The sequence below is a fragment of the Maribacter spongiicola genome (assembly GCF_052119685.1).
In the GTDB taxonomy this organism is placed as follows: domain Bacteria; phylum Bacteroidota; class Bacteroidia; order Flavobacteriales; family Flavobacteriaceae; genus Maribacter; species Maribacter spongiicola_A.
Genome location: NZ_JBGQOO010000012.1, coordinates 1 through 57,671 on the forward strand (window position 1 = coordinate 1; position 57,671 = coordinate 57,671).

Annotated in this window: 47 protein-coding genes (1 of these 47 running past the window's edge); 32 read left to right on the forward strand and 15 right to left on the reverse strand. The window is 34.9% G+C overall.

Going from position 1 to position 57,671, the window contains the following annotated elements; translation table 11 throughout:
* Window positions 1-100: 100 nt before the first annotated feature.
* From ACEN2N_RS15215 to ACEN2N_RS15235, 5 genes are all read left to right on the forward strand, one after another.
* Window positions 101-589: a hypothetical protein gene (locus ACEN2N_RS15215; protein WP_441825116.1), complete on the forward strand. Its 489-nt coding sequence runs from the start codon at window positions 101-103 to the stop codon at window positions 587-589.
* Between the two features lie 283 nt (window positions 590-872).
* Window positions 873-1,271 (forward strand): hypothetical protein, encoded by a 399-nt coding sequence (locus ACEN2N_RS15220; RefSeq protein ID WP_441825117.1) that lies wholly within the window; start codon window positions 873-875, stop codon window positions 1,269-1,271.
* Window positions 1,272-1,548: 277 nt separating this feature from the next.
* Window positions 1,549-2,295, forward strand: a complete 747-nt coding sequence (locus ACEN2N_RS15225) for a hypothetical protein (RefSeq protein ID WP_441825118.1) — start codon at window positions 1,549-1,551, stop codon at window positions 2,293-2,295.
* A gap of 165 nt (window positions 2,296-2,460) precedes the next feature.
* Window positions 2,461-3,618, forward strand: coding sequence for an alpha/beta fold hydrolase (locus ACEN2N_RS15230; protein ID WP_441825119.1), 1,158 nt, complete (start codon window positions 2,461-2,463; stop codon window positions 3,616-3,618).
* 353 nt (window positions 3,619-3,971) lie between these two features.
* The gene (locus ACEN2N_RS15235) at window positions 3,972-4,184 is read left to right on the forward strand and encodes a hypothetical protein (RefSeq protein WP_441825120.1); all 213 of its coding nucleotides are present in this window, start codon (window positions 3,972-3,974) and stop codon (window positions 4,182-4,184) included.
* 83 nt (window positions 4,185-4,267) lie between these two features.
* Here ACEN2N_RS15235 and ACEN2N_RS15240 read toward each other — a convergent pair whose 3' ends face one another.
* Window positions 4,268-4,924: a helix-hairpin-helix domain-containing protein gene (locus ACEN2N_RS15240; RefSeq protein WP_441825121.1), complete on the reverse strand. Its 657-nt coding sequence runs from the start codon at window positions 4,922-4,924 to the stop codon at window positions 4,268-4,270.
* A 284-nt stretch (window positions 4,925-5,208) separates the two neighbouring features.
* On the opposite strand from ACEN2N_RS15240, the gene ACEN2N_RS15245 reads away from it, so the two are divergent.
* From ACEN2N_RS15245 to ACEN2N_RS15265, 5 genes are all read left to right on the forward strand, one after another.
* A complete protein-coding gene (locus tag ACEN2N_RS15245; RefSeq protein WP_441825122.1) occupies window positions 5,209-5,538 on the forward strand; it encodes an ArsR/SmtB family transcription factor in 330 nt (109 codons plus the stop codon).
* Between the two features lie 76 nt (window positions 5,539-5,614).
* Window positions 5,615-6,082 carry a DUF6428 family protein gene (locus ACEN2N_RS15250; protein WP_441825123.1) on the forward strand — a complete coding sequence of 156 codons (468 nt, stop codon included), beginning with the start codon at window positions 5,615-5,617 and terminating at the stop codon, window positions 6,080-6,082.
* 22 nt (window positions 6,083-6,104) lie between these two features.
* Window positions 6,105-6,734, forward strand: coding sequence for an arsenate-mycothiol transferase ArsC (locus ACEN2N_RS15255; protein ID WP_441825124.1), 630 nt, complete (start codon window positions 6,105-6,107; stop codon window positions 6,732-6,734).
* A 2-nt stretch (window positions 6,735-6,736) separates the two neighbouring features.
* On the forward strand, window positions 6,737-7,792 hold the full coding sequence (gene arsB / locus ACEN2N_RS15260; RefSeq protein WP_441825125.1) for an ACR3 family arsenite efflux transporter: 1,056 nt from the start codon (window positions 6,737-6,739) through the stop codon (window positions 7,790-7,792).
* Between the two features lie 302 nt (window positions 7,793-8,094).
* Entirely contained in the window at window positions 8,095-9,228 is a 1,134-nt protein-coding gene (locus ACEN2N_RS15265) for an MBL fold metallo-hydrolase (protein WP_441825126.1), read from the forward strand.
* Between the two features lie 332 nt (window positions 9,229-9,560).
* On the opposite strand, the gene ACEN2N_RS15270 is transcribed toward ACEN2N_RS15265, so the two are convergent.
* Window positions 9,561-9,962: a hypothetical protein gene (locus tag ACEN2N_RS15270; protein WP_441825127.1), complete on the reverse strand. Its 402-nt coding sequence runs from the start codon at window positions 9,960-9,962 to the stop codon at window positions 9,561-9,563.
* A gap of 93 nt (window positions 9,963-10,055) precedes the next feature.
* Between ACEN2N_RS15270 and ACEN2N_RS15275 the strand changes: the two genes are divergently transcribed.
* From ACEN2N_RS15275 to ACEN2N_RS15310, 8 genes are all read left to right on the forward strand, one after another.
* A complete protein-coding gene (locus ACEN2N_RS15275) occupies window positions 10,056-11,567 on the forward strand; it encodes a PAS domain-containing sensor histidine kinase (RefSeq protein WP_441825128.1) in 1,512 nt (503 codons plus the stop codon).
* Between the two features lie 3 nt (window positions 11,568-11,570).
* A complete protein-coding gene (locus tag ACEN2N_RS15280; RefSeq protein WP_441825129.1) occupies window positions 11,571-12,623 on the forward strand; it encodes a response regulator in 1,053 nt (350 codons plus the stop codon).
* Window positions 12,624-12,691: 68 nt separating this feature from the next.
* Window positions 12,692-13,528, forward strand: a complete 837-nt coding sequence (locus ACEN2N_RS15285; RefSeq protein ID WP_441825130.1) for a universal stress protein — start codon at window positions 12,692-12,694, stop codon at window positions 13,526-13,528.
* Window positions 13,529-13,696: 168 nt separating this feature from the next.
* Complete coding sequence (gene uvrA / locus ACEN2N_RS15290; RefSeq protein WP_441825131.1) at window positions 13,697-16,528, forward strand: excinuclease ABC subunit UvrA; 2,832 nt, start codon at window positions 13,697-13,699, stop codon at window positions 16,526-16,528.
* Window positions 16,529-16,567: 39 nt separating this feature from the next.
* Window positions 16,568-17,254: a TIGR00730 family Rossman fold protein gene (locus ACEN2N_RS15295; protein WP_133687382.1), complete on the forward strand. Its 687-nt coding sequence runs from the start codon at window positions 16,568-16,570 to the stop codon at window positions 17,252-17,254.
* Window positions 17,255-17,262: 8 nt separating this feature from the next.
* Window positions 17,263-20,112 carry a metalloprotease gene (locus ACEN2N_RS15300; protein WP_441825132.1) on the forward strand — a complete coding sequence of 950 codons (2,850 nt, stop codon included), beginning with the start codon at window positions 17,263-17,265 and terminating at the stop codon, window positions 20,110-20,112.
* A gap of 157 nt (window positions 20,113-20,269) precedes the next feature.
* Window positions 20,270-22,681, forward strand: coding sequence for an alpha-ketoacid dehydrogenase subunit alpha/beta (locus tag ACEN2N_RS15305; protein WP_441825133.1), 2,412 nt, complete (start codon window positions 20,270-20,272; stop codon window positions 22,679-22,681).
* Window positions 22,682-22,918: 237 nt separating this feature from the next.
* A complete protein-coding gene (locus tag ACEN2N_RS15310) occupies window positions 22,919-23,296 on the forward strand; it encodes a DoxX family protein (protein ID WP_441825134.1) in 378 nt (125 codons plus the stop codon).
* A gap of 3 nt (window positions 23,297-23,299) precedes the next feature.
* On the opposite strand, the gene holA is transcribed toward ACEN2N_RS15310, so the two are convergent.
* A complete protein-coding gene (holA, locus tag ACEN2N_RS15315) occupies window positions 23,300-24,301 on the reverse strand; it encodes a DNA polymerase III subunit delta (RefSeq protein ID WP_441825135.1) in 1,002 nt (333 codons plus the stop codon).
* A 26-nt stretch (window positions 24,302-24,327) separates the two neighbouring features.
* Here holA and ACEN2N_RS15320 point away from each other — a divergent pair, with 26 nt between their 5' ends.
* From ACEN2N_RS15320 to ACEN2N_RS15330, 3 genes are all read left to right on the forward strand, one after another.
* The gene (locus tag ACEN2N_RS15320) at window positions 24,328-24,774 is read left to right on the forward strand and encodes a type I restriction enzyme HsdR N-terminal domain-containing protein (RefSeq protein ID WP_441825136.1); all 447 of its coding nucleotides are present in this window, start codon (window positions 24,328-24,330) and stop codon (window positions 24,772-24,774) included.
* A 12-nt stretch (window positions 24,775-24,786) separates the two neighbouring features.
* Window positions 24,787-25,788 carry a glycosyltransferase family 2 protein gene (locus ACEN2N_RS15325; RefSeq protein WP_441825137.1) on the forward strand — a complete coding sequence of 334 codons (1,002 nt, stop codon included), beginning with the start codon at window positions 24,787-24,789 and terminating at the stop codon, window positions 25,786-25,788.
* A 99-nt stretch (window positions 25,789-25,887) separates the two neighbouring features.
* Window positions 25,888-26,742, forward strand: a complete 855-nt coding sequence (locus ACEN2N_RS15330; protein ID WP_441825138.1) for an OmpA family protein — start codon at window positions 25,888-25,890, stop codon at window positions 26,740-26,742.
* A 77-nt stretch (window positions 26,743-26,819) separates the two neighbouring features.
* Here the strand turns inward: ACEN2N_RS15330 and ACEN2N_RS15335 are convergent, their stop codons facing one another.
* Window positions 26,820-27,440, reverse strand: coding sequence for an L-threonylcarbamoyladenylate synthase (locus ACEN2N_RS15335; RefSeq protein WP_441825139.1), 621 nt, complete (start codon window positions 27,438-27,440; stop codon window positions 26,820-26,822).
* A gap of 44 nt (window positions 27,441-27,484) precedes the next feature.
* A complete protein-coding gene (locus tag ACEN2N_RS15340; protein WP_441825140.1) occupies window positions 27,485-29,845 on the reverse strand; it encodes an ATP-dependent helicase in 2,361 nt (786 codons plus the stop codon).
* Window positions 29,846-30,017: 172 nt separating this feature from the next.
* On the opposite strand from ACEN2N_RS15340, the gene ACEN2N_RS15345 reads away from it, so the two are divergent.
* The 4 genes from ACEN2N_RS15345 (at window position 30,018) to ACEN2N_RS15360 (ending at window position 34,282) form a co-directional block, all read left to right on the forward strand.
* Entirely contained in the window at window positions 30,018-31,328 is a 1,311-nt protein-coding gene (locus ACEN2N_RS15345; protein WP_441825141.1) for an amidohydrolase, read from the forward strand.
* A 5-nt stretch (window positions 31,329-31,333) separates the two neighbouring features.
* Window positions 31,334-32,890, forward strand: a complete 1,557-nt coding sequence (locus tag ACEN2N_RS15350; protein WP_441825142.1) for an FMN-binding glutamate synthase family protein — start codon at window positions 31,334-31,336, stop codon at window positions 32,888-32,890.
* Between the two features lie 19 nt (window positions 32,891-32,909).
* On the forward strand, window positions 32,910-33,680 hold the full coding sequence (locus tag ACEN2N_RS15355) for a hypothetical protein (RefSeq protein WP_441825143.1): 771 nt from the start codon (window positions 32,910-32,912) through the stop codon (window positions 33,678-33,680).
* Window positions 33,681-33,763: 83 nt separating this feature from the next.
* Window positions 33,764-34,282: a DUF7935 family protein gene (locus ACEN2N_RS15360; protein WP_423999305.1), complete on the forward strand. Its 519-nt coding sequence runs from the start codon at window positions 33,764-33,766 to the stop codon at window positions 34,280-34,282.
* Between the two features lie 101 nt (window positions 34,283-34,383).
* Here the strand turns inward: ACEN2N_RS15360 and ACEN2N_RS15365 are convergent, their stop codons facing one another.
* Window positions 34,384-35,298, reverse strand: coding sequence for a patatin-like phospholipase family protein (locus ACEN2N_RS15365; RefSeq protein WP_423999303.1), 915 nt, complete (start codon window positions 35,296-35,298; stop codon window positions 34,384-34,386).
* Between the two features lie 2 nt (window positions 35,299-35,300).
* A complete protein-coding gene (locus tag ACEN2N_RS15370; RefSeq protein ID WP_441825144.1) occupies window positions 35,301-37,370 on the reverse strand; it encodes a M1 family metallopeptidase in 2,070 nt (689 codons plus the stop codon).
* Between the two features lie 78 nt (window positions 37,371-37,448).
* Between ACEN2N_RS15370 and recG the strand changes: the two genes are divergently transcribed.
* The 5 genes from recG (at window position 37,449) to leuB (ending at window position 44,483) form a co-directional block, all read left to right on the forward strand.
* Window positions 37,449-39,554, forward strand: a complete 2,106-nt coding sequence (recG, locus tag ACEN2N_RS15375; protein ID WP_441825145.1) for an ATP-dependent DNA helicase RecG — start codon at window positions 37,449-37,451, stop codon at window positions 39,552-39,554.
* 106 nt (window positions 39,555-39,660) lie between these two features.
* Window positions 39,661-41,073, forward strand: a complete 1,413-nt coding sequence (gene leuC / locus ACEN2N_RS15380) for a 3-isopropylmalate dehydratase large subunit (RefSeq protein ID WP_423999297.1) — start codon at window positions 39,661-39,663, stop codon at window positions 41,071-41,073.
* Between the two features lie 99 nt (window positions 41,074-41,172).
* Window positions 41,173-41,769: a 3-isopropylmalate dehydratase small subunit gene (gene leuD, locus ACEN2N_RS15385; protein ID WP_441825146.1), complete on the forward strand. Its 597-nt coding sequence runs from the start codon at window positions 41,173-41,175 to the stop codon at window positions 41,767-41,769.
* A gap of 83 nt (window positions 41,770-41,852) precedes the next feature.
* Complete coding sequence (locus tag ACEN2N_RS15390) at window positions 41,853-43,370, forward strand: alpha-isopropylmalate synthase regulatory domain-containing protein (protein WP_441825147.1); 1,518 nt, start codon at window positions 41,853-41,855, stop codon at window positions 43,368-43,370.
* A 57-nt stretch (window positions 43,371-43,427) separates the two neighbouring features.
* Window positions 43,428-44,483 carry a 3-isopropylmalate dehydrogenase gene (leuB, locus tag ACEN2N_RS15395; RefSeq protein ID WP_441825148.1) on the forward strand — a complete coding sequence of 352 codons (1,056 nt, stop codon included), beginning with the start codon at window positions 43,428-43,430 and terminating at the stop codon, window positions 44,481-44,483.
* Window positions 44,484-44,558: 75 nt separating this feature from the next.
* On the opposite strand, the gene ACEN2N_RS15400 is transcribed toward leuB, so the two are convergent.
* Together ACEN2N_RS15400 and ACEN2N_RS15405 are read right to left on the reverse strand one after the other, a co-directional pair.
* Window positions 44,559-45,827, reverse strand: a complete 1,269-nt coding sequence (locus ACEN2N_RS15400; protein WP_441825149.1) for a serine hydrolase domain-containing protein — start codon at window positions 45,825-45,827, stop codon at window positions 44,559-44,561.
* Window positions 45,828-46,043: 216 nt separating this feature from the next.
* Window positions 46,044-47,243, reverse strand: a complete 1,200-nt coding sequence (locus ACEN2N_RS15405) for an MFS transporter (protein ID WP_441825150.1) — start codon at window positions 47,241-47,243, stop codon at window positions 46,044-46,046.
* A gap of 248 nt (window positions 47,244-47,491) precedes the next feature.
* Here ACEN2N_RS15405 and ACEN2N_RS15410 point away from each other — a divergent pair, with 248 nt between their 5' ends.
* Window positions 47,492-49,645 (forward strand): TonB-dependent receptor, encoded by a 2,154-nt coding sequence (locus tag ACEN2N_RS15410; protein ID WP_441825151.1) that lies wholly within the window; start codon window positions 47,492-47,494, stop codon window positions 49,643-49,645.
* A 110-nt stretch (window positions 49,646-49,755) separates the two neighbouring features.
* A complete protein-coding gene (locus ACEN2N_RS15415) occupies window positions 49,756-50,397 on the forward strand; it encodes a tetratricopeptide repeat protein (protein WP_441825152.1) in 642 nt (213 codons plus the stop codon).
* 34 nt (window positions 50,398-50,431) lie between these two features.
* Here the strand turns inward: ACEN2N_RS15415 and ACEN2N_RS15420 are convergent, their stop codons facing one another.
* The 6 genes from ACEN2N_RS15420 to ilvB all read right to left on the reverse strand — a co-directional run.
* Window positions 50,432-52,018: an NADP-dependent glyceraldehyde-3-phosphate dehydrogenase gene (locus ACEN2N_RS15420; RefSeq protein ID WP_423999281.1), complete on the reverse strand. Its 1,587-nt coding sequence runs from the start codon at window positions 52,016-52,018 to the stop codon at window positions 50,432-50,434.
* A 90-nt stretch (window positions 52,019-52,108) separates the two neighbouring features.
* The gene (gene ilvA / locus ACEN2N_RS15425) at window positions 52,109-53,374 is read right to left on the reverse strand and encodes a threonine ammonia-lyase IlvA (protein WP_441825153.1); all 1,266 of its coding nucleotides are present in this window, start codon (window positions 53,372-53,374) and stop codon (window positions 52,109-52,111) included.
* 153 nt (window positions 53,375-53,527) lie between these two features.
* Window positions 53,528-55,003: a ketol-acid reductoisomerase gene (gene ilvC / locus ACEN2N_RS15430; RefSeq protein WP_441825154.1), complete on the reverse strand. Its 1,476-nt coding sequence runs from the start codon at window positions 55,001-55,003 to the stop codon at window positions 53,528-53,530.
* 39 nt (window positions 55,004-55,042) lie between these two features.
* Entirely contained in the window at window positions 55,043-55,561 is a 519-nt protein-coding gene (ilvN, locus tag ACEN2N_RS15435; RefSeq protein ID WP_423999275.1) for an acetolactate synthase small subunit, read from the reverse strand.
* Between the two features lie 64 nt (window positions 55,562-55,625).
* Entirely contained in the window at window positions 55,626-56,204 is a 579-nt protein-coding gene (locus ACEN2N_RS15440) for an O-methyltransferase (RefSeq protein WP_441825155.1), read from the reverse strand.
* 21 nt (window positions 56,205-56,225) lie between these two features.
* Window positions 56,226-57,671, reverse strand: partial view of a biosynthetic-type acetolactate synthase large subunit gene (ilvB, locus tag ACEN2N_RS15445; protein ID WP_441825156.1) — the 3' portion only. Its footprint extends 288 nt past the window's final position; the window shows 1,446 of its 1,734 coding nt (coding positions 289-1,734); its start codon lies off the right edge, out of view; the stop codon is at window positions 56,226-56,228.

Sequence of the window (57,671 nt, forward strand, 5' to 3'; positions counted from 1 at the left end):
TAAAACACCTAATTACGTGCATCAATATGCCGCTTAAAACTAATATTAATCTGTAGCCGTATTTTAGGACGTGACATTTGAAAAAATCATCTAAGACTGAATGAAATTATTCCCAAGTAAATACTTTACGATAGAATTAAGAGAGGATAGAGTGGCTACGTTGGAGGAATTAAAGCGCAACACAAAACTGACTGATAATCTGATTTCTAGTTATACTGACAAAAAATTTATTGGAAAAGTAAATGACAGCGGATTTAAAATAATATCATCTGAAATTGGACGTGGAGCAGTTTGTATTTTTACTGGAGAACTTCAAGATTCTCTAGGGGAATTGGAAATAAGAATTCATAATGCTTTTAAAGTAATGTTTTCTATACTTTTATCATATCCGCTTATTGGATTTGGTATAATTGCCTATAATCAAGGATTTGAAAAAGCAATAAAATTTCTGCCAATTCTTATAATATTTTTACTTTTTATAAGGTTTGTTTTTATAGAATTAAGTTTTCGCTTTATTTCAAAAAGTGGATTGAATAAATTGACAAAAACCCTCGGAATAAAAACGAGGCACAACAATGGCTATAATTAATGTGGGTTTTAGGTTTTAACGCCAAGGTCTTTGTATATTTATGAAGTCCGCCAAATCTTTTGGATTTGGCTTTTAAAATGAAAAAGATAAAAACAAAACGAAAAGCTTTGCCTACGAGCGCAGATGGAAACGAAAAGTTTCCTTGCCTGCCCTACTTGCCATAGCAGTACCATTAAAAAACAAGTTCTTTCTTTTAAATTCAGAAAGAGTATTAAGAAAAAATCAAAGGATTTTAAATAGGGTTTTTTCATTCTTAGATGTTATATAATCAAAACATGATCCTATGAAAAAACTAATAGTATTGACTTTGACGATGATTCTGCTCTTAAGCTGCGATCCGGTATCTGATATGGAAGCTACTATTGAAAATTTGACTTCTGAAAACCTGACGATAGAATTTATATCCTTTGATGTAAATTCTAGTAAAATATTACAAATTGCTCCCAATGAAATTCAACTCTTTCAAGAAAGTTTTGATATTGGAAGTACATTTCTTGAACCTTCACTTGTGGAATACGACTCTGTAGTTATTAAAAATCAGTTGAAAGAGGTACTAAAAGTGTACAAACCGAATGGCGCCAATAGAAATATTTATAACATAGAGAGCTATTGGATTGCCAGCGAACCATCAAAAAGATTTTTCAAATATGAATTTGTAATAAATGAAGAGGATATCGAATAAACGCATTTACCAACAAAGAACTGAGGTAAAAAACAAACAAATTCTTCTTTAATCTGAGACCATATTATTCTAGGTTCATAAATTCAAAAAACAGATTCTTGAGCTTTTTTTATTCCTTTTATTTTCTGTTTATTTAGTTAATCTATATAACGAAATAAGCATACTTGTATCTAGCTCTACCCCAAAATCCTTATCCTTTATTGTCTCTTTGGTTAATCTAATTACCTTATCTTCAAACTAAGTAACAAACATTCGACCTAAGCCATTGTAGACGTTTATGAAAAAAATAATACCATATGTGATCTTGTGTTTTATATCAGGTTATTTATTCGGTCAAAAAAACGAAACGGAAGATCTTAAAAAGTATGATTCTTATCTGGTTAAAAATCTAGAAATGGGTAAATGGAAGACAAAAAGTTTTCTGAAAAACGGACTTGTAACAGTTAAGGAAGTTTATTACAAAAAGGAGTTAAGAAGTAAATGGAAATATTTTTATGACGAAAACCAAAACGAAAAGCTGTCAATCAGAACTTTTGACATAAATCAAGGAATAATCAATGATACCATCGAGATTGAACTACTATATTTTCAAGATAGTTTATTAGTTCAAAAACATAGTTTAGGTACTATTGAAAAATATTCAGACTTTAATAAATTCGATAAGCCAAGAATACTTGAAAGAACGCAAGAATTTGGTTTCCTTCCTTATAAAGAGATTTTTGAGTATGATGCTAATGGCGATAGGTCTAAAGAAATGGCATATTCTGAATTCCGAAATACCAAAGACTCTTTAGTTCAGGAATTAGAAATTAACCGTTATAGGTATGATTCAAATAATAACGTGATTGAAGTAATACGTGAATATATTCCAGAAAAGACGTTTCCAATTCCGATTACAGGCGGACCTTCTTTGTTTGCAATTGAAAAATTCAGATTCGTTTACAACAAAGACGGACTTTGGACAAAAAAGTATAAAACGGTAAATGGTGTTGAGAAATTAATTCTAAAGAGAAAACTAAAATAACGGTTTACAACAAAGCCGAAAAGTAATGCGGATTTTTGAGTAAAACAGAAAAGTCTTTTTATACCTCATATCAACACGTTTTAATCTTCAAATAATCTTTACATACCGCTACCCTACCATACTGTTGAAATAATGTAAATTACCAAAACTAAACACAAACCAAAAATGATAAAATTAATTTTTACCTTCTTAGCTTTTTTCTCTTTATCGTTCACTATACATTCTCAAACGATAGATACGCTAGTAAATGTTGGCGGATTTAACATGCATTTAAATATCATTAAAGGAGAAGGAACTCCCATCCTTTTTGAAGCTGGTGGCGGTGATGACAGTTCTGTTTGGGCACCTATTTTAGAAAGAATACATCAGGTTACCGGTACTACATTAATTACGTATGACAGAACAGGTTTCGGACAAAGTGAATTGAATCCGAATTTAAAAAGCGATTCAGATTTTGGAATTGAAAACGGAATAAAAGAATTGGAAACCGCACTTGCAAAATTAGGATACAACAATGAAATTATTTTGGTATCACATTCCTATGGCGGACTATACAATCTTCTATACGCGAATAAACATCCGAAGAAAGTTAAATCAATTGTTTTAATAGATGCAACTCTTAGTGATTTCTGGAATGAAGATTTCTTGGCTATGAGAGATATGTTTGTTGACATCAACACGATACCAAAAGGCACTGGTGATTATTACCTGAATTTCAATTACAATGAAATTATGCGCTCATTAAGGAATACACAGTTCCCTAACAATATTTCTGTAACAAACATTTTTCCTGATAAATCCGCTCCAGTATATCCTGTAGAATATTCGAATAGATGGAAGAAAGTCCATGTAGATTTAGGTATACAAAACAATAATGTAACTAATATTATAGCTGAAAGCAGTAGTCATGCCGTATTTAGTGATAACCCTGCATTAGTTATCAACGCTATAGTTAAAGCCTATTCAGAAACTTTGGATAAAAATCAACAAAATATTGTGCTACATAAGGCATTAGACAATGCTATTGAGTTATCGATTGAAACTAAGATTAACAATCGTTCTGAACACGATTTAAATATGTTGGGTTATTCATTTTTACAAACCCAAGAATTAAACAAAGCCCTAGATGTATTTAAAACAACAATACTAATATTTCCAGAAAGTGCAAATGCGTATGATAGTTATGGTGAAGCTTTATTGATGGCAGATAAAAAAACGGAGGCTATTGAAATGTATGAAAAATCTATAGTGTTAAACCCTGATAATGAACATGGGAAAGAGGTGCTGTTGAAATTGAAAGAAGAAGAAGAAGAAAAAGAATAACAAATAAAATAAGTTTGAGAGTATAAATCACAAACAAATCATCCAATATCAAATTACAATCTCAATTACGTTTCACTCAATAAATCACCTTTAAAGACGTTACCTAATTTCAACTTAAACCATAAATTATCATGTATAAAAAAGTACTTTTAGCTATTGTCTTTATAGTCGCATTTGTAAAAACAAGTAAAGCTTAAGAATTACAGACTCAAGTAGAAGCAATTAATGCCTTTATAGAAGGTCATAGTGAAAGCGACAGAAATTATTACGCAAAAATCAATGCCACTCAAGAAAACGTTTATTTCTATAATGAAATGCAACATGTAATACAGCTTACATTTCCTGTTTTAAAAATGGACGCAGATAATATAAAAATTACTAAAAAAGGACTCACGTTTTATCCGAAAGAAAAGGGCTTGGTTGTGATAAAAAACTTTTCAACTTTTGCTCCTAAAAACATTGGTACATCTTGGCTTAACCTTATTAAAATGAGCAAGAAAGACAAAATGGAACTACAAGTAATGATGAAGAAGTTCCTTATAGATTATCAAACTGCAATGAAATAGTAGCTTTTAATCAAACGAATGAACAGCAAACAAAAAGCCCTAAGAAATATCTTAGGGCTTTTTGTTATGTATAGTTTTAGCAATTATTTACCGCCGTCTAATTTATCTTGCAATACTTTTAATTTATCCCAATCACCAGAAGCAGCTAATTTAGCTTGCTTTGGCCATGAACCAGGTTTGTGCATGGTATATCGTGGTCCGGCTTCTTTTAGAATTTCTTCAAGAGTCTTTACAGACGCCCCAGCTAATTTCTCGAAAGTCCCGATACCCTTATCCGTTAATATCGATGCAATTTTAGGTCCGATACCTTCAATCTTTTTTAAATCATCTTTCTTAGCCTTGACAGCAGGTTTTTTTGCTACTGGCTTTTTAACTGCTGGTTTCTTAGCTACCGCTTTTTTGACCGGTTTCTTCTTCGCCGGCAAATCAGTTAAATCTACAACGCTATTATCAATACCTGAATACGGCGAGCGCACATAGGCATCCGCAGCGTAATCATTGAACCAGCCTTTATCTTCGCTCAAGTATCTAAACTCGTAACGTTTACCAGTTTCTAGTTTTATGCTTTTTACATAAGACCCGTTCTTTTTTTCCATTCGGTAAGAACTATCGTTCGTTTGCCAATTATTGAAATCTCCCAATAATATAACATTTGCTGCGCTAGGGGCTTCATTTTCCCCAACAGTAAACGTAACGGTAGTATGCGTACCCTTTCCTTTTGTCTCTTTTGTTAATGCCATTTTCTGTAGTGTTTTAATTCTAGATAAAAGTTACATAGAAATTCCTCATTTTCAAAAGTTTGTACCAAGTAATTAGTATAATTTACCAATAATGCAAGATTTTAATTGATCATAAAACTTTTTATTCAAAGACATGGAAACATAAAATTAATTCTCTGCTATGATTATAGCTACTTTGAGATAAAGAATTAAAAAATGTTGGTGAGATTTCAGAAAAAAAACAATTCCTTTAGTTCATTATAATTTATATATCGTAATATTGCAATTAAACAATTAAGCAGATTATGGGATTAGCCAAAACAGAAATGTTTACCGATGAACAAAATGAAATTTCTTTATTTGCGAAGGTATTCGGTCACCCAGCTCGTGTAGCTATATTACAATACCTATTTAAATTAGATAGTTGCATTTGTGGAGACTTGGTAAATAAAATCGGCCTTGCCCAACCTACAATATCTCAACATTTAAAAGAACTAAAACAATTAGGTCTTATAAAAGGAAATGTAGAAGGCACCAGTGTTTGTTATTGTATAGATAAAACCAACTGGTCACATATGAAACAAGTAATGGTACAGTTTTTAGACCAAGACATATCCAACAACGATTGCTGTTAAAAAAATTTAAACACTTTTATCGCTTTATTACGATTAATAAATAAACAAGCATATCATTTTAATTAAAAACAATAATATGAAACTATCAAAAATTAAAGAGCTTTTAGCTCAACAAGAGACTATAGCATTTCAATTACCCAACGGAGATTTAGTACCTAATCACTTTCACGTAACAGAGGTTGGTAAAATAACTAAGAATTTTATCGATTGTGGAGGTACGGTAAGAAATGAAGAAGTTGTAAATTTTCAATTATGGAATGCCAATGATTACGACCATAGATTACATCCAGAAAAATTGATCAATATCATCGAGCTATCTGAAAAGGTTTTAAAGATCAATGATTTAGAAATAGAGGTAGAATACCAAGGACAAACGATAGAGAAATTCGGACTGGATTTTAACGGTACAAATTTCACACTAACGTCGAAACAAACAGACTGCTTGGCAAAAGATAATTGTGGCATATCTGAAGAAAAACCAAAAGTAAAACTATCAGAAGTTAATAACGAACCTTGTTGCACACCTGACGGAAACTGCTGTTAACTACCTATAAACATTAGAAGAAATGATAACTACAGAAACCAACATGTTACCAAAAATTGAGAATTTAATCAAAGAGTTACAGCCAAATTTAATTACGCCAGAACGTAAAGTTGTTTTACAGACATTGGTAGATTTTATACAAGAGAAAACTACCAATGACCAAGAAATAAGAATTAACTTTATTTGTACGCATAATTCTAGAAGAAGTCACCTATCTCAAGTATGGGCACAGACTATGGCTACCTATTTTAATATTAAAAATGTGTATTGCTATTCTGGTGGTACAGAAGCTACGGCATTGTTCCCAATGGTTGCAGAGACTTTAAAGAATCAAGGATTTCAGATTCAAAAACTTTCTGATACCAGCAATCCGGTTTATGCCATTAAATTTTCTGAGAACGAGTATCCGGTCATAGGGTTTTCAAAATCATATGAAGATTCTTTTAATCCGGCTTCGCAGTTTGCGGCAATTATGACCTGCTCTCAAGCAGATGGCGGCTGCCCATTTATTGCGGGTGCCGAAAAAAGGGTTCCTATTACTTTTGATGACCCTAAGGCTTTTGACAACACACCGCAACAAGCTGAAAAATACGCTGAAAGAAGTATTCAAATTGCAACAGAGCTGTTTTACGTATTCTCACAAATCAAATAAAAATGGCATCTAAAAAACTAAGCTTTCTAGATCAAAATTTAACCTGGTGGATATTTGCTGCTATGGCACTTGGTGTGGGTATTGGTTATTTTGTACCTTCCTTTCCAGACATTATCAACACGTTCAATAGTGGTACTACAAATATTCCTATAGCTATTGGTTTAATCTTAATGATGTATCCGCCCTTAGCGAAAGTGAATTATGCTTTACTACCAAAGGTTTTTAGAAACACAAAAATCTTATCTATCAGTCTTATCTTAAACTGGATTATTGGTCCGGTATTAATGTTCATACTCGCCATTACTTTTTTATCTGATTATCCAGAATACATGGTAGGTCTAATTCTTATTGGTCTGGCACGTTGTATTGCAATGGTGTTGGTATGGAACGATCTTGCAGAAGGCAGCAGCGAGTATGGGGCTGGCTTAGTTGCTCTTAATAGTATTTTTCAAGTATTTGCATATAGTTTCTATGCTTGGCTATTTATTACTGTGCTTCCGCCCTATTTCGGTTTTGAAGGTGCTATAGTAGATATATCAATTGGTACCATTGCAGAAAGTGTAGCCATTTATTTAGGTTTACCTTTTTTAATGGGAATACTAAGCAGATTGATTTTAGTGAAATTGAAAGGCGAAGAATGGTACACCAACAAATTTATACCCACCATATCGCCTATGACTTTGATAGCGCTATTATTTACAATTGTCATCATGTTCTCTTTAAAAGGTGAACTGATTGTAGAAATACCAATGGATGTGCTGATTATTGCAATACCATTACTGATCTATTTTACATTAATGTTTATCATAGGTTTCTTTTTCACCAAGGCAACCGGAGCAGCATATGATAAAACAGCATCTGTCGCCTTCACGGCAGCCGGAAACAATTTTGAATTAGCCATTGCTGTTGCTATTGCCGTATTCGGTTTAAATTCCGGTCAAGCATTTGCTGGGGTTATTGGTCCTTTGGTTGAGGTACCTGCATTGATTTTTTTAGTAAAGGTTTCCTTTTGGTTGAAGAAAAAATACTTTGGTAGTTCTACGCCCAAAACAGTATAATTTAACTAATCACAAACATTTTTTTTTAGAAGGTCAGGATAGAAAACCTGACCTTTTTATGGACTACAAAAATACTATCACAAGTCTAAAAAAACTTCATTACCAATTTATGTGTCAAAATCACCAATAAGTGTAAAATTACTAGCAACTACATTAATATCTTTGCCGTTGATTATAAGCTTCAACTTAGCTATCATTTTAGAATAATGCGGTTACATCGTTACATTATCTTAGACAAAATTATTTCGAGATAGCTCTTAACTTATAAACACAAGAAGAAGAAAAGGGCAAAGAAAATTTATATGCTAATACAAATTATAAAAAATATAATGGTAACCACTTTAATTATAATAGGTCTATTGGCCATAGCTGTTCTGGCATTAACCAATTTCTACCCCAGTTTTGGCGGTAATAGCTCCGAAAGTCAAAAATTGACCTATGAACAATCACAACAATTTAGAGAAGGTAAATTTCGAAATGTGGAAGCAGTACCAAAAGACCTAGAGTTATCTGATAAGCTAGGTTTGGCATATAAATTTTTTACTACCAAGGTCCCAAATGGTCGCCCTAAAGCCGATTTAATTCCACAAAAAATAGATTCTATACATTTAGCCGATTATGACGGAGAAGCAAGGATGATATGGTTTGGTCATTCTTCTTTTTTATTACAGATTGATGGGAAAAATATTCTAATTGACCCCATGTTCGGCGCAGTAGCAGCCCCTCACCCACTTTTAGGCGAAAAACGATTTAATAAAGAATTCCCGATTTCGATTGATAAACTACCACAGATTGATGCAGTTATTTTTTCGCATGATCACTATGACCATTTAGATTATGAATCGGTTTTAAAGATCAAGGATAAAACAAATCATTTTTACACTCCACTAGGTGTTGGTAACCATTTGACCAAATGGGGTGTTTCTAATGCTAAAATCACAGAGATGGATTGGTGGGAAGAGACTCAATTCGGTAATCTAAAATTTGTATGTACACCAGCGCAACATTTCTCTGGTAGAGGGTTGAACAATGCGCAAAGTACTTTGTGGAGTTCTTGGGTAATTACCTCACCAAATGAAAACATATATTTTAGCGGTGACAGCGGTTATGCTGATCACTTTAAAGAAATAGGAGAAAAATACGGACCATTTGACCTGGCTTTAATGGAATGCGGACAGTACAATCAAATGTGGTCAGATATTCACATGATGCCCGAAGAAACTGCTCAAGCCGGTATCGATGTCAAAGCAAAAAAAATAATGCCAATTCATTGGGCAGGATTTAAACTTGCCTTGCATGAATGGACTGATCCTATTAAAAGAGTTGAAGCAAAAGCAACTGAATTGAACCTACAGGTAATCTCGCCTCAAATTGGGCAAGAGATTATTGTAAAAGATTCCTCTACTACCTACCCCAAATGGTGGCAGAACATTTAAATAATTTGTAATGAAAGAAATTATTAAGATAAATACAATTGCGACCGTTTATTATTACTTTGAGTTATAGATACCAAGACTCCCATTAATTTCCGTATTGATGATTGGCGATAATTGGAAACAAATCTATTTAGAAAATTTTAAATATTTCTTTGATCGATATCATATCAGCTTAAAAGTATAGTTAGACTTTTACCATTTTAAACTATGGTAGTAACTCATATGATTACCAAGAAGGCTTTATACTCTTTTTGGCGCCAAATCAAATAATGAAATTTAAAAAACAAAACATTAAAACAAAGACCAAGACATTAAAAAATTTATCTACTTCCTTAATTAAATAGCAAATCTATTTTTGCTAATAACATTAACTCAGACTTATTGTTGCCTGAGAATGAACTTGCAATAGCCTTGGCCGTCTTTTTGGTCAAGGTTTTTATTTTATCTGAAAATGCATGTGGATGAATTTTATAAAATTCTTTGAATTCATCAAAACACTCTTTACCACTTTTTTCAGACTCCATTAAAACATCAAACACAATTTCAATTTGGTTGGCTGCATCGGTACCATAACGGTCGGTAAAATCATCTATATACAACCAATCTTCTTTTACATACTCTTTAACTTTTTCCCATTCATTATTGTGCACGGTACCGTCAGATATGGCCACGGCATAAAATAGCTTACCTAAATTTTCATAAAGTCCGTTCATTGTTTTTGCAGTATTTTCCATTTTATCTTGTTTTAGTTGAATACCTAGTAAAAATATGGAGTAGGATGTAATTTTTATATGACAAAAATCAGTAGTAATCGATATATTTGATACATGCAGGATTTTCAAGAAAACAGTGACATTTTCAACTTACTATCAGAAGGTGTTTCAGAAGGTATTATCGTTGTAAATGCCGATCAAATTATTGTAGCCACAAACACCTCTTCCCTACAAATGTTTGGGTACCAAAAAGGCGAACTAATTGGCAAGCCCTTAGATATTCTTATTCCTAAAAGATACCATGCCGGTCATGATGCCCATGTAGATAATTTTATTGCTAAAAGTGACAAACGCCAAATGGGACATGGTAGAAATTTATACGGTATCTGTAAAGATGGCAAAGAATTTCCTGTTGAGGCAGGCTTAAATCCGTTTGAATTTTATGGCGCTACTTATGTAATGGCATTGGTAATCGATATTACAGAACGTAAAAATAGAGAGGAAGAACTAAGCCACTGGGCTCGAATTTTTGACGAATCGCTAAATGAAATTTTTATTTTTGATGCCGAAACGTTTAAGTTTTTGAATGTAAATAAAGAAGCTAAACGAAATATAGGGTATTCATTTGAAGAGTTATACACTATGACTCCGGTTGATATTAAACCAGATATGGATATTTCTGAATTTAATACATTGATTGCTCCTTTAGTCAATGATGAAACCGCAAAAGTAAAGTTCGAAACAAGACATGGAAGAAAAGATGGAACTTTGTACCCAGTTGAAGTACATTTACAATTATCGAAACTAGGAGATAAAGAGGTTTTCGTAGCCTTTATTTTAGACATCACAGAAAGAAAGAATTACACCGAAAACTTAGAGAATCTAGTTGAAGAGCGCACACACCAACTTACGGAAGCTCTGGCAGTTGAGAAGGAATTGAACGAGCTTAAAACGCGTTTTTTATCCCTAGTATCTCATGAATTTAAAACACCTTTAAGTAGTATACTAACATCGATTACCTTACTTGGTAAATATACCGAAACAGACCAGCAGCCAAAGCGAGACAAACATGTTACCACTATTAAAAATAAGGTGAAATATTTGGATACCATACTTAATGATTTTCTGTCCGTCGAACGATTAGAATCTGGTAAGGTGAATTATAAAATTGAAGAATTTCCGTTGAGTAAAACTGTGAATGAAGTAGTATATAATGCTAACATGTTACTTAAATCTGGTCAACAAATACGTTATCCAGAGAACATTGACGAATTAAACATCCAGTTCGATGAAAAGACCTTAGAGTTGGCTTTATCCAATTTAGTTCATAATGCTATTAAGTATTCTCCAGAAGATTCTACCATTGATATAAAAGTGGACATAAAAGATACAGGTTACGCCATTAGCGTAATTGATGAAGGTATTGGTATACCAGAAGAAGAGCAAAAACACATATTTAATCGTTATTTTAGAGCAGAGAACGCTTTATTGACACAAGGCACCGGTATTGGTTTAAATATCGCCAAACAACATATAGAGAACTTAGGTGGTAGTCTTGAGTTTTCAAGTGCAGAAAGTATGGGCTCAACATTTACTTTATGTATTCCAAAATTAAAAACCAACTAGAAGATGAAAAGAATTTTATTGATTGAGGATGACAAAGCCTTACGAGAAAATACAGAAGAACTTTTAGAATTAGCGGGCTATAGTGTTATAACAGCACCTAATGGAAAAATAGGTATTACAGCCGCCATTGAGAATTTACCAGATATTATCATTTGCGATATTATGATGCCCGAGGTCGACGGTTATGGTGTGCTTGAAAATCTTTCCAGTAATGAAAAAACAAAGCAAATACCATTCATTTTTCTATCTGCGAAAACCGAGCATAAAGAAATACGAAAGGGAATGGACCTCGGGGCAGATGACTACCTAACCAAACCCTTTGAAGAAGACGATTTAATGAGTGCCGTAGAAAGTAGATTGGCGAAGGCTGAACTTTTGTTACGTATGCAAGATGAAACTTCAAAGGAACACGGCGTTTCTGAAAATGAAATGCGCACCATTCATGAACTTAAAAACTTCTTTGATGATAATGGCGAGTTGGCAAATTTCAAGGAAGGAGAAAAGATTTATGATGAAGATAGCCGTTCTAACAAAATTTATCTCATTTTAAAAGGACTGGTAAAATGCTACAATATGGATCCTGACGGTAAAGAATTAATAACATCTTTAGCTAAGGCAGATGATTTTTTAGGCTTCACCTCTTTTTTGAACAATGTACCCTATCAAGAATCGGCTAAAGCAATGAGCGATGTTGAGCTAGCAGGTATTTCTAAAGAAAGCTTAACAGAAATACTGAACGAAAACAAGACTATTTCTATGGAACTTATGGAGCTTTTATCTGCAAATATTTCTAATATAAAAGCTCAATTATTACAAATGGCCTATAGTTCTGTACGCAGAAAAACAGCGCAAACCTTATTACAATTTGCCGATGTCATGAATACCAAACCAAATGAGCCCATTAGAATTTCACGTAACGATCTTGCCAGTGTGGCAGGTATAGCGACCGAAAGTTTAATACGCACATTATCTGGATTTAAAAAAGAAGGCCTTATTGCTATTGAAGGTCGCAACATTCAAATCATGGAAATAAAAGCATTACAATATGTAAATTAAACGATATCTGATATTTATCATTTATCACGTTTCAATAACGATTTACTTTTGTTTGGTAAGTCAATTGAATGAAACATATTTTAATTCCAACAGATTTCTCTAGCAATTCATGGAATGCCCTAGAATACGCCCTAAACTTGTTAACAAATGAGCGGTGTCTATTTTACATCTTACATGTCGATGAGCTACGTAATTCAGACATTCAAGGAAATTCTTTAATGGTAATGACTAGCCCCAAAAGAATCTCTGCAAAAGAAAATCTACAACTTCTTTTAAAAAAAATTTCAAATTTACCGAGCAATGCGTTACATCAATTTATTGCCTTAGAAGAATATGGTAATTTAATTGATTTGGTTAGAAAAACAGTAGAAGAAAAAAGGATTGATTTAATAGTAATGGGCACAAAAGGTGCATCGGGCATAAAGGCATCTATCATTGGTAGTAATACTGGAAATATAATAACAAGAATAGCCTGTAATGTGTTGGTTATACCCGAAAATACGATTATTAAAAATCCGATAAAAATTGGATTTCCTACAGACTTTAATCTGTTCTACACCTACCCTATTTTAAACTCCCTCACAGAGATTCTTGAAATTTCGAATGCGAAGCTAGAAGTGATTCACGTAACGCAATCAAAACCTAATTTTTCAAATACTCAAGTAATCAACCAAGCCTATCTACATGATTATTTAAAAGAATTATTTACCGAAAACCATAGCTTTAATCATATTCTAGGTAAAAACGTTAGAGATTCAATTTTAAATTATATCGAAGAGAATAAAATTGAAATGCTGACTATGGTCGCAAAAAACCTAAACCTATTTCAACAAGTATTCTTTAACAACTCGGTTGAAGAGCTAAGCCACCAAACCTCTATTCCTCTATTGGTCATGCATGAGTAATATATACAAATCATCATGATTTGGTTTTGTTCGATTTTCAATTACATGAACACCATCACTTTTTTAGCGATTGCATCAAAAATTTAAGATAATCTGTCTTTTCAAAGAACATAAGAACGTATGTAATTAGCCCTCAAAATCGTACTTTTGCACCTTTGCTATGAATACATGATTAATTTTGAAGAAAATATAGAAGTTAAGGGCGCGCGCGTTCATAACCTTAAGAATATAGATGTTACCATTCCCCGAAATAAACTGGTTGTCATAACCGGCTTATCTGGTAGTGGAAAATCTTCGTTGGCTTTTGACACTATTTATGCTGAAGGGCAAAGGCGTTATATTGAAACCTTTTCTGCATATGCAAGACAATTTTTAGGCGGCTTAGAACGACCAGATGTTGATAAAATCGATGGTCTATCTCCTGTTATTGCTATAGAACAAAAGACGACCTCTAAATCGCCAAGGTCTACCGTTGGTACTATTACCGAAATATATGATTTCTTAAGATTACTTTTTGCCCGTGCAGCAGATGCACATAGTTACAACACAGGCGAAAAAATGGTTAGTTATAGCGATGAACAAATTAAAAGCTTGATCATTGAATCGTATAACGGAAAGAAAATAAACATTCTTGCGCCGGTAATTAAATCAAGAAAAGGTCATTACCGTGAACTATTTGAACAAATTGCCAAGCAAGGTTTCGTAAAGGTTCGCGTTGATGGTGAAGTAAAAGATATCGTTAAAGGCATGAAAGTGGATCGTTACAAGGTGCACGATATAGAGATTGTCATTGATCGTTTAAAAGTAGTTGAAAGCGAAGATTTTCATAAACGTTTATCTGAAACTATAAATACAGCTATGTATAGTGGCGACAATGTATTAATGGTTTTAGAAGAAGGTACCGATCTACCAAGATATTTCAGTAGAGATTTAATGTGCCCTTCAACGGGTATCTCCTATCCTGCCCCAGAACCTAATACTTTTTCATTTAACTCACCGAAAGGCATGTGCCCCTATTGCAGTGGCTTAGGTCATGTGTATGAGGTAAATGAGAAAAAGATATTCCCTAATAAAAAACTATCTATTAAAGGTGGCGGAATAGCCCCATTGGGAGACTATAAAAAATCTTGGGCATTTAAACAGATCGAAACTATAGCAGAACGCTATAATTTTGAAATAACGGATCCTATAGATACTATTCCAACTGAAGCCATTGAGATTCTTTTAAACGGTGGTAAAGAAAGTTTTGAAGTAGACTCCAAAACATTAGGCGTAAAACGCACTTATAAAATTGATTATGAAGGAATTTCTAATTTCATAAAAAATCAGTTCGAAGAAGCAGCCTCAACATCAATTAAACGATGGGCAAAAGAATATATGGACAGAATTACTTGTCCGTCATGCACAGGTTTCCGTCTTAGAAAAGAATCACTTTACTTCAAAATAGAAGATAAGAATATTGCCGAGCTTGCTAATCTTGACATTGTTGAACTAGCAGCATTCTTTAATGGTTTAGATAAAAAGCTTACAGGCAATCAACTAAAAATAGCCGAAGAAATTATAAAAGAGATCAGTACTAGAATCCAGTTTTTACTAGATGTAGGTCTCGATTATTTATCATTGAACAGAAGCTCTAAATCGTTATCTGGTGGTGAAGCACAACGTATAAGATTAGCTACCCAAATTGGATCGCAATTGGTAGGTGTACTTTATATTCTAGATGAGCCAAGTATTGGTCTACATCAAAGAGATAATGAACGATTGATCAAATCATTAGAATCTCTTAGAGACATTGGTAATTCTGTTATCGTGGTAGAACATGACCGCGATATGATAGAAAGAGCTGATCATGTAATTGATATTGGTCCTAAAGCAGGTAAAAACGGTGGAGAAATTATATCTCAAGGTACGCCTGAAGAATTGAAGAATGTTCATACACTTACTGCCGATTATATGACCGGTGTTAAGAAGATTGAAGTCCCAAAAAAGAGAAGACCGGGTAATGGTCATGAAATTGTATTATCTGGTTGTACTGGTAATAACTTAAAGAACTTAACCGTCAAATTTCCTTTAGGAAAAATGATTGGCGTTACGGGAGTATCTGGTAGTGGTAAATCAACTTTGATCAACGAAACGCTTTATCCAATAATGAACGCCCATTATTTCAATGGCGTTAAAAAACCAATGCCATATAAGAAAATTACGGGGCTAGAGCATATCGATAAAGTTATTGATATCAACCAATCACCAATTGGTAGAACACCAAGATCAAACCCGGCGACATATACTGGTTTATTTGGCGAAATACGTTCGCTATTCGCAAAAACTACCGAAGCATCTATAAGGGGTTACAAACCTGGTAGATTCAGTTTTAATGTAAAAGGCGGGCGCTGTGAAACATGTCAAGGAGGCGGACTACGAGTTATTGAAATGAATTTCTTGCCAGATGTTTATGTTGAATGTGAAACATGTAACGGTAAAAGATTTAATAGAGAAACGCTAGAAATACGTTACAAAGGCAAGTCCATTTCAGATGTTTTAGAAATGACCATTAATGAAGCAGTGTCATTTTTTGAACTTATTCCGAAAATACATCGTAAGTTAAAGACCATTCAAGATGTTGGCTTAGGTTATATATCTTTAGGGCAGCAATCGACAACGCTATCAGGTGGCGAAGCGCAACGTATAAAATTGGCAACAGAACTTTCGAAGAGAGATACGGGCAATACGTTCTATATTTTAGATGAGCCTACAACCGGACTTCATTTTGAAGATATTAGGGTTTTAATGGATGTTTTGAATACTTTAGCTGATAAAGGAAATACTGTGTTAGTTATTGAACATAATATGGACGTAATTAAAATGGTAGATTACATTATTGACATCGGTTACGAAGGCGGCCGCTCTGGTGGGCAGTTAGTAGCTAAAGGCACGCCAGAAGAGGTTGCAAAAGACAAGAAAAGTTATACCGCAGAGTTTTTAAAGAGAGAATTAAAATAATTAGATAAAAATCTATCTAAAAAGAATATAAAATAAAGAATGAGATCAGAAAAACATCATAAAGGCTGGAACGAAATAAAAACCAATGACTCTTGGGCCATTTTTAAAATAATGGGTGAGTTTGTAAATGGTTTTGAGCGCATGAGTAAAATTGGACCATGTGTATCTATTTTTGGGTCTGCCAGAACAAAAGAAGAAGATCCATATTACAAACTAGCAGTATCAATTGCAAAATCTATTGCAGAAGCTGGTTATGGCGTAATTACTGGTGGCGGCCCGGGTATTATGGAAGCTGGTAACAGAGGTGCGAACCTTGCCGGCGGTACATCGGTAGGTTTAAATATTGACTTACCCTTTGAACAGCACGACAATCCGTATATAGATAATGACAAGAGTTTAGATTTCGATTATTTCTTCGTAAGAAAGGTAATGTTCGTAAAATACTCTCAAGGTTTTGTAGTAATGCCTGGCGGATTCGGAACATTAGATGAGCTTTTTGAAGCTATCACTTTGATACAAACGCATAAAATTGGAAAATTTCCGATTATATTAGTGGGTAGTGATTTTTGGACCGGACTTATGGACTGGGTAAAGGGCACCATGCTTAAAATGGGAACCATTAGCCCCGAAGATTTAAATCTTATTCAAATTGTAGACACCGAAGAAGAAGTTGTTGAGATCATAGATACCTTTTATAAAGGGCATAGCATGAGTCCTAATTTTTAATCTTAGCCTTGATACGAAATTTTCATTCATTTCTCTATTCCTGTATTTTATTATTAGTTGCTAATGCAACTAGTTGTTTTGCTCAGTACGAAACCGACCTTAGTGTTACTTTAAACGAATACACTAAAGAGCTCGATATTCGTCAAGAATTCACGTATTACAACAATTCAAATTATAACTTAGGGGTAATATATTTTAATGATTGGGCGAATGCCTACTCAGATAAAAATACAGGATTAGCGAAAAGGTTTGCACAAGAATTCAAAAAATCGCTTCATTTGGCCAAAGCCAATGAGCGAGGTAAAACTACCATTATAAGTGTAGTAGACGATTCTTATAACGGACTTGAATGGAGCCGTACAGAAGGTAAAGACATTTTAAAGGTAACTCTTGACAATATATTGTTACCCAACACTTCTACTAAAATTTTCATTACCTACAAGGTAAAACTACCTCCGAACAAATATACTAGTTATGGATATGGTAACAGAGGCGATTACTACCTAAAAGACTGGTATTTAACCCCTGCTGTATATGATGGTAAATGGCATTTGTATTCAAATAAAAATCTTGAAGATCTTTATATGAACGAGACCAATACGGTCATCAAATTTAAATATCCCGACAGCTTATATCTTGCCTCTAATTTTGATATTGACTCAGAGTCAAAATTTCCAAGTGGTCAGTTCGCGCAGCTTAAAGGTAACTTGCAACGTGGTGGCGAAATAATACTTAGTCCGCGAGAAGACTTTTTTACACACCGCACACCGCATATGACTTTTTTAACCGATATCAGAGCACCAAGATATAGTGTTATTGGTCAAGGTTTATCAATCAATAAAGTTGCTAATTTTATTCACCAAAACTTAGGAGATTATCCTCATGAGAAAATATTAGTAAGTGAGTTAGACTATAACAAAGACCCACTTTATGGTCTAAACCAACTCCCCTCTTTTATCCGCCCGTACGAAGAACAATTTCAATTCGAAATGAAATTCTTAAAAACGGCAATCAACAGTATTTTAAGAGAAACGATGTTCTTGAATCCACGTAAAGAACAATGGTTGAACAGTGCAATCGCCAACTATTTAATGATAGCATATATAGATAAGTATTACCCTGATCAAAAGATGATGGGTAAACTATCAAATATTTGGGGTTTTAGAAGTTTTGAATTGACAAAAATGGACTTCAATGACCAGTATGCTTTTTTATACAACCTTACGGCGCGTAAAAATTTAGATCAAGCCCTACAAACCTCGAACGATTCGCTTATAAAATTCAACCAAAAAATCGCAAACAAGTATAAAGCAGGTTTAGGTTTGGCTTACTTAGCAGATTATATTGGTAAAGAACATGTAGATGAAAGTATAAAGACCTTTTTTGAATATTATAAACTAAATACTGTTAAGGTTCATGATTTTGAATCGATATTAAAACGCTCTACCGAACAAGATATTAATTGGTTTTTTAAAGATTACGTATCTACAGACCGCAAAATCGATTTCAAAATAAAAAAGGTACAGAAAGACACCGATTCATTACTAGTTACCATAAAAAATAAGGAAGGTACCAATGTACCAATTTCAGTGTTCGGACTCAAAAAAGATTCTGTGGTTTCTGAATATTGGTTTAGCAATATTGAGTTCGAAGAAACCTTTGCTATACCTAATAACCAAGAAGATAGGCTGGTTCTAAATTATGACAAAAAAATACCAGAATTTAACCAACGAGACAACTGGAAATCTTTAAAAGGATTCTTATCGAGTAACAAAAAATTAAAGTTCACCTTCTTTAAAGATGCTGAAAATCCATATTACAATCAAGTTTTCTATGTTCCTGTTTTGAGTTTTAATGTTTATGATGGTTGGACCCCAGGTATGCGTTTATATAACAAAACTTTACTAGAAAGACCCTTTGTGTATGATTTCTCACCTTCTTACTCATTTCGAGAAAAAGCTTTTGTGGGCTCTGGAAAATTCAGTTATAGAAAATACTTAAGTAAAAGCGGGTTGTATGTTGCTCAATATAATATCGGTGCCGGCACTTCTCACTTTAATGAAAACTCTAGATACTCGTCTGTAACACCATCTTTAAGTTTTGGCTTTAGACCCGCAGATTTATTATCGAATAAAAGAGATTTTCTGTCGTTCAGGTATGTAAATATTTTTAGAGATTTTGACCCAGCACTTTTAAGCTTGTCGAATGATCCTGAAAATCCAGATTATAGTGTTTTTAATACCCGTTACTCTAGCAGAAACAATGGTATATTAGATTACAACTCATGGTTCTTAGATTTTCAATTAGCAGGTAACTTTAGCAAACTATCGTTTGAATATGAGTATAGAAAGCTTTTCGAAAACAACCGACAATTGAATCTTCGATTTTTCGCAGGTAAATTTTTGAGTAATAATACACAAACAGATTTCTTTAGTTTTGCCCTTGACCGCCCTACCGATTACCTTTTTGATTACGGGTATTTAGGTAGGTCAGAAGATTCTGGTATATATAGTCAACAGATTATTATCGCCGAAGGCGGATTTAAATCTTTTCTTGATCAACAATATAGATTCTCTAATGATTGGATGGCGACGGTAAACGGTAGTTTCAACCTATGGAAATGGATAGAATTATATGGTGATGCTGGTCTAGTGAAAAATAAGGGGATTGACGGCAAGTTCGTTTATGATTCTGGGGTACGTTTAAATCTAGTAACAGATTATTTTGAATTGTATTTACCTGTTTACTCAAATAACGGCTGGGAAGTATCGCAACCGAACTATGGTGAAAAAATAAGATTCATCATCACTGTTAGTCCGAAAACCTTAACAGGACTATTCACAAGAAAATGGTTTTAAACTATTAAATCTGAATACAGATCCTACTATTTTTAGTTAAAATTCACATATTTACAATATTATACCAAATTTGTTGAAAAATATGGAATAAATTAACTCGGTACAGCGTTGCTAAAAAGTACTTGATTCGGTAATTTTGTATAAACACATATAATACATGGATGTTTCTTCTAAAACCAGTAATGATATTTCTTTTGAAGATTTCAAAGAACAAATTATCAATGACTACGAAATTGCTTTTCTAAGTAGAACCTGTAGCTTATTGGGAAGAAAAGAAGTACTAACCGGTAAAGCCAAGTTCGGTATTTTCGGTGACGGTAAAGAATTACCACAATTAGCCATGGCGAAGTCATTTAAAAATGGTGATTTTAGAAGTGGCTATTACAGAGACCAAACATTTATGATGGCTCTAGGTTTACTACAACCAAAAGAGTTCTTTCACGCCCTTTATGCTACCACAGATATTGAAAAAGAACCTATGAGTGCGGGTAGGCAAATGGGTGGTCACTTTTTAACGCATAGTTTAAACGCAGATGGCAGTTGGAAAGATCTAACAAAACAAAAAAATAGTAGTGGAGATATTTCGTGTACTGCGGGGCAAATGCCTAGACTTTTAGGTCTTGCACAAGCATCTAAAGTATATAGAAACCAACAAGGACTAGACAGCGCCAAGTTTTCAGTAAACGGTAATGAAATTGCATGGGGCACCATTGGTAACGCCAGTACTAGCGAAGGCATGTTTTTTGAAACTATAAATGCTGCGGGTGTATTACAAGTACCTATGGTCATTAGTGTTTGGGACGATGAATATGGCATTTCGGTACCTGCAAAATTCCATACTACGAAAGAAAATATTTCAGAAATTCTATCTGGTTTTCAACGAACTGAAACCGAAAAAGGGTATGAGATCCTAAGAGTAAAAGGTTGGGACTATACTGCTTTAATGCATGCCTATGAAAATGCGGCAGATATTGCAAGACAAGAACATGTACCAGTATTGATTCATGTAAGCGAATTAACACAACCACAAGGTCACTCTACCTCTGGATCACATGAACGTTATAAAGATAATGTTCGTTTAGAATGGGAACGTGACCATGATTGTAATAAACGCTTTAAAGAATGGATTATAGAATCGGGTATTGCAACCACCGAAGAGCTTGAGTCTATTGAAAAAAGAATAAAGCGTACCGTTAGAGAAGCTAAAAAACAGGCTTGGGACGAGTATTTGAAAGAAAATCTGGCTGAGAAGTCTGTATTGATCAACATAATAGAAAAGGCAGCTACTAAAAGTGCCAACAAGAATTTCCTTAATAAATTAAAAAATGATCTAATTGCAGTGGAAGAGCCACTTCGCAAAGATTTGGCAATTTCAGCAAGAAAATCTTTACGCTATTTACTAGGGGAAAATTCGCAAGAAAAGCAATATCTAATTCAATGGACTGCCAACTTTCTAAAAGAATCCCAACATAAATATAGCTCGCATTTATATAGCGAAAATGATAATAAAGCGACAAACGTTACCGCTATCTCTCCTGAATACAATGACGATGAAGAACAGGTAGATGGCAGAGTTATTCTAAGAGATAATTTTGACAAGCTATTTGAAAAATATCCTAATACCTTAATTTTCGGAGAAGATACAGGAGCCATTGGTGACGTAAACCAAGGTCTTGAGGGTATGCAAGAGAAATACGGCAAAATACGTGTTGCAGATACCGGTATTCGCGAAACCACAATTATTGGGCAAGGAATAGGTATGGCCTTAAGAGGACTAAGACCTATTGCCGAAATTCAGTATTTAGATTATATTTTTTACGCGCTATCTACTCTTACAGATGATTTAGCCACATTATTATATAGAACAGCTGGTAAACAAAAAGCACCGTTGATTATTAGAACAAGAGGGCACAGACTAGAAGGTATCTGGCATTCTGGATCTGAAATGGGCGGACTTATCCATTTACTGAGAGGCATGTATATTCTTGCACCTAGAAATATGACACAAGCTGCCGGATTCTATAACACACTTTTAAAGAGCGACGAACCTGCTTTGGTAATAGAAAGTCTGAACGGATATCGATTAAAAGAAAAGAAACCCAAAAATCTTGGTGAATTCTGTACTCCGATTGGTAAAGTTGAAACCATTAAAGAAGGAAGCGATATTACCTTGGTCTCTTATGGATCTACACTACGTATTGTTCAAAAAGCAGCCAAAGAATTAAATGAAGTGGGTATTAACGCAGAAATAATAGATGCGCAAACCTTACTACCCTTTGACATTAAAATGGAGGTTTTAGAAAGCGTAAAGAAAACAAACCGTTTATTGGTAATAGATGAAGATGTACCTGGCGGATGTTCGGCTTATCTTTTAAATGAAATTGTAGAAAAACAAGGTGCCTTTAAATATTTGGATAGTACACCACAAACCCTAAGTGCAAAAGCACATAGACCTGCTTACGGTACTGATGGCGATTATTTTTCTAAACCAAACAGAGAAGATATATTTGAAAAGGTTTATGCGATAATGCACGAAGTAAATCCCGATGACTATCCGAAATTGCGATAATTACTATAATTTTAAGTAAGAAAAATCCCATCTATTTTGGGATTTTTTTATGTGCCAATTTCTCCCTCAAAAAAATACAATTATTTTAATTGTTACGTATAAAACTTTAACATGCTGATAACTAAGCCACCCGGTTTTTAGCTACAAAAATTTTACAATTAATATATTAGCATCGCTAACATATTTTAGAAAAATCAAAAAAAAAAATGATACTTTTAGAGTAAATATTCTGTATTAATGAAAAATACCATATTAAAAGAAATTGGCTTAGCTTTTTTTAGAATTGCAATTTCAGCGATGATGTTGACCCACGGTCTTCCAAAATTTCAAAAGCTAATTTCGGGTGATTTTCAATTTGCAGACCCAATTGGTATTGGTGAAACTCCCTCTTTATTTTTAGCTGTAATAGGTGAGTTTATTTGCCCAATATTAATCATCATTGGTTTTAAAACTCGTTTAGCAGCGATACCAGTAGCCATAACTATGGCAGTTGCAGCATTTATCGCTCATGGTGCAGATGATTTTCGCACTCAAGAAAAAGCATTGTTTTACTTAGTTTCTTTTATTACCATTGCATTATTAGGTCCTGGTAAATTCGGTATTGACAAAAAATAAACCTTACACTATTTTAAAAAGCAATTCTTTAAGTAGATCCGCATCTTTCATTGGTGCCGCCCCTACCCCTTTTCCTTTCAAATCCATCTCACGTAAACTTGAAATAATTCCGCTAACTTTTTTCATTGGGTAATTTCTGGCAGCGGTTTGTATTTCACTTACAAAATATGGGTTTATTCGCAATGCACTCGCCACATTTTTAGGACTGTGATCGCTAAGACCATGGTACTGCAATAACTGGGTGAAAAAGGAATGCAATAAAGTTATCGTCAATATAAAAGGATTGTCTTTTGGGTTCTGAGCAAAGTAATTGATGATTTTTGTCGCTTTTACGATATCTCTCTCGCCAATTGCTCTTTTCAGTTCAAAATTATTATAGTCTTTACTAATACCAATATGCTCTTCAATGTGTTGTGGATTAATTTCAGTTTCTTTAGGCAAAGCTAGTTTTAGCTTTTCAAGTTCTTTGCTGATCTTGCTCAAATCTGTGCCTAAATACTCCACCAAAAGAAGAGCAGCCTTATGCGAAATGGTATAACCACTACTTAATAAATGTTTTCTAAGCCAATCGCTAACCTGATTTTCGTAAAGTTTTTTACTTTCAAAAATTACTCCGTTTTTTTTAACGATCTTATGTAGCTTTTTTCGCTTATCAAGCTTTTTATATTTATAACAAATAACAAGCACAGTAGACATTTGAGGATTCTCTGCGTAAGAGCAAAGGTTTTCTATAGTTCTCGAAAGGTGTTGTGCTTCTTTTACTATAACCACCTGTCGCTCTGCCATCATCGGGTAGCGTTTGGCATTACCTACGATATCTTCTATAGATACATCTCTACCATAAAGTACCATCTGATTAAAGCCCTTTTCTTCTTCGGTCAATACCTTCGCCGCTATATAATCTGAGATTTTATCAATAAAATAAGCTTCTTCCCCGTATAGGAAATAAATAGGACTAATCTGTCCTTTCTTAATTGCATTGACTATTTGTATTGCTTCATCCATTCAGAAAAATTCATCAACTTTGTATAATGCAGCGACTAAATTTCCCTAGCTACACTTTCAGGGTCAAAAATAGCGAAAATAGAACCTTGATTTTTGACGAAATACGTAAAAAATTTGTGGTTCTTACTCCAGAAGAATGGGTAAGGCAACATGTAGTTCAATTTCTTATTCAAGAAAAGAACTATCCTATGAGTCACATTAACGTAGAAAAGCAGATAACCCTTAACGGATTAAAGAAAAGATATGATATCGTTGTATTTAAGCCTAACGGAGAATTAAACGTACTAGTAGAGTGTAAAGCACCAGAAATTACCATTTCTCAAATGACATTCGACCAGATCGCACAATACAATTTTAAGTTGAATGCGACCTACTTAATGGTCACGAACGGACTCACTCATTTTTACTGTAAAACAGACTTTGTTGCGGAAAAATATGAATTTATGCAAGAGATTCCTGATTTTAGCCGTTAATTTGCGATCGTTTTGAAGATAGCCGTAGTCATATTAAACTGGAATGGTGAAGTGCTTTTAGAAAGGTACTTGCCCTCTGTTATCAAATATTCTAATGATGCCGATATATATGTTGCCGATAATGCGTCTACAGATGACTCGGTTGCTTTTGTCAAAACCAACTATCCTTCGGTAAAAATTATACAGAATACAGAAAACGGCGGATTTGCCAAGGGCTATAACGACGCCATGGTAGATGTCGATGCTGATATTTATTGTTTATTGAATTCAGACGTCGAAGTAACCCCTAATTGGTTGAACCCAATTATAGATGCCTTTACAACGATACCCGATGCCGCTATAATTCAACCTAAAATTTTAGATTTGCTAAAAAAAGACCATTTCGAATATGCAGGTGCTGCCGGTGGTTTTATTGATCAGTTAGGGTATCCGTTTTGTAGAGGCAGGGTTTTTCAGACCCTAGAACGTGACAATGGTCAATATAATGATACCAGAGAAATATTCTGGGCTACAGGCGCATGCATGTTTATCAGAAAAGAAGTATTTCATGAACTTAAGGGTTTTGATGCAGACTATTTCGCTCATCAAGAAGAAGTAGATTTGTGTTGGCGTGCAAAAAACCATGGGTACAAAATATTATATGTAGGATCATCGAGCGTATATCACTTAGGTGGCTCAACCTTAAGTAATATGAATCCTAAAAAAACATATTTGAATTTTAGGAACACATTATTCTCTATCACCAAAAACTTACCGAGAAGAAAAGCGTTCATAATTATTTTCTTGCGATTGTTATTAGATGGTATTGCAGCAATACGATTTCTTTTTCAGTTAAGATTTAAGCACTTTTTCGCTATTTTTAGAGCACATTTAAGCTTTTACAGACAGTTTAGAAAAATGTACCGTAAAAGAGAAAAAACGCAATTTCTCAAGAATTACTATGCTACGAAGTCCATAGTATGGTCTTATTTCGTACATAGAATAAGTAATTTTAACATTTTAGTAAAAGATTAACTAACGTGTTAAATAAGTGGCTTTGTAATTATATAATTTTGGAGTCGCTTAGATGCGAAATTAGAGTAAACAACTAAATAATTATAATAGAATTAAATTATGAAAAAAGTATTATTAGGATGTCTTGCAGCAACGCTTTTACTTTCATCTTGTGTATCTTCAAAGAAGTATGCAGATCTTGAAGCTAAGCACAAAAGTGCACAAGATTTATTGAATTCAGCTACAGTTAAATTAAACGATTGTTTAGAAGAAAAAGCAACTGCTTCATCTAGACTACAAACTTTAGAAGATCAAAATGCATTTTTAAAAGCTAACAATCAAGATTTGATTAACAATATGGGTAACTTAACAACTTTGACTACCAAAGGTGCTGAGAACTTAGAAAAATCTTTAGAAAGCTTACAAGAAAAAGATTTAACCATTCGTAAATTAAACGATGCTATTACACGTAGAGATTCTGTTAACCTTTCATTGGTACAGAGCTTAAAAGGTGTTTTAGGAAATATGGATGATGACGATATAGAAATCAGCGTTGAAAAAGGTGTTGTATTCGTATCTATTTCTGACAAATTATTATTCAGCAGCGGTAGCTACAATGTTACTAGTAGAGCTAAAGAAGTTCTTGGTAAAGTTGCTAAAGTTGTAAATAACAAGCCAGATTTCGAATTCATGGTAGAAGGTCATACAGACAACGTACCTTACAGAGGTAACGGTTCTTTATTGGATAACTGGGATTTAAGTGTTAAGCGTGCTACTGCTGTTGTACGTATCTTGCAAAACGATTTCAATGTTGACCCTAAGCGAATGACTGCAGCTGGTAGATCAGAGTTTATTCCTGTTTCTTCAACTGAAAAATCTAAAAACAGAAGAACTCGTATTGTTGTTCTTCCAAAAATCGATCAGTTCTATAGCATGATCGAAGAAGGAATGAAAGATCCTGCAATCAACAAATAATATTTGATTGTCATATAAAATAAAAGCGGCTCAATTGAGCCGCTTTTTTTATGCCATAAATTTAAATGATAAAGTGTTTAGAGAATATCTAAACTTCCTTTTCCTTCACGAATAACCTCAGGTGCACCATTTGATACATCTATAATTGTAGAACCAATATTACCGCCATAACCACCATCAATAACGACATCAACAAGGTTATCCCATTTTTCAAAAATTAACTCTGGGTCGGTAGTATACTCTAATACATCATCTTCATCGCGAATAGAAGTCGATACTATTGGGTTGCCTAACTGCTCAACTAATGCTTTAATAATACTGTTATCTGGCACACGAATACCAACGGTCTTTTTCTTTTTAAATTCCTTAGGCAGGTTGTTATTTCCTGGTAAAATAAAAGTATACGGACCAGGTAAAGCTCTTTTCAAAATCTTGAACGTAGCGGTATCGATTTGGCGTACATAATCAGATAGGTTACTCAAATCGGTACAAATAAAAGACCAGTTGGCTTTCGCTAGTTTAATGCCTTTAATACGTGCAATTTTCTCAAGCGCCCTTGAGTTTGTAATGTCGCAACCTAAGCCGTAAACCGTATCGGTAGGGTATATAACCAAGCCACCTTTACGCAATACCTCCACTACCCTTTTAATCTCTTTAGGGTTCGGGTTCTCTTCGTATATTTTAATGAATTCTGCCATTCCATTTAGGATTTAAAAACCATTTCGTTATTAAATATACATAACTATCCCAACACTTCTAATTTAGCAAAGCGAAGCAACAGTTTTTTAATATCTCCTTTATCAAACATTATTTCTGCCTTTCTATCATTACCAGAACCTTCAATTTTCACTACCTGACCACGACCAAAACGGGTATGATTTATTAATGAACCTTCCATAAGATTTGGATCTATGGTATTTGTGTTACCCACAGGTTCACCCAATTGCGGCTTCAACTTACGTAACTTTTTTAGTTGACCAGAATTAGGTTGGCCAATAATAGGTGGTGTTCCTCTAACTGGCTTATCTTGACGTAATCTACTTTTATCAACTTCACCAAAAATATCAGCATTTATAAGAGGCTTGTAGCGATAGCCACCATCTACAGGAGTCAAATTCTCAACATATTTTTCATCGATTTCTTCTAAGAAACGACTAGGTTCTGCATCTATTAATTTACCCCAACGATATCTATTCTGAGTATATGTTAAATATGCTTGTTTCTCAGCTCTGGTCAAAGCAACATAAAATAACCTTCGCTCCTCTTCTAACTCGCTACGGGTACTCATACTCATACCTGATGGAAAAAGGTCTTCTTCCATACCAACAATATATACGTACGGAAATTCGAGTCCCTTTGCCAAGTGAATGGTCATTAAGGCTACCCTATCATCATCACCGGTATCATTATCTAAATCGGTAGCTAGGGCGACATCTTCTAGAAACTCACTAATATTACCTGTAGCATCAGCTATTTCTCTTTGACCTTCAACGAAATCTTTAATACCGTTTAAAAGCTCTTCGATGTTCTCCATTTTACCTATTCCTTCCGGAGTTCCATCCTTCTTAAACTCTAAAAGAATACCCGTTTTTTTGGCGACATGTTCAGACAAGGCAAAAGCATCAGTAGTTTCGTTCATAACCTGAAAACTCTTTATCATGGTTACGAAATCTTGAAGCTTTCGTTTTGTACCAGAATTGATCTTTAAATCTATTCTGTCAATATTTTCCATCACCTCAAAAATGGAGCGGTTGTAATGGTTAGCCGCTACTACCAACCTATCTAAAGTAGTACCACCAATTCCCCTTGCAGGAAAATTTATAACCCTTTTTAATGCCTCTTCATCTTTTGGGTTAATTACCAAACGTAGGTAAGAAAGTACATCTTTAATTTCTTTACGTTGGTAAAAAGACAAGCCACCATAAATACGATAAGGAATATCTCTTTTACGCAACGCATCTTCAATAGCCCTCGACTGTGAGTTGGTTCTATATAGTACGGCAAACTGACCATTGCCCATTTGCTGTTGCATGCGATGATCCCAAATAGAATTGGCTACAAACCTACCTTCTTCAGCATCTGTCGTACTTCTATGAATTTTAATAGCTGCACCATCATCATTCGCTGTCCAGACTACTTTCTCTATTTGGTTTTGGTTTTTTCCTATAACCGAGTTTGCGGCATTAACAATATTACGGGTCGAGCGGTAATTCTGTTCTAAACGATACATGCCTACATTATCATAATCTTTTTGAAAGTTCAAAATGTTACTAATATTTGCCCCTCTAAAAGAGTAAATACTTTGTGCATCATCACCTACCACACATATATTTTGAAAACGATCGGCCAAAGCCTTTACAATCAAATACTGAGAATGGTTGGTATCTTGATACTCATCAACCAAAATATATCTAAATCGATCCTGATACTTCATCAACACATCAGGAAAACGTGTTAACAGTTCATTTGTTCGCAACAGTAAATCATCAAAATCCATCGCACCTGCCTTAAAACAACGATCTACATAATTTTCGTAGATATCACCAGTTCTAGGTTTTTTTGCCATGGCATCTTGCTCTACCAAATCTGGATCATTTCGATAAGCTTTTACGGTAATTAAGCTATTCTTAAAAGACGAAATTCTATTTTGAATCTGCTTGTATTTATAAATATCCTTATCGAGTCCCATTTCCTTGATAATCGAAGCCAATAACCGCTGAGAATCTTGGGTATCATAAATAGTGAAATTTGCCGGGTAGCCCAGTTTATCACCATCTATACGTAATAGTTTTGCAAAAACGGAGTGGAATGTTCCCATCCAAAGATTTTTTGCTTCGCTAGCACCTACAATATTGGAAATACGTGCTTTCATTTCACGTGCTGCCTTATTGGTAAATGTTAATGATAAAATATTAAAAGAATCTACACCCTGCGCCATTAGGTGTGCAATTCTATAGGTAAGTACTCGGGTTTTACCCGATCCAGCACCAGCAATAACCATTAAAGGTCCGTCTTTATGCAAAACAGGAGCCTTTTGGGCATCGTTCAATTCATCTATAAATGAGCTCAAATTTTCTTTTTTTAATGACGTAAATTTAGCCATTATTGAGGGATAGAAAAAGTGAAGTGTTTTAGATTTGTGAACAATGGATGGTATTTCTTTTCATTTTGAATATATTTAAACTTTAATTCCGCATAAAGAGCTTACAAGTTGATACATTTAGGCTAAATGATCAACCGAAATATAGAAAACCAATATACATTAAATACTGATTATGAGAAAACTAGGAGTGTTAGCCCTTGTTCTTTTCGGTTTTACCGTTCAGGCACAAGGTCCAAATCTTGAAAAAGACTATAAAGCAATAGAAAGCAAGGTAGTTGATTGGAGAAGGGAAATTCATCAGAATCCGGAATTAGGGAATCGTGAATACAAAACAGCAGAAAAAATTGCAAAGCATTTAAAATCTTTGGGTATTGAAGTTCAGACTGGTGTTGCTCATACTGGTGTAGTTGGAATTTTAAAAGGAGACTTACCTGGCAAAGTAGTTGCATTAAGAGCAGATATTGATGCCTTACCAGTTACAGAACGTAATGACTTGCCGTATAAATCTAACGTTACTTCAGAATTTATGGGTGAAAAAGTAGGTGTTATGCATGCATGTGGGCATGATACGCATACTGCTATTTTAATGGGCGTTGCAGAAGTAATGTCTAAAAACAAAAATAAGATAAAAGGTACCGTAAAGTTCATTTTTCAACCAGCAGAAGAAGGACCGCCACCAGGAGAAGAAGGTGGAGCACTTTTAATGGTAAAAGAAGGTGTTATGAATAGCCCAAAAGTTGATGCAATTTTCGGTTTACATATTAACTCTCAAACTCCTGTAGGGGTTATTAAATATAAATCTGGTGGTACTATGGCAGCCGCTCAGCAATTCGTTATTAATGTAAAAGGAAAACAATCGCACGGTTCTCAACCATGGTCAGGGGTTGATCCCATATTGATCAGTGCTAAAATTATTGACGGTTTACAAACTATCATTAGTAGAGAAACAGAATTAACCAATGAAGCTGCAGTTATAACCGTTGGTAAAATTAAAAGTGGCGTTCGTTTTAATATTATACCAGAATCTGCAGAAATGATCGGTACTATTAGAACATTAGATTATGACATGAAAGACAAGCTTAATAAGCGTATGGTCGAAATGGTAAGCGATATTGCCAAAGCATACGGAGGTGAAGCTACGTGTACAATAACAGATGCTACAGATATTACATACAACAACCCAGAATTGGTAGAGCAAATGTTACCTACCATGAAAAGAGTGGCTGGTGATGCTAATGTTCAATTTCAAAAAGCGGTTACAGGTGCTGAAGATTTCTCATATTTTCAAAGAGAAGCTCCGGGATTTTTCTTTTTCTTAGGAGGAATGACTCCTGGTACAACAGAATCATTTCCGCACCATACACCAGACTTTTTAATTGACGATAGTGGTTTACTTTTAGGCGTTCGTACGCTTACAGAAATGAGCCTGGATTATTTAAACAGTGACCAAACACCACTTTTAGATATTAAAATAAAAGGATAATTTTGATGAACGATTTCTTTAATAGTATTCCAAGTCCACCGTGGTGGACTTGGAATTTTTTGTTTCTTCTCATAGTTGCTATCTGGGATATTTTTATTCAGAAAAGGCATACCATTAAACACAACTTCCCTGTGGTAGGGCACTTGCGTTATTGGCTAGAAAGTATTGGTCCAGAAATGCGTCAATATTTTGTTGCTAACAACCGAGAAGAATTGCCTTTCAATAGAATTGAAAGAGGTTGGATCTATGCATCTGCAAAGAAAGAGAATAACTACGAAGGTTTTGGTTCTGATAGAGATTTATATGCACACCAGCATATATTCATCAAAAACAGAATGATGGGTTATGAAGTACCTGTTGGACACCCAAATGCTGCAGAACCTACGTTTATTCCTTGTGCAAAAGTTATGGGACAACAAAATAACCGAAGAAAACCTTACCGACCAGCCAGTGTTGTAAATGTATCGGCCATGAGCTTTGGTTCATTATCTGCAGCTGCCGTTGAAGCTATGAACATTGGGGTCAAAAAAGCCCATGCTTATCATAATACCGGTGAGGGCGGTTTATCACCTTACCACAAACATGGTGGTGATATTGTTTTTCATTTTGGGACCGGGTATTTTGGTGTACGATCAGAGGATGGGAATTTCTCTATGGAGAAAATGAAAAAATTGGTTGAGGACAATCCGTGTATAAGAGCTATTGAAATTAAATTATCTCAAGGTGCAAAACCAGGAAAAGGTGGCGTATTACCAGGAGCTAAAATTACACGCGAACTGGCTGAAATTAGAGGTGTTGAAGTAGGTAAAGATGTATTGTCACCTGCAACCCACAAAGCGTTTTCTAATGTTAGGGAGTTAATGGCACTTATAGAGGATATTGCTGACGAAACAGGTTTACCGGTAGGTATTAAAGGTGCTATCGGAAAATTAGATCAGTGGGAAGAATTAGCAGATATTATGTTAGAGACCGGTAAAGGTCCAGATTTCATTACCGTAGATGGTGGTGAAGGTGGTACAGGTGCCGCTCCCCCATCATTTGCAGATCACGTATCGCTGCCTTGGGTTTATGGATTTTCAAGTTTATATAGAGTTTTCTTAAATAGAAACCTTACCGATCGTATCGTATTTATCGGCTCTGGTAAGCTCGGCTTCCCTGCAAAAGCAGCCATGGCATTTGCCATGGGTGTTGACTGTATTAATGTAGCTAGAGAAGCAATGATGAGTATTGGGTGTATTCAAGCTCAAGTTTGCCATACCAATACCTGCCCTACAGGTATTGCTACACAAAGTAAATGGCTTCAAAAAGGAATTAACGTACCTTTAAAATCTGATCGATTGGCACAATATTTTAATACGTTTAGAAAAGAATTTTTAGAAATTACGCATGCTGCCGGTTATGAGCACCCTAGTCAATTTACTATGGACGATGTGCAAGTAAACGTAGATGACCACGACCTAAATAAAAGTTTAGCATCGACCTACGGTTATAATAAAGCAAAAGTACCGTTCGCAGGAGTTCAACAATTAAAAGACTGTTCGTACCTTGGCGGCAAAATTTAGATTAACCTATTCAATTTATATGACACGATTTATTTTATGTTCAGCTATTTTTTTAATTGGTTTAACTTCTATTCAAGCTCAGAAAAAAAGTGAGTTAATAGAACAAAATCAAAACTTAAAATACAAGTTAGATTCCATTTCTAGAATAATAAGTACATCTCAACGAAATGAGAAGTTAGCCGATCAACGCTCAACTGAGTATCAATCTCAGGTAGCAGAGTTGCAAGATGCTAATGCCACTTTAATGAAAAATTTAAATAGTTTTGCGGCCTTGTCTAGTCAGAATTCAGAGAATATTAATAAGACCATGGCAGCCTTAGAGCGCAAAGAAAAGCAACTTAAAGGGGTAACAGATGCCGTTGCTAGCAATGATTCAACTGCAGTTGTTATACTAACCAATACTAAACAAGTATTGGGTGAAAATGCAAAAGTTGGTGTAGCAGATGGTTCTGTGGTTATTTCTGAAAAATTAGATTATTTCTTTACTGACGGAGTTGGTATAACGCCTTCTAGCGAATCTAGAGCGTGGATCGAGAATGTAGCGAAAGTTGCAAATGCGAACCCTAAAAGTGTAATTACTATTGCGAGTTTAAATATTACAGGTGAAATGAACATCGCCATACAGCAAGCAACCGCAATTGCTAGTATTTTAATCAAAGATTTTGGTGTTGACGGAGAACGAATTGTAGCTGTTGGTAAAGATGGCGGCTTACGTGAATCGCTACAAGTAAAGTTTCAACCAGATTATAAAGCATTTTATGATATGGCGAAGGGAGACGTTAAAAATTAAATAACTTGCATTTCATCGATGAAGTGCTATACTAATTGAAAAATTTAGACGTTCTTATTTCATATATCATAACTAATTAAAAAATGAACTCTGACCAAATTTTTCAACTTTTCGCTTATTTGATTCCTTCCGTAGTTACTGGTGCAATTGCCTTCTATTTTTTTAGAATGCATACCAACAACGAAGAAGGTAGAAGACGTTTTCTATTGCATAAAGACTCTCAAAAAGATACTTTACCTATTCGTTTACAAGCTTACGAAAGAATGGCGCTATTTTTAGAACGCATTTCGATACCAAGTTTAGTTGTTCGTGTAGCACCACAATCGAAAGAAAAGGGAGCATATGAGAGTTTGCTTATAAAAAGCATAGAAACTGAATTCGATCATAATCTTACGCAGCAAATTTATTTGACCGACGAATGTTGGAATATTATTAAAGCGGCTAAAAGCGCAACTATTCAAATGATCAGAAAAGCTGCTATGAGTCAGACCGATTCTGCCGATAAATTAAGAGAAGATATTTTGAATGAAACGATGGATAAAACATCACCATCGGCTACTGCCCTATCTTTCGTTAAAAAAGAGATAGGCGATTTGTGGTAGAAAATTAAATATAACAGTACAAGAATAAAAAAATGCTTTCCAAATTGGAAAGCATTTTTTTTGTTTGTTCATATATCAAAAAGCCCATTTTTTAATGAACATTATTCATGTTCATTTGGTTCAATTGGGTTTGTTTCCTCATTCTTATTTTTTGCATATAAATAACCTCTTTTCCACCAAAGCGTCATTTTTGCCTTATCGAATATTAAAGAGTTAGTCGTTAATATTGTAGGCGTATAAAATAGGTTGATTATTGCATTTTTTTGGTTGGCAACCAATTTCCCTATTCTAATGTTTTGATTTTCAATTCTATCTAAAATGAAGCTCAGCATTGTGGTAATCAGCTCAAAAGGATTACGAGATGCTACCCTATTCATATAATTTACCTCGGTATGTAAAACAACAACATCTACTTCTGTTGCTCCTCTTTTTATAGCTTCTTCAATAGGTACAATACTACCCAACCCACCATCGGCATACTCGCAATAATTTTTACGAACCAAACTCATGAACGGAACGTAATTAGCTGATATCCAAATCCAATCGCAATAATCTTCGTAGGTACAATCTTTAATAGATTTATATTCTACTTGATTTAGTGATAAATTAGAAACTGTAATAATAACATCCGAATCGCCGTTCTTTAACGTTTCAAATTCTTCGATAGTCAAGCTATTTTCAATAAGTTTTCTAAGGTTTTCACTTTCTCCAAAGGTTTTTTTACCGCGAAGAAAGTTTTTCAAAACCCTCCAGTGATCTATAGAGATTTCCTCATTTCCACGTATATTCTTGACCAAAAACGGACAGTTATTGAAAATGCTCTTCTGATTTACATTAGAATATATTTCTTTGATTTTATCTAGTTTACCTAACGCTAAATGAGAGATAAGCAAACTTCCGGTAGAAGTACCTACAAAAATATCATACTTTCTACCTTCTTCTTGAATAAGGTATTGGGCAACGCCACCTGCAAAGGCTCCTTTACTACCACCACCAGAAATAACTAATGCTTTCATTATTACTTTAATTTCGTTTTAAGATAACGCAAATCTGATGAATTTAGTTGCTTTGCTACCTTTTCAATTTCTTTTTTCTGTTGTTCATCAATCCACAAGGTATCAAATAACTGTCTTGCATAGTTTCTAAACTGCCAAGAATGATGATTGGTCGCCTTTATCAAATTAACATAGGCATCATCATTTAAAGCACTTATTTCAAATAAATATTGAAACGCAGTTTGTCGCACTTCAGCATTGTAACAAGAATCAGTATAACCGACAAGTTCATTGTGATAATACATTTGTTGACTTGGATTATAATCAGGAGTAAATAATGCCAATGTCAGCCAAAGCAAACGCACATTCTTATTTGGCAAACCAATTATGTCTTTAGTTTTTTCTAAATAAGTACTTCTATCATAATCAAAACTACTCCACAAATTATAGAGCATTAATTCATTGGTAATATAACTATCATCCAATAACAACGGCTCAGCAAACTCTTTTAAAATCTCAGAAATTTCACCCATTTTCTGTGCTGCAAATTGCCTTATTCTGATATCATCACTAGCAATTAAAGGCCAAATTTGTAATTCAGGAAAATCACCTTTTTGTTGAAGCAATTCTAACTTCAATTCCGTAGCTAATTCTGAATCCTTTAAAATTTCAGGGGAATCAAAACTATTCTCATCCTCATGTTTCAAAACATAATACATTCTTAATGATGAACTATTTTTCATTAAATAATCTTTCACATCATCCATTGGGAATACGTCTACTTCTAACCAAATAGTTTTAAAATCACTTAAATCATAATTAGCAGCTTCCTCCATTTCAGTAATGAATTCTGCAAAAGTTACATTTTGGAACTTATACTTATTCAAGTAATTCTGAATTCCGGTTTTAAAATTCTCTTCTCCTATTTTATCCTTTAAGACGGCTAAAGCCCATGCTCCTTTTTCATAGAAAGTAAGACTACTAGCTTTAGGGTTCAACAAGCTCTCCCCATCTCCCTTTTCAGAAATATCATTTAACACTTTTGCTGTATCAAATAACTTCCAATAAAAATGATCATCACCAAAAATTTCTTTCTCAGCCAGGTAGGCATAGTAAGTGGCGAAACCCTCATGTAACCAATGGTGCTCGCTACTCTTTTCTGTAACCAAATTACCAAACCATTGATGCGCTAATTCATGGGCATTAATGTTTACATAATTTCTATCAATAAACGAAGTAGAATCAATAACATAAGCATCAGAGAAAAAAGTAGCGCTTGTATTTTCCATACCAGCATATAAAAAATCATGCACTGGCACTTGCTTATAATTCTGCCAAGGATACGCTACACCTATCTCATTTTCTAAAAAATCAAATATCTTTTTAGTATACCTATAGGTAGGTTCCACTTTTAGACTATCACCTGGATAATAGTAGTTTTCAATCGTCACTCCGCTTTCAGATTTCAAAATTTGCTTATTGTAATTGCCGATGGCGAACGCCAACAAATAACTACTCATTGGTTTTTTCATATCAAATAACCAAATAGCATCTTCCTCATCATTATCAGTTTTTAGAAGTAGGTTACCATTCGCAATTACTTGATATTTTTTATCGGCTTCAATTGTAAGATCAAATTCTACCTTTTCTTCCATGTCATCAAAACTTGGAACCCAATGACTTGAATATTTTCCTTGACCTTGCGTCCATATTTGTTCATTGCCTTCTACATCATCATCCCAACCAATAAAATAGACCGTTTGTTTAGGCTTGGCTATATATTCTATAATCAGTTTATAAGATTCGCCCTCTTTGAATTTATATTTAATAGAAATTGTCTTTTCTGTGGCAGTAAAATCTATCTTTTTTCCATCAAGTTCTACTTTTGAAAAATCCATATTCTTTGCATCAAAAAATACGGAATCAACATTTTGTAACACATTAAAACGATAGATCACTCCGCCTTGAATCTTTTTCTCTTTAGGTAATGGACCTAAGTAAATCTTCGCTTTTATAAAATCTACTTTATCTTGATGTTGACCATAAGAACTGAAACAAAAACAAAGAATAAAGGCTAAAACTATTTTTTTCATGCAAATTAATAAGCTAGTAGAGAATCAAATTTAATACTTTAGTTTGTCGCAAATCTACCTATAGCCTATTTTAGTGCCATGAACGCAAATTACTTGCAAACTCCTGTTGTATACCTTAAAGGTGTTGGTCCAAATCGGGCTGAAACCTTAAAGTCTGAATTAGGGGTTGAAACCTATCAAGATTTGCTGAATCTTTTCCCTAATCGATATATCGATAAAACCCAATATTATAAAATAAGTCAGCTACAACGTAGCAGTGCCGACGTTCAAATAATAGGTAAGGTAGTTCACTTAAAAACAGTTGAACAAAAGAAGGGTTCGCGTTTAGTAGCCCGTTTTAAAGATGATACCGGCGAAATAGAATTGGTTTGGTTTAGGGGACAAAAATGGTTACGAGAAAACCTTAAACTGAACGTACCCTATGTAATCTTCGGAAAATGCAATTGGTACAATGGCACATTTTCAATGCCACACCCAGAAATGGAATCCTTGTCTGCACATGAACAAGGCACAAAAGTGTATATGCAACCTGTATACCCATCCACCGAAAAACTAAGCAATAAAGGCGTAACAAATAAGGTGATCAGTAAGATGTTACAACAGCTTTTTATGGAAGTGAATGGTAAATTTTCTGAAAGCCTATCGGATAAATTGCTTTATGATTTAAAGTTACTACCAAAACCGGAAGCTTTATTCAATATACATTTCCCTAAAAATCAAGAGTTATTAGCGAAGGCACAATTCCGCTTAAAATTTGAAGAGTTATTCTATATTCAACTACAGCTAATAGGTAAAAATGTATCTCGAAAGAAAAAAATTAAGGGCTTCCCCTTCAATGAAGTAGGCGACTATTTTAAAGATTTTTACTCCAATAAATTACCTTTCGAACTTACTGGTGCTCAGAAACGAGTAATTAAAGAAATTCGCGCAGACCTTGGTAGCAATGCCCAAATGAACAGGTTATTACAGGGCGATGTAGGTTCAGGGAAAACAATAGTCGCCGTAATGACAATGCTTTTGGCAATTGATAACGGATTTCAAGCTTGCTTAATGGCACCCACAGAAATTTTAGCCAACCAGCATTATCAAGGCATTTCTGAATTGTTAGAAGGAACGGAGATCACTTGTGCGCTTTTGACAGGTTCCGTCAAAAAATCGGCTCGTAAACCTATTCATGAACAACTAGAAAACGGAGAGTTGAATATTCTAATAGGCACTCATGCCCTTTTAGAAGATAAAGTAAAATACAAGAATTTAGGTATCGCCATTATTGATGAGCAGCATAGATTTGGTGTAGCCCAGCGCTCTAAATTGTGGCATAAAAATGAGTTTCCGCCACACATATTGGTAATGACGGCAACACCAATACCTAGAACATTGGCAATGAGTTTGTATGGTGATTTAGATATCTCTGTAATAGATGAATTACCACCTGGGCGTAAACCTATAAAAACCGTACACCGTTATGATGCCAATAGATTAAAGGTTTTTCGCTTTATACGAGATGAGATTGAAAAAGGCAGACAGATCTATGTGGTGTACCCATTAATTCAAGAATCTGAGGCAATGGATTATAAAGATCTAATGGATGGCTATGAGAGTATTGCGCGTGACTTTCCACAGCCAAAATATCAGATTTCTATTGTTCACGGACAAATGAAACCGGCAGATAAAGAGTTTGAAATGAACAGATTTGTACGAGGCGAAACACAAATAATGGTTGCCACCACCGTTATTGAAGTTGGAGTCAACGTACCAAATGCTTCAGTAATGATCATTGAAAGTGCCGAACGATTCGGTCTTTCGCAATTGCATCAATTGCGTGGTCGTGTTGGGCGTGGTGCTGACCAAAGTTTTTGTATTCTTATGACGAGTCATAAACTATCTGCAGAAGCTAAAACAAGGCTAGAAACAATGGTGGCTACCAATGACGGATTCGAAATTGCAGAAGTGGATCTAAAACTTCGCGGACCAGGAGATATTATGGGTACCCAACAAAGCGGACTATTAAATCTAAAAATAGCCGATATTGTTAAGGATAATGACATTCTAAAATCTGCTAGATATTACGCATTACAATTACTAAAAGAAGATCCATCAATTAGTAAACCAGAGAATCTAATTATTAGACATATGTACGCCCAGTTGGTGAAGCATAAGAATATCTGGACGTATATTAGTTAGTTTTATTTCTAACAACTTTACCGTTGAACATCGTAATTTTCAAGAGTGTTAATTTCCACGAGACCCTTGTTTTTAATAGATTTGTTGTACTTACATTAGAAAGAATATGAGCGCAACTAAAACATTATTTGACAAAGTGTGGGATTCCCACGTAGTACATAAAATACAAGATGGTCCAGATGTACTGTTTATTGACAGACACATGGTTCATGAAGTAACAAGTCCTGTTGCTTTTCTAGGTATTAAGAATAGAAATATTCCTGTAATGCATCCTGAGAAAACATTTGCAACGGCTGACCATAACACTCCGACTATTAACCAACATTTACCGGTTGCAGATCCACTTTCTGCAAACCAGTTAAGGATGTTAGAAGAAAATGCCAATGAATATGGTATTTCTTATTGGGGGCTAGGTCATGCAAAAAATGGTATTGTACACGTTGTAGGTCCTGAATATGGTATTACCCAACCAGGTGCTACCATTGTATGTGGAGATTCACATACTTCTACACACGGTGCTTTTGGAGCAATTGCTTTCGGTATTGGTACATCTGAAGTTGAAATGGTATTGGCTACACAATGTATTATGCAGCCTAAACCAAAGAGAATGCGTATTAATATCAATGGTAAAATGAGCAGAGGGGTTACACCAAAAGATGTTGCTTTATTTATCATTTCTCAATTGACTACTTCTGGTGCAACTGGATATTTTGTAGAATATGCCGGTGAGATTTTCAGAGATATGAGTATGGAAGGTCGTATGACCGTTTGTAATCTAAGTATAGAAATGGGTGCCCGTGGTGGTATGATTGCTCCTGATGAAAAGACATTTGAATATGTAAAAGATCGTGAATTCACGCCTAAAGGTGCAGATTGGGATAAAGCAATGGCATATTGGGAAACATTATATACTGATGAAGATGCCATTTTCGATAAAGAATTAACTTTTGATGGTTCACTTATTGAACCTATGATTACATATGGTACCAACCCAGGTATGGGAATGGGAATTTCTAATGATATTCCAATGGCATCCGACGTTCAAGGCGGTGCCACTACCTACCAAAAATCATTGAAGTATATGGATTTCAATGAAGGCGATAGTATGATGGGCAAGCCAATTGATTTTGTTTTTCTTGGTAGCTGTACCAATGGTCGTATAGAAGATTTTAGAGCTTTTGCCTCTATAGTAAAAGGCAGAAAGAAAGCTGACAATGTTACGGCATGGTTGGTTCCTGGATCGCACAAAGTTGAAACAGCAATAAAAGAAGAAGGTATACTTGATATTTTAATCGAATCTGGTTTTGAACTTCGTGAACCTGGTTGTTCTGCTTGTTTAGCTATGAACGATGATAAAGTGCCTGCTGGTAAATTAGCGGTAAGTACTTCGAACAGAAACTTTGAAGGTAGACAGGGTCCTGGATCAAGAACGTTATTAGCTAGTCCGTTAGTAGCTGCTGCAGCTGCCGTTACCGGTAAAGTAACCGATCCAAGAGAACTAATGGTAGAACTTGTATAACAAGTTTACCTTTCGCTATTAGCCCCTAGCTTTTAGCACAATAAAAATGATAATAATACAAGCTAATGGCTAACACCCATGAGCAAAAAGCTATAAAAAATGGCATACGATAAATTCGACATATTAACTTCAACTGCGGTTCCTTTACCAATAGAAAACGTAGATACAGATCAAATTATACCTGCACGATTTTTAAAGGCAACAGAGCGTGTTGGTTTTGGTGACAATCTTTTTAGAGATTGGCGTTACAATCAAGACAATACTTTAAAAGAAGATTTTGTTTTGAACCAAGATAAATTCAGCGGAAAGATTTTAGTTGGTGGTAAGAACTTTGGTTCGGGATCATCTCGTGAACACGCTGCCTGGGCAGTTTATGATTACGGATTTAGATGTGTAGTTTCAAGTTTCTTCGCAGATATATTTAGAGGTAACTGTTTAAATATTGGTGTATTACCTGTACAGGTAAGTGCCGAATTTTTACAGAAAATTTTTGATGCGACCGAAGCTGACCCTTCTACAGAATTAGAAATTAGTCTTCCTGAACAAAAAATCACTTTACTATCAACAGGAGAAAGTGAATCTTTTGACATCAACGATTACAAGAAAAACAACATGTTAAACGGCTTTGATGATATCGATTACTTACTGAATATCAGAAAAGATATCGAAAAATTCGCAGAGAGTACTCCGTTATAAATCCTGATATAGAAAACCATATTCGTATTTACCTTAACTAACCATCTGTCGTTCATTTATTTAAGAAACGACATACTGAACACATGAAAAAAAGAAAGTTAGAAATAATGGATACCACCCTAAGGGATGGTGAACAAACCTCAGGCGTATCCTTTTCTGCATCGGAAAAATTGACCTTGGCAAAACTCTTACTAGATGAGTTAAAGGTAGACCGTATTGAAGTTGCTTCGGCACGTGTTTCTGATGGTGAGTTAGAAGCCGTTCAGAAAATCACCGAATGGGCAGCCGAAAAAGGGTATTTAGAACGTGTAGAAGTACTAACTTTTGTTGATGGTGGTGTTTCATTAGATTGGATGCAGAAATCTGGAGCGATTTCTCAAAACTTGCTGACCAAAGGTTCAATGAACCATTTAAAGTACCAGTTAAAGAAAACTCCCGAACAACATTTTTCTGAAATCACCGAAATTTTTAAACAAGCCACTGAAAAAGGTATTATCAATAATATCTATTTAGAGGATTGGAGTAACGGAATGCGGAATTCAAAAGAATATGTTTTTGAGTTTTTAGATTTTCTATCAACTCAGAATGTAAAAAGAATATTATTACCGGACACATTAGGCATTTTAACGCATACCGAAACATTTGCATATTTGTCTGAAATTGTACAAAAATATCCAACTTTACATTTCGATTTTCACGGACATAATGATTACGACTTAGGCGTAGCCAATATTATGGAAGCTGTAAAAGCAGGCTGTCATGGTTTGCACCTTACCGTTAATGGAATGGGCGAAAGAGCTGGTAACGCACCAATGGCAAGTGCCGTAGCGGTAATAAATGATTTTCTACCAGAAGTGGAGATTAATGTAAACGAAACCTCTTTATATAAAGTAAGTAAATTAGTTTCAGCCTTTACAGGATTTACCATACCAGCAAATAAACCAATTGTTGGAGATAATGTATTTACACAAACTGCCGGTATACATGCCGATGGCGATAGTAAAAATAACTTATACTTTAGTGACCTAATGCCTGAACGTTTTGGAAGAAAACGTAAGTATGCATTGGGTAAAATGTCTGGCAAGGCAAATATTCAAAAAAACCTGCAAGAGCTTGGCTTAACATTGAACAATGAAGAGCTGAAAAAAGTTACTGCACGTATTATTGAATTAGGAGATAAAAAAGAACGTGTTACCAAAGATGACCTTCCTTTTATTATTTCCGATGTATTAGATACTGCAGATTATAAGCAAAGAGTTTTTGTAAAGTCTTACGTATTAACCCATGCAAAAGGTTTAATGCCCTCTACTACCCTATCTGTAGAAGTAGATGGTCAAACTTATGAAGCACATGCACAAGGAGACGGACAGTATGATGCCTTTATGAACGCTTTGAAAAAAGTGTATTTAGCAAAGAAAAAACCATTACCTAAACTAACAGATTACGCAGTGCGTATACCACCAGGTAGCACCTCTGATGCATTATGCGAAACCGTTATTACTTGGGAATTAGATGGAAAGGAATTTACATCAAGAGGATTAGATTCAGATCAAACCGTTAGTGCTATTAAGGCAACCGAGAAGATGTTGAATATAATATAGTAGTTAGTAGTTAGTAGTTAGTAAAAAATAAAAAGAGTAACGAACAACAAGCATAAAATGAAATTAAATATTGCCTTATTAGCCGGTGATGGTATCGGTCCAGAAGTAATTGATCAAGCAGTAAAAGTATGTGATGCAATTGCTAAAAAATATGAACATCATATTACTTGGAAACCAGCTTTAACTGGTGCCGCTGCAATTGATGCTGTCGGAGAACCTTACCCAGATGAGACACATGAGATTTGTGCAAATGCAGATGCTGTACTTTTCGGAGCTATAGGTCACCCACGTTTCGACAATGATCCTTCTGCAAAAGTCCGTCCGGAGCAGGGATTATTAAAAATGAGACAAAAACTTGGTTTGTTTGCCAACGTAAGACCAACCTTTACATTCCCATCACTTATCGATAAATCTCCTTTAAAAAGAGAACGTATTGAAGGTACCGATTTAATTATTTTAAGAGAGTTGACCGGTGGAATCTATTTCGGTGAGCGTGGTAGAAAAGATGACGGTAATACTGCATTTGACACCATGACCTACCAACGTTTTGAAATCGAAAGATTAGCTAAAAAAGGCTTTGAATTCGCTATGAAGCGTTCTAAAAAATTATGTTGTGTTGATAAAGCCAATGTTTTAGAATCTTCAAGACTTTGGAGAGAAACGGTACAGGCAATGGAAAAAGATTATCCTGAAGTGGAAGTTTCTTATGAGTTTATCGATGCCGTTGCCATGCGTTTAATTCAATGGCCAAAAGGGTATGATGTAATTATTACAGCAAACCTATTCGGAGATATTTTAACCGATGAGGCTTCTGTAATTGCAGGTTCTATGGGACTTATGCCTTCTTCTTCAGTAGGTAGTAAAGTTTCTTTATATGAGCCAATACACGGTTCTTACCCACAAGCAGCTGGTAAAGACATCGCAAACCCATTAGCTACCGTACTTTCTGCAGCTATGCTTTTTGAAGACATGAATATGACAGAAGAAGCTGAAGAAATTAGACGCGTAGTAAACAAATCTTTAGCTGAAGGTTATGTTACCGAAGATCTTGCCGATGGTGGCAAAAGTTATAAAACAAGTGAAGTTGGCGATTGGTTAGCTAGCCACATTTAAGAAATATACTTAAAAATGAAAAATCCCTTTAATCATAGATTAAAGGGATTTTTATATCTAATAGTTACAGTATACTTAAATACTTGTAGCTATTGCAATTTCTTGTTCATAAATGCTTTTTACAATTGCTCGTAAATCCGGAATTACAGTTTTCACCAATTTCGATGGTCCATTGATCAATACACAAATTCCTAAATCAGAATCTGGAAAAAGAGCAATTTCATTTCTGTAGTTATTTACACTACCCCCATGATGCCAAATCGTTTCTTCGGCTGCCTGTTCATTCTCTTTTATAGTATGTATTCTCCATCCGAATCCGTAACCAGATTTTACATGTCCTGGCCATTTTTGATAATACTTACTATGTCCCTTCAATTCTATAAAAGGCTTAAAAACTTGTGCCATATCATCTTTAGACATCACATCAGGATTATGACCTAATAAGAAGCGCATCCACTTTGCCATATCAGTAGAATTAGCATTAATACCACCAGCGGCAATTGCATTGTAATAATTATCTCTAGGTGAAATAGTTCTAAAACTATGTCCTCTTCTAATATGAGGCAAAGCAATATTCTCAGTATTCATTAAGGTTTGATGATCCATAGAAACGGAATTCATACCTAGCGGAGCAAAGAATTTATCTGTTAATAGTGTTTGAATATCTTTACCTGTGGCTTTTAACATCACTTCTTGTGCTACAGAAAACATAGCATTTTGATAGCTATATTGAGAACCAGGTTCGGCAATTGGGTTTATTTTATTGAATCTCTCACTTATAGAAGACATAGGTAGACCCGCCTCGACCAAATCTGTATAACTGTGATACGGAGTACCGGTTGTATGCGAAAGTAAATGTGCAACTTCAATTTTTTGTGTATTCTGTCGGTTTCCAAAATGGAAGTTTGGTAAATAATCAGCCACTTTATCATCTAAGTGTAATCTACCTTCGCTCTCTAAGCTTGCAGCTAAAATTCCCGTGAATCCTTTAGAGATAGATCCTAATCTGAATAAAGTTTCACCGTCAACAGTTTCTTTACCATTGAAGCTTCTTTTACCATATCCATCAGAAAGAATAACAGAATCTCCACTAACAATACTTACTCCCGCCCCAACAATATCGCCAGAGGCAATAGCCTTATTGAAATAATCGGTCAAAGCATCGTTTAATGCTTTTTGACGTATATTATAAAGTTTGATTTCCCTTTTCTCCGCTAGAGTTTTAACAGGGTTAGGATCAGCGATGATTGCTTTAGAATGTTCTGGCTTAAAAGAAGAAGCCGTAAGAACAAATAATAAGAGAACCATTATTATGGCCCCAAGAAATAGTTTGGTACGTGACACAGCATTGTAAGTTTTGGTTCTCTAACAACGTGATAAAGTGGATTAAATTATCGACGAACTACGTAAAATGAAAAATTTAACATCCAAACAACTTGATTCTTAGACTTTAAATAATCTAAATACAACTTAAAACTTAAACACAACTTAAAACTTAAACACAAAAAAAAGGAACATCACTTTGATATTCCTATTTGAAATTTTATAATCTATTCAAGACTAACAGCTCATTGCCATTTTTCTATATTTTGCTTCTTTTCGTTTTCTAACGAGCAAAATAGCCACTGCAATCAATACACCAGAAAAAGCCAAAATAGCACCTACTAAACTAGAGTAAATAATACCATACCCAAAAGCAATTGGTAAGCCTGCTAAATAAGCACCAGATGCATTACCCATATTAAAAGCACTTTGGTTCATAGAAGAACCCAACATTTCAGAACCTTTAGAAGTATTGATTATCGCCATTTGAATAGGAGTTGCAACAGTGAACGAGATCGCTCCAATTACAAAGGTCAGTACCATCAGCAAATATGGGTTAGTTGCTATAAACATGTTTAAAACAAGTATCCCACACATTACAGATAAACTTATGATTACCGCTTTCAAAGGAGAAAATAACTCTGCCATCTTTGCGCCTAAAAAATTACCGACTACCATACCTAAACCGGCCAACATCATAGCATAGCCAACAAAATGGTTTGGTAACCCAGCTACATCAGTAATTAACGGAGCTACATAACTATACCAAGCAAAGAATCCACCTGTACCAATGGTAGTTAGTGCAATTAAAGCCCAAAGCTCAGTATTTTTCAATCCTTGAGAAACACTTACTTTTTCTTCCGATTCTTCAACTTCAATTTTAGGCATCCACAGGTAAATGCTTCCTAAAGCTAATAAACCCACAAAGCCCACTAGATAAAAAGAAACACTCCAGCTAAACTGTTGTCCTAAATAGGTACCAATAGGCACTCCAATTACATTAGCAACCGTTAGACCAGAAAACATTATTGAGATAGCTTGAGCACCTTTTCCCTTTTTAGCTAATTTTGTAGCAACAACAGCACCAATACCAAAAAAAGCACCATGAGGAATACCAGATAAAAATCTCATAAACAACAAACTGGTATACCCTGTTGCGAGTCCTGATAAGGTATTGAATACCGTAAACCATATCATTAATAAGAACAACATTTTCTTTGGGGTAAGTTTAGAACCCAAACCCGTTAATAATGGTGCACCCACTACCACACCCAACGCATATGCTGCAATAAAGTGACCTGCCTGAGGAATGGTTATACCCAATGACCCAGAAACTTCGGTCAAAATTCCCATGATAACGAACTCGGTAAGTCCTATTCCAAAACCTCCTATTGCTAAAGCAAATAATGCTTTTTTATTTGATTTTAAATTTTCCATACTTCAGATTTTACTTCTTTCAACATCAATCTATTTAACCCACGCAATTAAAAAGGCAAAGTTAGAACGCATATGTCGTTAACAACTCACATTAATTACCATATTTCTGTAAAAAATTAACCTCTTAAAATTTCTATTAATAGTAATTCCACCAATTCAATAGAGAAAATCTACAATTGAGAAAACCATTTTATTGAAACCATCAAGAACGATTCATATTTGTGGCATCAATCAAAATATAATCAACAATGAAGACGCTATTATTCTTATTAATTACTCTTTTCTGTTTCAATGCATTCTCACAATCAACCATTTCGGGTAAAATTATTGATCAACAAGGCTCACCAATTATGGGAGCAAATGTCTATCTAAAAGGCACTTATGATGGCACTGCCACCAGTGAAGATGGAACATTTACATTTGAAACGACAGCAACCGGGGTACAAACATTGATTGCGTCTTCCATTTCATTTGAGACTTATTCTAAAACATATGATATTACGAAGCTCAATACCATAATTATAAATCTTAAGGATGATGTGAATAACCTAGATGCTGTAACCGTCAATGCCGGAACGTTCAATGCTGGAGACAATGCAAAAGTTACTGCATTAAAACCATTAGATATTGTCACCACTGCAGGAGCCCTTGGCGATTTCGTGGGAGCATTACAAACATTACCAGGCACATCCAACGTTGCAGAAGATGGTCGCTTATTCGTTAGAGGTGGCGATGCAGAGGAAACGCAGATTTTTGTAGATGGTATGCGCGTATTTACGCCCTACTCCCCTTCTGCCAATAATATACCCACTCGAGGCAGACTATCTCCATTTCTATTTAAAGGTATAACTTTCTCTACGGGAGGATATTCAGCCGAATACGGGCAAGCATTATCGAGTGTTTTGCTCTTAAATAGTATTGATGAACCACAAGAAGAAAAAACTGAAATTTCTATTATGACTGTTGGACTAGGACTTGGGAATACCCAAAAATGGAAGAAGAGTTCACTTAGCCTAAACACATCTTATATAAATCTAGCACCTTATCAAAATCTATATCCTGACAATAACGAATGGCATAAGCCAATCGAGTCTCTTGCCGGCGAAGCTGTGTATAGATTTAAGTTTGACAATGAAGGACTCTTAAAAGTTTATGGTGCTTACAGTGCCGTAAATTTCGATTTAACACAAGAAGATATCAATGTGGCTGATGGTATTCGCTTCGGACTTAAAAATAGAAATCTATATATCAATTCATCTTATCAAGATTTCTTAGAAAAAGATTGGAGCATAGCTACAGGTGTTAGTTTTGCCAATGACCGCTCTGAAATAAAATATAATGACTCTGAAATTACAGATGTTGAAAACTCAGCACATCTAAAAATCGCGTTTAAAAAGTTCTTTTCTAGTCGCTACAAATTAAACTTCGGTGCAGAATATTTCATCACGAACTTTACAGAAAATTATCAAGATTCTAGCTTTGAAAACGACTATAAGTTTAATAATAATCTTTTCAGCAGTTTTGTTGAGACTGATATTTTCTTCTCTAAAAAACTAGCGACTAAAATTGGGCTTAGAGGAGAATACTCTGAATTACTACAAGAGTTTAATATTTCACCAAGACTATCATTAGCCTACAAAGCTGGCTCAAACTCTCAATTCTCATTGGCATACGGGGAGTTTTTTCAAAATCCGAAGAACGATTACTTGAAATACAATTCTGATTTTACTGCCGAAAACACAACTCATTATATTGCCAATTATCAATATGTAAAAAACAAACAGATTTTTAGAGCTGAAGCATATTACAAAAATTACGGAGACTTAGTAAAGTATGATACTCCGTTCGCACTGCCAACTTCTACCTATACCAGTAATGGAAGTGGATATGCTAAGGGATTGGATATATTCTGGAGGGATAATAAATCAATCAAAAACACAGAATATTGGATGTCGTACTCCTACTTAGATACTGAAAGGGATTACCAAAACTACCCAACAAATGCTACTCCTAATTTTGCATCAAAACACAATGCATCTTTAGTTGTAAAGCGCTGGATCGAAGATTGGAAAAGTCAAATAGGCTTGAGTTATAATTATGCCTCGGGTCGCAGTTATTCCGACCCAAATAAAGGAGGATTCTTAACCGAGCAAGCCAAAAGCTTTAATTCACTGAATTTGAATTTGGCTTATTTAATAAGTCCGCAGAAAATACTATATGCATCTGTAAGTAATGTATTGGGCACCCAAAACGTAAACGGATACCAATATGCCAATCAAACAAATACGGATGGTTTATTTGATAGACGAACAATTACACCAGCTGCAGACCGCTTCTTTTTCATCGGCTTCTTTTGGACGATAAGCGACAACAAAGATGACAATCAACTTGATAATCTTTAGAAATTACAATTCAATACCAAGAACCTACAACTCGGTCATCTATTTTATTAAAAGCTTTTCAGTTGATAGATATTTGAATAACAAAAAATAACATCCAAAAACTATACATCATGAAATCATTAATTTTAGTAGCTACTTTTATTTTCACGCTTAGCCTAAGTGCACAAACACCTTATGAAAAAGGAATGAATACTGCCTTCGAATTATGGAAAAATCAAAAGAATACAGAAGCTGTTCAATTATTTGAACGAATAGCAGATGTAGAAACTGATAATTGGTTACCGTCTTATTATGCCGGACTAATAGAAATAGTTAGTAGTTTTGGGTTAAAAGATGAAGCACTGTTAACTAATAAACTAACCAGAGCAAAAGATTTTTTAGATAATGCATCGTCAATATCAAAAGACAACCCGGAAATAATGATTGCTTATGCTCTATTGAATACTGCCTACATTGCTTTTGACGGCGCAAAATATGGAATGACCTTATCGGGTGAAAACATAGCAATATATCAAAAAGCACAAGCTATAGCACCAAATAACCCAAGGGTGCTTTTAGGAAAAACAGAATGGGATATGGGAACAGCCAAATTCTTCGGCAAAACTATCACTCCCTATTGCGAAGATGTAGACCGTGCTATTGTATTATTTAATGCAGAAGAACAAACAGTACCATATTACCCTTACTCCGGTTTAGAAAGAGCGAAAGAGATAAGTGCCAATTGTAAAAAAGAAACCTCCCCTAATGAATAGGAGAGGTTTTTATTATAGTCTTAGTTAAAGACTTTTATAATATATAATCTGTGCTCACAAAATTAGAAAGCTTAGCTTCTAATAAATTCTGAATAATTTCAGTATTCAACTCATTGTCTTTAAATGCTACAAAAGTTCTAATAGAGAACGAACGTAATGCATCATGAACACTTAAAGTTGCCTGTGCAGAATCTTTTCTTCCGGTAAATGGGTATACATCTGGTCCTCTCTGGCAAGAACTATTTAAATTCACACGACATACTAAGTTCACCAATGTATCTATTAACGGAGAAAGTGCATAAACATCTTTACCGAACAAGCTTACTTGTTGGCCATAGTTACTTTCAGCCATATCATCTAAAGGCTCTTCAATGTCAGAGAATTGTACAATGGGAATAATAGGTCCAAATTGTTCTTCTTGATATACGCGCATATCTTTCGTTACCGGATATAGAACTGCAGGCCATATATAGTTATCGTAACGCTTTCCTCCCTTTTTATTTAAAATTTTTGCTCCTTTTGAAAGGGCATCGTCAATTAATTCTTGAATATAGTCAGGCTTGCCAGGTTCAGGTAATGGAGTTAATTTCACCCCATCTTCCCACGGATTCCCAAATTTTAATTCATCTACTTTCTTAGCAAAGCTTTCATTGAATTTAGACCTAATTTCTTCATGAACGTAAACTACTTTTAGTGCCGTACAACGTTGTCCGTTAAAAGAAAGCGTACCAGCCAAGCATTCGTTTATCGTCAAATCTAAATCAGCATCTGGTAAAATAATTGCAGGGTTTTTAGCTTCTAAACCTAATACCAAACGCAATCTGTTACTTTTTGGATGTTGATCTTGTAAGGCATTTGCAGATTTACTGTTACCAATTAAAGCAAGTACGTCTACTTTACCTGTTTGCATAATTGGTGCAGCAACAGTTCTGCCTCTACCGAAAATTACATTAACCACACCTTTTGGAAAACTTGTTTGAAAAGCCTCTAAAAGCGGAGTAATTAATAAAACTCCATGTTTTGCAGGTTTAAATATAGTTGTGTTCCCCATTATAATTGCAGGAATCAACAATGCAAAAGTTTCATTCAATGGGTAATTGTAAGGTCCTAAACATAAAACAACACCTAAAGGCCCTCTTTTAATATGAGCATATACCCCGTCGTTCTTCGTGAATTTTGCAGCATTACGATCTAATTGCTTGTAATCTTCAATAGTATCTTCAATATACTCAACCGTACGATCAAATTCTTTTTGAGAATCTGGTAAAGACTTACCAATTTCCCACATGAGCAACTTGACCACTTCTTCTCTTTTGGTTTTCATTTTTTTAACGAAAACCTCCATACACTCAATACGTTCTTTCACGTGCATGGTAGGCCAAACACCCTTACCTTTATCATATGCCTTTAATGCACCGTTTAAAGCATCTAAAGCCTCTGCTTCTTGTAAATCTGGAATGCTACCCAACAGTGTTGGCTTATATTCTTTGGTGGATGAAATCGTAGAATACACTTCTGTAGTATCACCTTTCCACTCCTTTAATTCTCCGTTGACCAAATAATGTTTTTGGTCTATAGTTGATGTTATTTTAAATTCTTCAGGAATTTTAATATCGCTCATTTTTTATTTTTATTTTCACTATGATTGATAAATGTAAATGAATCTATTTCTAAAATAATTAGAAATCGTATCTTAAATATTAAAAGTAGTTTAAACCAAATACTCAAACAAGTCTGGCTTATCATTTATATAATCTCCGTAGAAATTATTAGATTTCATACGTTCTATTAAAGGTTTCAAATCCTCTGGGTTCTTTAATTCTATGCCCACAACTGCAGGCGCATTCTCTCTACTCGATTTCTTCGAATACTCGAAATGGGTAATATCATCGTTTGGTCCTAAAATATCAACCACAAACTCTTTTAAGGCACCTGGTCGCTGAGGAAAACGAATAATAAAGTAATGTTTGAGTTTCCCATAAAGTAGTGCACGCTCTTTAATTTCGGCAGTTCTAGTAATATCATTATTACTACCACCAATAATACACACAATATTTTTTCCTACAATTTCTTTCTTATAATCGTCTAAAGCTGCAATTGACAAAGCACCTGCAGGCTCAACAACTATAGCATCTCTAGTATAGAGGTCCAGAATAGTTTGGCATGCCTTGCCTTCGTCGACCGTAATCATATTATCCAAATAATAATTACAGATAGCATAAGTTAGATTTCCAACTTTTTTAACCGCAGCACCATCAATAAACTTGTCTATATGATCTAGAGCAACTACTTCACCAGCTTCAATTGATGTTTTCATAGAGGGAGCACCTTTAGGTTCAACACCAATAATTTTCGTACTAGGCGAAAGCTCACTAAAAACACTAATGAGTCCCGATGCTAGACCACCACCACCAATACATACAAAAAGATAATCGATAGGTGTTTTTGATTGCGAAATCAACTCAAGACCAACAGTCGCTTGCCCTTCTATAATTTTAGGGTCATCGAACGGGTGTACAAATATCATCCCAGTTTTATCCCCATAAATTCTGGCAGCTAAAGAAGCGTCATCAAAAGTATCACCCTCTAATACAACTTCTACCCATTCACCACCGAATAATTTCGTCTGTTCTACTTTTTGCTTTGGTGTCACCGAAGGCATATAAATAGTCCCTTTAATTTTTAAATGAAAGCAAGCAAAAGCCACACCCTGCGCATGATTACCTGCACTGGCACAAATGACACCCTTCGCTCGTTCTTCTTCGGTTAACGAGCTTATTTTGTTGAAGGCACCTCTAATTTTATACGATCGAACGCGTTGCAGATCTTCACGCTTTAAACGAACTTGACAGTTATATTGTTTAGAAAGCCTAATACTTTCGGTTAACGGAGTTACCTCTGAAATTTCAGAAATGGTCTGTGCAGCCTGTAAGACATCATCTAATTTTGGAAAATAAGCCGGCTTCGTCCCTTTCATATGATTTGCATTCTAATATTTAAAAATTTATAAACTTGTATGAAACCTAAATTGTCCGCCTAAGGACAGTCTATGTAATAACGATACACATTGGAATCGTAATTTTTAGAATGCGCTCAACCGGACAATCAGTATCTATAAAAGATTATAACTCTATACGATAGGCTTCATTGCCGTCATTGACTCACGTAAACGAGTACCAACGATTTCTACCGGATGCGTACGTAATGCCTTATTTATAGCAATTAACTGAGCATTATCTACATCGTTATCAATACCTTCTGAGAAGTTTTTACCGATAACATCAGTATCTATACCTTTCATAAAGTCAGTTAATAAAGGCTTACATGCGTGATCAAAAAGATAACAACCATATTCAGCTGTATCAGAAATAACACGGTTCATTTCAAACAATTTCTTACGAGCAATTGTGTTTGCAATTAAAGGCGTTTCGTGTAAAGACTCGTAGTATGCTGATTCTGCTATGATACCAGATTCTGTCATTGCCTCAAAAGCCAATTCAACACCAGCTCTTACCATAGCAACCATTAATACGCCATTATCATAGAATTCTTGCTCTGTAATTTCTTGATTACCAGCAGGTGTTTTCTCGAAAGCAGTTTCACCTGTTGCAGCTCTCCAAGTCAATAAATTCTTATCATCATTAGCCCAATCTTCCATCATGGTTTTTGAGAAGTGACCAGTCATAATATCATCCATATGCTTTTGAAACAACGGACGCATAATATCTTTTAGTTCTTCGGATAATTCAAAAGCCTTTACTTTTGCAGGATTAGTAAGACGGTCCATCATATGTGTAATACCACCGTACTTCATTCCTTCAGTAATAGTTTCCCATCCGTATTGAATCAGTTTAGAAGCATAACCAGCGTCAATTCCTTTCTCTATCATTTTATCAAAACAAAGAATAGAACCTGTTTGTAACAAACCACAAAGAATAGTTTGCTCGCCCATTAAATCTGATTTTACTTCAGCAACAAAAGAAGACATTAATACACCAGCTCTATCACCACCAGTACCCACTGCATATGCTTTTGCTTGCTCTAAGCCTTTACCCTGATGGTCATTATCTGGGTGAACCGCTATTAAAGTTGGTACACCGAAACCTCTTTTATATTCTTCACGTACTTCTGATCCCGGACATTTTGGCGCAACCATAATTACCGTGATATCTTCACGTATTTTCATACCTTCTTCAACGATATTAAAACCGTGAGAGTACGAAAGTGTAGCATCTTTTTTCATTAGAGGCATTACCGAACCTACCACAGCAGTATGTTGCTTATCTGGAGTAAGGTTAATAACGACATCGGCAGTAGGGATCAATTCTTGATAAGTACCCACTGTAAATCCGTTTTCTGAAGCATTGATAAAAGATTGTCTTTTCTCTTTTATGGCAGCATCACGTAGTGTGTAAGAAATATCTAAACCAGAATCTCTCATGTTCAACCCTTGGTTCAACCCTTGTGCCCCACAACCTACGATAACAATTTTTTTGCCTTTTAAAGCATTTACGCCATCTGCAAACTCAGCCGAATCCATGAAACGACATTTTCCAAGTTGCGTTAATTTATCCCTTAATGATAGCGTATTAAAATAATTGGCCATTTTGTATTTACTTTATTTGATTATTGTTATGATTCTTTATTAAAATTCTTTTAGTATCGCTGAAATTTTCATTTCATCTTTTGTAACCGAAATACGGCCAGAGCGTACAAACTGCATGATGCCGTACGGCTTTAATTGATCGTGCATTTCATCGATTTCATTTCTTCTACCGCTTTTGGCAATTACAAAAAAGTCTCTAGATACTGTGACGATCTGTGCATTGTTATCTTTTATAATATTCTGAATTTGACGTTCATCGAATAAAAGGCCTGATGCTATTTTGAACAAAGCAGATTCTTGATAAATGGTTTCATCATCAGTATGATAAAATGCTTTTATGACTTCTATTTGCTTCTCGATCTGACCCACAATATTATGCACCCACTTTTCGGTCGTATGTGCTACAATCGTAAATTTAGAAACATCGTCAATCTCTGATTTAGAGACATTTAGACTCTCTATATTAATATGTCTCTTTAAAAATATACCTGATATTCTATTCAGTAATCCAACATTATTTTCTGAATATACCGATATTGTAAACCATTTATTTTCCATAAGCTTCAATTACCTATTCCTTTTATTCAAAAGGATTTTATGGTGTCATTATAATTAATCTATATTATTTCTTTACGGCCATAATTAAGCCTGTTGACCAATTCATTTTAGTCAGTTGTAAATCATCTCGTTGTTCTAAATACGCTGTCAATTTCATCACATTATCCTCATGACCATCAGGCCAATTTGGTTGTTTTGTCATATCGTCGATGATGTAAAATCCGCCAACATGAAGTAAATTTAAAACCTCATCGATTTCGCTATACTTACCAGGCCAAGCATCGGCAAAAATCAAATCGAATTTTGCACCTGCATATTCATTTATCCAATTGGCACCATCTTTACAAATAACCTCAACCCTATTATCACTACCAAAATAACTAGTAGCAATAGCAATTAAGGCTGCATCATTATCTACGGATATTAATTTAGAATCAGCATCCATACCTTCTATCATCCAAGAAAGGCTTAAACCTATACCGGTACCAATTTCTAAAAATCTACCTTTTGGCTTAGATGCTATTAAGGTTTTGAGAAAGCTACCAACGTACAAGTCTGACGGCATCGTGAACCCGATCTCTTGAGATTTACGAGTAATTTCCGTATGAATTTTTGGAATGTCTTGTATGTTAGTATCGTTCATGAGATGGTTCTTTTTCCTTATTTACTTCAATCTAACTTCAGAAACCGAAGCTCCAGAAGGTATCATTGGAAAAACGTTATCTTCTTGTTCTACCTTAACTTCTAAGAAATAGGGTTCTTTAGATGCCATCATTTCTTGAATAGTAGATTTCAAATCTTTACGCTCAGAAATTCTTTTTGCCTCAATACTATAACCTTCTGCAATTTTTACAAAATCAGGATTCACCATAACCGTCGATGCATATCTTTTTTCAAAGAATAATTCTTGCCATTGGCGAACCATACCTAAGTGCTCATTGTTTAACACAACGATTTTAACAGGAACCTTATGCTGAAAAATTACTCCTAATTCTTGAATGGTCATTTGAAAACCACCATCGCCAATAATTGCAACCACTTCCCTATCCATTGCACCCATTTTGGCACCAATAGCTGCTGGAAGGGCAAAGCCCATTGTCCCTAATCCACCAGAAGTTATATTACTTTTAGATTGAGAGAATTTGGCGTACCTACAAGCGATCATTTGATGTTGACCTACATCAGACACAATAACTGCCTTGTTATTTGAAGCCAAATTGATTTCTTCGATCACCTCACCCATAGTCAACCCATCTTTAGTCGGGTGAATATCATTTTTTATAATGGTATCGTACTCAATTTTATATTTCTCTTTGAATATGTTATGCCAAGCTTCGTGCTTATTTTCATTTACCAATGGCAAAATCAACCCTAAGGTATCTTTTGAATTACCCAAAACAGCAACATCTGCATGCACATTTTTATTAATCTCAGCAGGGTCAATTTCAAAGTGTATTACTTTGGCCTGTTTTGCATAATCTTCTAACCTGCCGGTTACACGATCGTCAAAACGCATACCTATGGCAAGCAACACGTCGCATTCGTTCGTCATTAGGTTAGGTCCGTAATTACCGTGCATACCTACCATACCCACATTTAAAGGGTGAGCTGTATCTAAGGCAGAAGCCCCCATAATTGTCCAAGCTGCTGGTATATTTGCTTTTTCAACCAATTCTTTTAATTCTTTCTCTGCCTGACCTAGAATTACACCTTGACCCCAAACGATAAATGGTTTTTTAGCACTGTTGATTAAATCGGCAGCTGCTTGTATGGCACTCATTTCTGGTTTTGGAACCGGCTTATAACTGCGAACACCAGTACATTTTTTATAAGTGAAATCGAACTTGTCTATTTGAGCATTCTTCGTTATATCAATTAAAACCGGACCTGGTCTACCAGACTTGGCTATATAAAAAGCCTTTGCCATTACTTCTGGAATTTCAGAAGCTTCGGTTATTTGGTAGTTCCATTTCGTTACCGGGGTAGAAATACCAATAATATCGGTTTCTTGAAAAGCATCGGTACCCAATAAATGTCTTGTAACTTGCCCAGTAATACAAACCATAGGTGTTGAATCTATTTGTGCATCGGCAAGACCAGTGACTAAATT

What these genes read in the sequence shown, in the direction of transcription:
- ACEN2N_RS15215 (WP_441825116.1), top strand. Translation starts at nt 101, where the DNA reads ATGAAATTATTCCCAAGTAAATACTTTACGATAGAATTAAGAGAGGAT.
- ACEN2N_RS15220 (WP_441825117.1), top strand. Translation starts at nt 873, where the DNA reads ATGAAAAAACTAATAGTATTGACTTTGACGATGATTCTGCTCTTAAGC.
- ACEN2N_RS15225 (WP_441825118.1), top strand. Translation starts at nt 1,549, where the DNA reads ATGAAAAAAATAATACCATATGTGATCTTGTGTTTTATATCAGGTTAT.
- ACEN2N_RS15230 (WP_441825119.1), top strand. Translation starts at nt 2,461, where the DNA reads ATGATAAAATTAATTTTTACCTTCTTAGCTTTTTTCTCTTTATCGTTC.
- ACEN2N_RS15235 (WP_441825120.1), top strand. Translation starts at nt 3,972, where the DNA reads ATGGACGCAGATAATATAAAAATTACTAAAAAAGGACTCACGTTTTAT.
- ACEN2N_RS15240 (WP_441825121.1), bottom strand. Translation starts at nt 4,924, where the DNA reads ATGGCATTAACAAAAGAGACAAAAGGAAAGGGTACGCATACTACCGTT.
- ACEN2N_RS15245 (WP_441825122.1), top strand. Translation starts at nt 5,209, where the DNA reads ATGGGATTAGCCAAAACAGAAATGTTTACCGATGAACAAAATGAAATT.
- ACEN2N_RS15250 (WP_441825123.1), top strand. Translation starts at nt 5,615, where the DNA reads ATGAAACTATCAAAAATTAAAGAGCTTTTAGCTCAACAAGAGACTATA.
- ACEN2N_RS15255 (WP_441825124.1), top strand. Translation starts at nt 6,105, where the DNA reads ATGATAACTACAGAAACCAACATGTTACCAAAAATTGAGAATTTAATC.
- arsB (WP_441825125.1), top strand. Translation starts at nt 6,737, where the DNA reads ATGGCATCTAAAAAACTAAGCTTTCTAGATCAAAATTTAACCTGGTGG.
- ACEN2N_RS15265 (WP_441825126.1), top strand. Translation starts at nt 8,095, where the DNA reads ATGCTAATACAAATTATAAAAAATATAATGGTAACCACTTTAATTATA.
- ACEN2N_RS15270 (WP_441825127.1), bottom strand. Translation starts at nt 9,962, where the DNA reads ATGGAAAATACTGCAAAAACAATGAACGGACTTTATGAAAATTTAGGT.
- ACEN2N_RS15275 (WP_441825128.1), top strand. Translation starts at nt 10,056, where the DNA reads ATGCAGGATTTTCAAGAAAACAGTGACATTTTCAACTTACTATCAGAA.
- ACEN2N_RS15280 (WP_441825129.1), top strand. Translation starts at nt 11,571, where the DNA reads ATGAAAAGAATTTTATTGATTGAGGATGACAAAGCCTTACGAGAAAAT.
- ACEN2N_RS15285 (WP_441825130.1), top strand. Translation starts at nt 12,692, where the DNA reads ATGAAACATATTTTAATTCCAACAGATTTCTCTAGCAATTCATGGAAT.
- uvrA (WP_441825131.1), top strand. Translation starts at nt 13,697, where the DNA reads ATGATTAATTTTGAAGAAAATATAGAAGTTAAGGGCGCGCGCGTTCAT.
- ACEN2N_RS15295 (WP_133687382.1), top strand. Translation starts at nt 16,568, where the DNA reads ATGAGATCAGAAAAACATCATAAAGGCTGGAACGAAATAAAAACCAAT.
- ACEN2N_RS15305 (WP_441825133.1), top strand. Translation starts at nt 20,270, where the DNA reads ATGGATGTTTCTTCTAAAACCAGTAATGATATTTCTTTTGAAGATTTC.
- ACEN2N_RS15310 (WP_441825134.1), top strand. Translation starts at nt 22,919, where the DNA reads ATGAAAAATACCATATTAAAAGAAATTGGCTTAGCTTTTTTTAGAATT.
- holA (WP_441825135.1), bottom strand. Translation starts at nt 24,301, where the DNA reads ATGGATGAAGCAATACAAATAGTCAATGCAATTAAGAAAGGACAGATT.
- ACEN2N_RS15320 (WP_441825136.1), top strand. Translation starts at nt 24,328, where the DNA reads ATGCAGCGACTAAATTTCCCTAGCTACACTTTCAGGGTCAAAAATAGC.
- ACEN2N_RS15330 (WP_441825138.1), top strand. Translation starts at nt 25,888, where the DNA reads ATGAAAAAAGTATTATTAGGATGTCTTGCAGCAACGCTTTTACTTTCA.
- ACEN2N_RS15335 (WP_441825139.1), bottom strand. Translation starts at nt 27,440, where the DNA reads ATGGCAGAATTCATTAAAATATACGAAGAGAACCCGAACCCTAAAGAG.
- ACEN2N_RS15340 (WP_441825140.1), bottom strand. Translation starts at nt 29,845, where the DNA reads ATGGCTAAATTTACGTCATTAAAAAAAGAAAATTTGAGCTCATTTATA.
- ACEN2N_RS15345 (WP_441825141.1), top strand. Translation starts at nt 30,018, where the DNA reads ATGAGAAAACTAGGAGTGTTAGCCCTTGTTCTTTTCGGTTTTACCGTT.
- ACEN2N_RS15350 (WP_441825142.1), top strand. Translation starts at nt 31,334, where the DNA reads ATGAACGATTTCTTTAATAGTATTCCAAGTCCACCGTGGTGGACTTGG.
- ACEN2N_RS15355 (WP_441825143.1), top strand. Translation starts at nt 32,910, where the DNA reads ATGACACGATTTATTTTATGTTCAGCTATTTTTTTAATTGGTTTAACT.
- ACEN2N_RS15360 (WP_423999305.1), top strand. Translation starts at nt 33,764, where the DNA reads ATGAACTCTGACCAAATTTTTCAACTTTTCGCTTATTTGATTCCTTCC.
- ACEN2N_RS15365 (WP_423999303.1), bottom strand. Translation starts at nt 35,298, where the DNA reads ATGAAAGCATTAGTTATTTCTGGTGGTGGTAGTAAAGGAGCCTTTGCA.
- ACEN2N_RS15370 (WP_441825144.1), bottom strand. Translation starts at nt 37,370, where the DNA reads ATGAAAAAAATAGTTTTAGCCTTTATTCTTTGTTTTTGTTTCAGTTCT.
- recG (WP_441825145.1), top strand. Translation starts at nt 37,449, where the DNA reads ATGAACGCAAATTACTTGCAAACTCCTGTTGTATACCTTAAAGGTGTT.
- leuC (WP_423999297.1), top strand. Translation starts at nt 39,661, where the DNA reads ATGAGCGCAACTAAAACATTATTTGACAAAGTGTGGGATTCCCACGTA.
- leuD (WP_441825146.1), top strand. Translation starts at nt 41,173, where the DNA reads ATGGCATACGATAAATTCGACATATTAACTTCAACTGCGGTTCCTTTA.
- ACEN2N_RS15390 (WP_441825147.1), top strand. Translation starts at nt 41,853, where the DNA reads ATGAAAAAAAGAAAGTTAGAAATAATGGATACCACCCTAAGGGATGGT.
- leuB (WP_441825148.1), top strand. Translation starts at nt 43,428, where the DNA reads ATGAAATTAAATATTGCCTTATTAGCCGGTGATGGTATCGGTCCAGAA.
- ACEN2N_RS15405 (WP_441825150.1), bottom strand. Translation starts at nt 47,243, where the DNA reads ATGGAAAATTTAAAATCAAATAAAAAAGCATTATTTGCTTTAGCAATA.
- ACEN2N_RS15410 (WP_441825151.1), top strand. Translation starts at nt 47,492, where the DNA reads ATGAAGACGCTATTATTCTTATTAATTACTCTTTTCTGTTTCAATGCA.
- ACEN2N_RS15415 (WP_441825152.1), top strand. Translation starts at nt 49,756, where the DNA reads ATGAAATCATTAATTTTAGTAGCTACTTTTATTTTCACGCTTAGCCTA.
- ACEN2N_RS15420 (WP_423999281.1), bottom strand. Translation starts at nt 52,018, where the DNA reads ATGAGCGATATTAAAATTCCTGAAGAATTTAAAATAACATCAACTATA.
- ilvA (WP_441825153.1), bottom strand. Translation starts at nt 53,374, where the DNA reads ATGAAAGGGACGAAGCCGGCTTATTTTCCAAAATTAGATGATGTCTTA.
- ilvC (WP_441825154.1), bottom strand. Translation starts at nt 55,003, where the DNA reads ATGGCCAATTATTTTAATACGCTATCATTAAGGGATAAATTAACGCAA.
- ilvN (WP_423999275.1), bottom strand. Translation starts at nt 55,561, where the DNA reads ATGGAAAATAAATGGTTTACAATATCGGTATATTCAGAAAATAATGTT.
- ACEN2N_RS15440 (WP_441825155.1), bottom strand. Translation starts at nt 56,204, where the DNA reads ATGAACGATACTAACATACAAGACATTCCAAAAATTCATACGGAAATT.